Below are 57,671 nucleotides of genomic sequence, written 5' to 3'. Positions count from 1 at the left end.
CACCGCGGCGCTGCTGCCGGTGCACCTGCACGGCCTGCCCGCGGACATGGCCGCGCTGAACCGGCTGGCGGGCCGGCTGGACGTGCCCGTGGTCGAGGACGCCGCCCAGGCGCACGGCGCGCTGCACGACGGGCGGCGGGCCGGCGCGCTCGGCACGGTCGGCTGCTTCAGCCTGCACCCGCACAAGAACCTGCCGACGTGCGGCGAGGGCGGGCTGGTCACCACGGACGACGACGAGCTGCACGAGCAACTGGTGCGGCTGCGCAACTTCGGCGAGCTGACCCCGACCGGGGCCCGCACGTACATCTCCCACCGCACGGCGCTCAACGCGCGCATCGCGCCGGTGGCGGCCGCGTTCACCCGCTCGCAGCTGGCCCGCTTCCACAGCGACGCCCGCCGGCGCGAGACCGGCATCCGCGCCTTCCTCGACCGGCTGGAGCACCTGCCCGGGCTGCACGTGCCGCGGGCGCCCGCCGGACGCACCCACACCTGGCACATCCTGCGCCTGATGCCGGAGCCCGAAGAGCTCGGCCTGGACCCGCAGCACCGCGCCGGGCTGCGCGCCGCCCTGCACCGGGCGCTGCGCGCCGAGGGTGTGCCGGTCTCCCAGTGGCAGGTCGCGCCGCTGCCCGCGCACCCCGCGTTCCGGCCCGCCGGGATGTCCGAGGACGCCGCGCTGGACTGGGTGGCCGAGCGCTTCCCCGCCACCGCCGACGCCGTGGACGGCTCGCTGTGCCTGCAACGCCGGCACCTCGACCCGGACGCCGGGCCGCTGCTGCAGCGCTACGCCGACGCCTTCGAGAAGGTCTGGCAGCACTTCGACCTGATCCGCCGGATGGCCCGCTCCCGGCCGGCCCCGGGCTGGCGGGAGGTGCTGCGCCGAGGCTGACCCGACCCGACCCGACCATCACCACGAAGGGAGCCAGACATGGCCGTGCCGACCACGACAGGCCCGCCGCACTCCCCCGCGGCCACGACCGTACCCGCCGGCCGGCGGACCGACCCGAGGCCCGACGCGGCGGCCATGGCGCAGCGCATCCGTCAGGACATCATCAGGATGGCCGGCGGGCCCGAGGGCGCGCACGCGGGCGGCAGCCTGTCCTGCGCCGACCTGATGGCCGTGCTGCACGCCGAGCTGCTGCGCCCCGGCGACGCCTTCGTGCTCAGCAAGGGCCACGCCGCGCCGGCGCTGTACAGCGCGCTGGCCCAGCTGGGCCGCTTCCCGGCCGACGAGCTGGACGGGTACGCCCGGCCCGGCAGCCGGCTGTTCGGCCACCCGCGGCACGACCTGCCCGGTGTCGAGTTCGCCACCGGCTCGCTCGGTCACGGGATCGGGCTGTCGGTCGGGCTGGCCCTCGCGGAGCAGCTCCGCGGCGGCGACCGGCGTGTGTACACCGTCCTCGGCGACGGCGAGCTGCAGGAAGGCAGCGTCTGGGAGGCCGCGCTGCTGGCCGGCCACCGCCGGCTGCCCGGCCTCGTCGCGGCCGTGGACCGCAACGGCCTGCAGATCACCGGCGGCACCGAGGAGTGCGTCGCGCTGGAGCCGCTCGACGCCAAGTTCGAGGCGTTCGGCTGGCAGGCGCGCACCGTCGACGGGCACGACCTGCCCGCGCTGCGCGAGGCGCTGCGGCCGTCCGCCGACGGGCCGGTCGCGGTCATCGCCCGCACCGTGAAGGGGCGCGGCGTGCCGTTCCTGGAGCAGCGGGTGGCCGGGCACTACGCCAAGCTCAAGCCGGCGCTGGTGCAGCGGGCCCTCGCGGCGCTGGCCCGGCCGGGAGGTGCGTCATGAGCGGTCCGGAGCGCAGCGGAGGGCTGCGAATCATGGGCTCAGGGTGGAGCTCAGGCTGGCGCCGGAGCGCAGCGGAGGTGACAGCATGAGCGCCCCCGTCGCCGAGGAGCTCGCGCTCGGCCCCGACCCGCGGGCCGCGTACCGCGAGGCGCTGCTGGAGCTGGCCGCCGCCGACCCGCGGGTGATCTGCCTGGACTCCGACACCGGCGGGCTGGAGGACACCTTCGCCAAGCGGTTCCCCGCCCAGTACGTGAACATCGGCATCGCCGAGGCCAACCTGATGACGGTCGCGGCCGGGCTCGCCAGCCGCGGCTTCATCCCGTACGTGCACACGATGGCGACGTTCGCGACCATGCGCGCGGCGGAGTTCCTGAAGCTCGACGTGGTCGGCAACCGGCTGCCGGTGCGGGTGATCGCCACCCACGGCGGGCTGTCGGCCGCGCACTTCGGCACCACGCACTTCGCCCTGGAGGACCTGGCGGTCGCCCGCGCCCTGGCGGACCTGACCGTCGTCGTGCCCGGCGACGGGCGCCACATCGCCGCCGCCACCCGGCAGCTGCACGAGCTGCCCGGCCCCGCATACCTGCGGCTGGGCCGCTCGGCCACGCCGGCGCCGCCCGGCGGCGACGACGCGCCGGGGTTCGAGCTGGGCCGGGCCAGGGCGCTGCGCGAGGGCACCGACGTCACCGTCGTGGCGACCGGTGCGCTGCCGCTGCTGTTCGCGCTCGAGGCGGCCGAGGAGCTCGCCGGGGACGGCATCGCCGCCCAGGTCCTCGAGCTGCACACGCTGCACCCGCTGGACCGCGACGGGCTGCTCGCCGGCTGCCGCGGCCGGGCCGGGGTGGTGACGGTGGAGGACCACCGCCCGCAGGGCGGCATGGGCGACGCCGTCGCCGAGGTGGTCGCCGCCGACCTGGCGGTGCCGATGCGACGGCTCGCGGTGCGGGGCAGCCCCGGCGCCCGCGTCGCCGGTCAGCGCGACGCGCTGGCAGCACATGGGGTGAGCACCGCCGCGGTGGTCGACGCCGCGCGGGACCTGCTCGCCCGGACCCACGACCAGCACGAGCGATCGGCGCGCCACGGGGCCGCCGCCACGAGGACGAGGTGATGACGATGGCCACGACGGCCCTGATCCACGCCGAGGACCGGATCCGCTACGTGAGCAGTGTGTACCAACGGGTGCTCAAGCTCGACCGGGACGTGTCCGCCGATGACGACTTCTTCGCCCTCGGCGGCACCTCGCTGACCGCCATGGAGGTCATCGACCTGATCGAGGCAGAACAAGGACGGCGTTTGCCGGTACGCAACTTCTATCAGGCGACCGTGGTCCGCGAACTGGCCGGGGAGCTGACCCCGGCCGCCGACTCCACCGGAGGTGCCTGAGCATGACGCCGAGAACGCAAGTCTCCAGCGCGGAGATCACCGCCGCGGACCATCAGGTCGCGACGGTCGCCGGCCCCGCGGCCGGGACCGACCGGCGGCGCAGCGACAAGCTGCACTCCCTCACCGGCCTGCGCTTCCTCGCGGCCTTCCTCGTCGTGCTCTGTCACGTCGGGATCAACCTGCTGCCCAACGTCGCCCGCGACCAGGTGTTCGTGCTGCACGTGTTCTACGGGTTCGGCTCCGTCGGGGTGTCGTTCTTCTTCATCCTCAGCGGTTTCGTGCTGACCTGGGTCGCCCGGGACACCGACACCGTGCCGCAGTTCTGGCGCCGCCGGTTCTTCAAGATCTACCCGAACCACCTGGTGACGCTGCTCGCGGCGGTGCTGCTCGCGGTGAGCGCGGCGCACGCGCTGTCGACCCGTGACACGCTCGCCACGCTGTTCCTGGTGCACGCCTGGATCCCCGACCAGAACCTGCTGTTCAACCTGTGGTCGAACACGCCGACCTGGTCGCTGTCCTGCGAGCTGCTGTTCTACCTGGCGTTCCCCTTCGTGCTCAACCTGCTGCGCAAGGTCCGCCCGGAGCGGCTGTGGCGCGGCTTCTGGATCACGTTCGCCGCCATCTGCGCCGTGCCCTTCGTCGCGCTGCTGCTGCCCAGCGGCGGGCTGCACCGCGGCACCGGCCTGCCGTGGCTGCACATGTGGTTCATGACGTTCTTCCCGCCGGTGCGGATGCTCGAGTTCGTGCTCGGCATGTTCACCGCGCTGATCGTCATCCACGGCCGCTGGGTGAAGCGGTGGCCGCTGCCCGTGGCGCTCGCCGTCGCGGCGGTCGGCGCCATCGCCGCCGGTGGCGCGACGCCGCCGGTGCTCGGCTTCGTCGCGGTCTCCGCGCTGCCGCTGGTGTTCCTGGTGGGCGCCGCGGCCAACGCCGACATCAACCGGGGCGGCAGCTCGCTGGGCAGTCGCGTCATGGTGTTCCTCGGTGAGATCTCCTTCGCGCTGTACCTGGTGCACTGGCTCGTCGTGGTCTACGGCTGGATCGGCCGGCACTCCCCGACCTGGGGCGCGAACCCGGCGGACGCACCGACCACGTGGGGGACGGTGCTCACCTACGCGGGCCTGACGATCGTCACCAGCCTGGTGCTCGCCTGGCTGCTGTACACGTTCGTGGAGCGGCCCATCATGCGGCGGTGGAGCCGGCCGGCCGCGAAACGCGACACGCTCGAGGCCAGGACCGCGGACACCGGCTGAGCGCACCCGCCGACGGAGCTCCCACCACGGACGGTGGGAGCTTCGTCGCGTCTGCTGCCGGGTATACAGACTCGTTGTACGGTGAGTATCTGTTGACTGCAGAAGGGGACGACGTGAAAGTCACCTGGAAACAGGTCGCCACGTGGCGGATGCAGCGCCAGTACGTGCACCCGCGGACGAAGCGGACCGCGAGCGAGATCGTCGGCAGACTGTGTGGTGTGCAGGCGCAGGTGTGGAGCGCCGCCGAGCTGGCCGTCGCGCTGCGGCAGACGACACCCGACACCGACGCCGTCGACCGCGACGTCGCCGACCTCACGCTGATGAAGACGTGGGCGATGCGCGGCACCCTGCACCTGCTGCGCCCCGATGACGCCGGCGCCTTCCTGTCGTTGATGGCGGACGCGGGCAGCTGGCTCAAACCCTCGTGGACGAAGGCGTCCGGCGTCAGCCCCAAGCAGGTCGACGAGCTGACCGAGGAGGTGTCCGGCATCCTCGACGGCGGCGCCGAGCTGACCCGCGACGAGCTGGTCACCCGCCTCATCGCCGACAAGCGGTTCAAGGGCATGGAGGAGCGGCTGCGCTCCGGCTGGGGCTCGGTGCTCAAGCCCCTGGCGTGGCGCGGCGCCCTGTGCCACGGGCCGAACAAAGGCAACAAGATCACCTTCACGTCGCCGGCGAAGAAGTTCGGCGCCGACTGGAAGGGCGTCCCCGAGCCCGACGACGCCGCGCCGGTGGCGATCGAGGCGTACCTCGGCGCGTACGGCCCGGCGACCGCGGACACCTTCGACCGCTGGCTGACGCTCAACAGCACCAGCAAACCGAAGCTGCGCAAGTGGTTCGCGGCCCTGGAGGACCGGCTGACCGAGGTCGACGTCGAGGGTCGCAAGGCGTTCATCCTGACCGAGCACGCGGACGCGCTCGCCGACGCCAAACCGTGCAAGGGCGTCAAGCTGCTCGGCCACTTCGACCAGTACATTCTCGGCCCCGGCACGAAGGACGACGCGCTGCTGGACGCCAAGCACCGCACCGCGGTGAGCCGCGCGGCCGGCTGGATCTCCCCGATCGTGGTCGTCGACGGCCGGGTCGAGGCGGTGTGGGAGATCGACGGCAAGGAGCTCGTCGTGACCCCGTTCGACGGCGTCGCCCTGCCCGAGAAGGACCTGCAGAAGGAGGCCACGCACGTCGGCAAGGCCAACGGGATCAGCGGGCTGACGGTCCGCGTCGCCTGACCGGCGGACCGGGCCGCGGGCCGGCCCCGGGGCTCAGCCGAACTTGGCCCGGTAGAGGTCGCGCAGCAGGCAGATCTCCGCGCCGTGGTGCATCACCTCGCGGTTGACGTGCAGCAGCAGCGTCGCCATCGGCCGCTTGCTCCACGGCCCTTCGACGTCGCCCATCGCCCGGGCGAGGGCGGCGCCGTCGAGGGCGGCGACCGCGTCGCGCCAGCCGCGGTAGTACCGCTCCAGGGTCGCCACGGCATCGTCCGCGGTCACCGGCAGCCGCGCGGTGTCCATGGTGAGCGAGCCGTCGCCGAAGTGGGCGCTGGTGCGGATGCCGAGCACGTGGAACGACACGTGCGTCATGCGCCACGCGATGGTGGTCACCGGCGGCGGGTCGGGGTCCCGGTCCCCCTCCGCCCCGTCGAGGCTCGCCCGGCCGTCCGCGGCGGTCCGCAGCGACCAGCAGTCCTTCACCGGCTCCCAGAAGTACTCGTCGTCGGTGAGGCCGGCCAGCCGGGGCGCCAGATGGTGGTCCCAGTAGAGGTCGAGCTGGTCGACCACCTCGGCGCGCCAGATCATCCGCGGCTCCCGTCGTCGATGAGGATGACGCAGCCACCGTATGCCGGCGGCGGCGGACACCACATCGGGTCGGCGCCCGGTCCCCCGAACGTGATCACCCGGGCGGCCCCGCGGGGTCAGCGCAGGTTCTGCAGCCGGACCTGCCCCCGGGCGACCAGGTTCCCCGCGGCGTCCTGGGTCTCCACCGCCCAGACCTGCTGGGTGGCGCCCCGGTGGATCGGCACCGCCGTCGAGGTGAGCCGGCCGTTCGCGGCGGTCACCGGGGCGTAGAAGTCGGTGGTGTTGCTGACCCCGACCACGGTGCCCCGGTCGCCGAGCCACCGGTCGGCGGCCACGCTCGCGACGGACTCGACGACCGCGCAGTGCACCCCGCCGTGCAGGATGCCGTGCGGCTGCAGCAGGTCGCCGCGGGCCGCCCAGGTGGCCACCACCCGGTCGGGGCCGACCTGCCCGAACTGCAGACCGAGATGCTCGACATAAGGTCCGAGGCGCTGCTCCACCGTTTCCGTCGTCATTCGTCAAGTATCCCAGTGTCTGCGAGAGTCTGCAGCGTCGCGACCGGGTCCGGGGAAGGCGCCGGCTCAGGTGTCGAGGAACTCCAGCACGCCGTTGCGGCGCAGCCGGTCGACCCAGGCCTGGGCGGTGTAGCGGGGCACGTCGAAGTGCCGGGCCAGCTGGCCCACGCTGCCGGTGCGGCGCAGCTCGGCGGCGACCAGCTCGGGGTCGGGCATGCGCCGGTAGGGCCGCTCGGGCTTGGCCCGGCGGGGCGTGGCGTCCTCGGCGTCCGACGGGGCACCGGTGAGCACGGTCGCGGCCACGGCGCTGCTGAGCGAGCGGGCCAGCATGTCGAAGTCGATCGACCGGGCGGCGTTGGTCGGTAGCGCGCCACCCTCCGGCGCCATCACCGACAGCTCGACGACCTGCGCCTCGAGGTTCTTGTTGATCCGGACCCTGGCGGTGATGGTGGCGGGCATCTTGTCGCCGTCCGGGCTCTCAGCCACGATCTTGACCGTGTAGTGCGTTTCAGCGTACTCCTGATCGGAACTCATCGAGACCGCCTTATTCCGTTGCGCTCCTCGGGTGAACCGAGGGAAAAGATGCGTGTGGGGTGGCGCAGCAATTCTGCCAATACTATACTCCCGTCGAATCTTGGAAACGTCACCCGAACAGTGACACTTCAAAGGCGACGCAAGCCCCGCCACAACCCACTCGACCTGGGGATTTGCTGGCTCAACTACCCACTCACGCGTCCGCTGACGCAGCAAAGTCCGCAGTGCGACGATGACACAGCGTGACTGCGGTGCGTCGAGTCCGCGCGACCGGGGGCGTTCCGCCGGGTGGCGGCCGCACCGGTCGCGCGGTCCGTCGACGCTCAGACCCGGCCCGGCGCGGCCAACGACGCGCCGTCGAGCCGTGCGGCTAGCGCACCGATCGGCGTGCCGGGCGCCTCGCCCGCCGCCGCCAGCAGCTCCAGCACCTGGTCGATGCGCCGGTGCCCGCAGTCGCGGTCCCACAGGTCCGTGTTCAGCTCCAGCATCGCCGACAGGCCCGAGGGGCGCAGCAGCCCGTGGAAGGCCATGTCGTAGCGGGCCGTGCCGTGGGAGATGAAGCGGTACTCGCAGCCGAGGCCGGCGAACTCGGCCGGCATCCACGACTCCAGCTGCAGCTCGCAGGTGACCTGGTAGATCGGGTGCATCCCGGGGACCCGCCGCGGCTGGACGGTCTGCACGATGTCGGCGAACGGCGCCTGCTGGTGCTCGTACGCGCGCAGCACCGCCGCGCCGACCCGCTGCACCAGCTCGTCGAAGCGGGGGTCGCCGGACAGGTCCAGCCGGATCGGCACCACGTTGAGGAAGCAGCCGATCAGCTGCTCGGCGCCGCGCTGCGTGCGGTTCGCGGTGGGGATGCCGATGACGATGTCGTCCTGGCCGCTGAGGTGATGCAGCAGCACCGAGACTGCGGCGCAGAACACCGTGAACGGCGTCGTGCGCCCGGCGGCGGCCAGCTCGCGCAGCGTGCCGGCCGCCCCGGCGGAGACGGGGCGCTCCAGGAACTCGCCGCGGAACCTCGCCCGGTCGCCGCGCGGATGGTCGGTCCGCAGCCGCAGCGCCGGCGCGCCGGCCAGCTCGCGGGCCCAGAACCGGCGCAGCCGGTCGCCCTCCGGGCCGTCCAGCATGCGCTGCTCGGCCCGCGCCAGGGTGGCGAAGTCGACCTCGTGGCGGGGCAGCGCCGGTTCGCGCCCGGCCGCCCTGGCCTCGTACGCGACGGCCAGCTCCCGCATCAGCAGCGTCATCGACACCTCGTCGGTGACCAGGTGGTGCAGCAGCAGCTGCGCCTGGTGCCGCCCCGGGTCGAGGCGCACGACGCGGGCCCGCAGCAGAGGTCCGCGGGTGATGTCGAAGCCGGTGTAGGCGATGTCCTGCTCCAGGATCCGCAGCTCGGCCTCCCGCGCGGCCTCGTCGAGCCCGCTGAGGTCGCACACGGGCACGTCGATGCCGGTGTACGGCTGGATCCGCTGCACCGGCTGCCCGTCCACCTCCACGAACGTGCCGCGCAGCCCGGGCTGGTGCGCGACGACGTCGTTGACCGCGGCGGCGAACGCGTCCGTGCGCAGCGGCCCGGTGAGGTCCAGCACCAGCGGGATGGTGTGGGTGAGCGAGCCCGGGTCGGCCTGCTCGGCCAGCCACAGCTGGCGCTGGCCGGACAGCAACGGCACGTCCACCGCGACGTCGGATCCGGCCACGTGCGGACCGTCGGCGTCGCCGTGGCCGTCGGCGGTGCCCGCCGCCCCGGCGTCGTCGGGCAGCTCGGCGACCAGCTCCAGCATGGCGTCCAGCTCCGGGTTGGCGGCGCGCAGGTTCGCGGTCAGCTCGGCCGGGGTCGGGTTCTCGAACAGGGTCCGCACCCTCACCCGCACCCCGAGCGCCTCCTGGATGTCCGCGACGAGCCGGGTGGCCAGCAGCGAGTGCCCGCCGCAGGCGAAGAAGTCGTCGTCCGGGGCGAGCCCGGGATGCTCCAGGGCCTGCGCCCAGATCTCGATGATCAGCGCGAGGAGCCGGTCGGGCCCGCCGGTGCCGGGCGCGGGCGCGGCGGTGTCGGCCGCCGCGGCGGGCAGCCCTTCCACGATCTCCAGGCGGCCCCGCGGGTCGCGCCGGGCGGTGAGCCCGGTCGGCGCCCCGGCCAGCAGCAGCGGGGCCGGCTGGTGCGCCGACAGTCCGGGCGCCGGCCGTAGCTGCCCGGCGGGCGCGCCCTCCAGGCCCGCCAGCACCGGCCAGTAGCCTTCGCCGCGGGAGCGGTCCAGCCGCAGCGTCACCGGCGTGCCGTCCGGCAGCGTGACGGGCACCGTCTCCTGCTCGGTGTCCTCACCGGCGGGCGCCGGGTCCGGCTCGCGCAGCCGCAGCTCGGTCAGGCGCAGCGCGGGCCGGGCCAGCCACTGCCGCAGCACCCCGGCGTAGTCCTCGACGAGCGCGTCGACGCCCTCGGGCGTGTAGAGGTCACCGTCGTACTCCAGCCACAGCCGGACCTGCTCGCCGGAGAACTCGACCTCGACGACGGTGTCGAAGCGGCCACGGCCGCGCTCGACGTCCAGCACCCGGACCGGGTGCCCGCCGAGGCGCAGCTCGCCGACGGCGTCGACGCGGGGCAGGAACAGGTGCTGGATGAGCGGGGTCCGGTCGGTCGGGCGCGGCGCCGACACGGCCTGCACGATCCGGGTGAAGGGCAGCCGGACGTGCTCGATGGCCGAGGCGACCCGCGCCGAGCAGCGGGCCGCCAGCTCGGGCAGGTCCGGCGCGCCGGTGAGGTCCAGGCGCAGCGGCACGGTGTTGGAGACCTGCCCGATCAGCGACTCCAGCTGCGGCACGCCGCGATTCGCGGCCAGCACGCCGAGGATCAGGTCGTCGCGCCCCGTGGAGCGGGCGATCGTGGCCGCCCAGCCGGCCAGGCACAGCGCGTACGGCGAGCACGGCAGCTCGCGTGCGGTGCGGCGCAGGACGGCGCCGTCGACGCCGGGCAGGACGAACTCGACGCGGCCGCCGACCCCACGCCGGATCCGCCGGCGCGGCCGGTCGGGGCGCACGTCCAGGCTGGTCGGCGCGGCGTGCAGGGTCTCGCGCCACCATGCGGTGTCGGTCTCCTGCGAGGCGGGCAGCAGCGCGTCGCGCTCCCACTGCACGAAGTCGCCGTACTGCAGCTCCGGCTCGGGCACCGGCGACGCCTGCCCGGCCAGGGCGGCGGCGTAGTCCGCGGCGAGCTGCGCCAGCAGCAGCTTCACGGTGGTGGCGTCGGCGATGATGTGGTGCACCGCCACGGCGAGGACGTCCTCGCGGTCCGGGCCGCCGCCGTGCAGCAGCAGGAACGCGATGCCGCAGCCGGCCGCGGGGTCGATGCCCGTGCCGGCGAACCGGGTCAGCTCCCGGTCGCGGTCCTCATCGGCGTCGGCGGCCGCGGCGCGGTGCGGCAGGTCGATCTCGGTCACCGGCAACGGGTCCGGGACCGGCAGCACGACCTGGCCGGGCTCGCCGTCGCGCAGCCGCACGGCGCTGCGCAGGATCTCGTGGCGGGACAGCAGCGCCCGGACCGCGGTTCGCAGGGCCGCCGGGTCCAGCCGGCCGGGCACGGCCAGGGCCACGCACTCGGTCAGCGGCGCCTGCTCCGCCGCCGAGCCGTCCGAGGACCAGAAGTGCTCCTGGATGGCCGCGAGAGGCATGAAGTCTTCGTAGTCTCTCATGGAGATACGATAACTCACTGTGAGCCAGATGCGCAGGAGTGACCGGTTCGGGTGGCTTTCCCGGTCAGGAGATGCGCTGTCTGCAGACCAGTTGTACGGTGAGGCCGTCGGCAAATGTGGTGTGTGCGCAAAGACTCGATGTTGACAACCGCATACACCACACCGGGATACCAGCGTCCCGCACGAATTCCTGCAGAGGAGCCATGGGGCATGACCTCAACAAACTCGCAAAACAGGACAGTAACCACCGGGCCCGGGCGTCCCGACGCGGTCTCGCCCAAGACGCCACCGGGTCCGTCCGGCACCGCGACCCCCACCGCCGGTGGTGACGGCGGCGGGCGCCGCCCGTCGGTGCTGCGCAACCGCGACTTCGCCCTCGTCTGGGGCGGTGAGTCGATCAGCCTGCTGGGCAGCGAGATCAGCGTCATCGCGCTGCCGTCCCTCGCCGTCATCGTGTTCGGGGAGGGCGCGCTCGGCGTCGGTCTGCTGATCGCGCTGCAGTGGATCCCGTTCGTGCTGCTCGCCCCGGTGATGGGGGTGCTCACCGACCGGTTGAACCGGCGCACGATGATGCAGGTCGCCAACCTCGCCCGGTTCGTGATCCTCGGCTCGCTGCCGCTGCTGTGGGCCCTCGACGGGCTGACGATCGGGCACCTGTACGTGGCGGCGGTGCTCAAGGGCGTCTTCGACGTCGTGTTCCAGCTGGCCTACCAGGCGTACCTGCCGCAGCTGCTGCCGCGGGAGGACCTCGTCGACGGCAACGCCAAGACCCAGCTGAGCCGCTCCGTCGCGCTGATCTTCGGCCGCAGCGCCGGTGGTGCCCTGGTCGGCGCGCTCGGCGCCGCGCGGGCGATCACCGTCGACGCCGTCACCTACCTGCTCGCCGGGCTGTCGCTGATGCTCGTGAAGTTCCGCGAGCCGGCCCCGCAGCCCCGCCCGGGCGGCGTGAAGGCCACCCTCGCCGACCTGCGCGGCGGGGTGTCAATGACCTTCGGCAACCGGCTGCTGCGCTATCTGACGCTGATGGCCACGTTCGGCAACACGGCCGTGTCCATGGTGCTCGCGATGATCATCGTGTTCGGCTACCAGGACCTGGACCTCAGCGCCGCGCAGATCGGGCTGGTGCTCGGCATCGGCGGCACGCCGGTCATCCTCGGCGCGATCCTGTCCCGCCGGATCAACGAGCGCCTCGGCATGGGCCGCACGCTGCTGCTGACCCACTCGATGCTGGTGGCGGCGTTCCTGCTGCTGCCCTTCGCGCAGTTCGGCAACACCGCGACCGCCGTGACGATCCTGATCATCTCGCAGGGCATCTCGTCGTTCACCACGCCGGTCGGCAACGTCGGGGTGATGACGCTGATCCAGAAGGCCACGCCGCCGCAGGCGATGGGCCGCGTCGGCGGCGTCGCCCTGCCGTTCGTCTGGGGCGCGAACGCCGCCGGTCCGCTGCTGGGCAGCGCGATCGCCGTGGCGTTCACCAACGTCACCGCCTTCTACCTGGCCGCCGGCCTCGCCGTGGTCGCGGTGCTCTGGGTCCTCGCGGGCCGGGTGCACAAGCTCGTCGACGACGTCCCGGAGCAGGAGCGAGTGGTCGTCCCGGCCGCGTAGTCACCAGGGAGGTAGACATGATCACCCAGCAGGACACCCCGGTCGTGCGGGAGCGCGGCACCGGTGCGGCGACCCTGGTCTCCAGGATCGAGGAGTTCGCCCGCACCGCACCGCGGTCGCCGGCCGTCCGGCACGGCGCGCGCGAGCTGACGTACGGGGAGCTCAACCAGCAGGCCAACCAGCTCGCCCACGAGCTGTCGGTCCTGGGTGTACGGCGCGGTGACATGGTCGCCATGTACCTGGGCCGCTCGATCGAGTGGGTGGTCGGCATGCTCGGCTGCCTCAAGGCCGGCGGCGTCTGCATGCCGCTGGACCCGTCGGTGCCGGTCGAGCGCTTCAACCGGGCCATCGCGGCGGGCCGCCCCACCGCCGTGGTGGCCGCCGCCCACTGCCCGAACCCGGCGGAGGTGCCGCCCGTCCCGGTCGGGGTGCCCGTGGCGCCCTGCCCGGGCGGCGGCAACCCGACGCCACCGGTCCCCGGCGGGCTGCCGGTGGTGGCGATCGACGCCGGCGTGCCGGCGCGGGAGCACCTGCCGGACCCCGCGCCGGCGGCGCGGCGCGACGAGCTCGCCTACGCGATGTTCACCTCGGGCTCCACCGGCGCGGCGAAGATCGTGCTCGCCCAGCACTCGTGGCTGGCGCTCAGCGCCGCGCGCAGCGCCACCATCAACGGCACCACCGCCGCCGACCGCGGCTCCTGGCTCGGCGCGGCCGGCGCCGGGATCGCCATCCACGAGGTCGGCGGGCTGCTCTGGCAGGGCGCGCAGATCGTGATCGGCGAGCACGACGTGATCGCCTCCCCGCCGGCGCTGCGCGACTGGCTGCTGCGGGAGCGCATCACGCTGAGCTTCGTGATCACTCCCGTCGGCGAGGTGCTGCAGCACCTGCCCTGGCCGGAGAACTGCGACCTGCGGCTGCTCACGCTGGGCGGGGACCGGCTCAACCGGTGGGGTCCGGCGGGCCTGCCGTTCGAGGTCGCGGTGTCGTACGGCAGCCTCGAGGCCTTCCAGATCGCCAACTCGGTCCATCCGTGGCCGCTGCGGTGCACCCCGTCGACGGCCACCGCGGCCGACCGGGATTCCGCGCCGCCGGTGGGCCGCCCGATCGACGGCGTCACCGTCCACCTGCTGGAGGAGGACGGGCTGACCCCGGTCGGCGACGGCATCGGCGAGGTGTGGATCGACTCGGACTGCCTGAGCCTGGGCTATCTCGGCGACCCGGCGCAGACCGCGGACCGGTTCCGGCCCAACCCGTTCGGCACGCCCGGCAGCCGTATCTACCGTTCCGGCGACGCCGGGCGGTTCCGCCCCGACGGCATCCTGGAGCACCACGGCCGCATCGACGACATCGTGAAGATCCGCGGCCACCGCGTCGAGCTCGGCGACGTCGACTGGGTGCTCGGCCGGCACCCCGACGTCCGCCAGGTCGCGGTGGTGCCGACCATGGACGGCGACCAGCGCCGGCTCGTCGCGTGTTTCGTCGGCGAGCGCGACGTGGCGCCGCTGGAGCTGCGCAACTACGCCATCGAGCGGCTGCCGGACTGGATGGTCCCGGTCGCGTACGTGCAGCTGGACGAGCTGCCCCTGAACACCTCGAACAAGATCGACCGGCGCCGGCTGCCCCCGGCGGACTGGGCCCGGGGCCGGCCGGCGCGGGCCTGGCGGGCGCCTGCCCCCGGCGCGGAGACGCGGCTGGCCGCGCTCTTCGCCGACCTGCTGCACGTCGACCGGGTCGGCGCCGACGACCACTTCCTGGAGCTCGGCGGCGACTCGCTGCTGCTGGCCCGGTTGCAGGGCCACATCGAGCAGGACCTCGGCGCCCGGATCGAGATGAACGACCTGGTGAGCGACCCGACCGTGGCCGGCCTGGCCCGGCTGGTCCCGTCCGGCGCCGCGGCCGGCGGCGGGGCCGCCGCCACGCCCTCGCTCCCCCCGATCACGCCGCGGCGGCGCTGAGGCGTCGCGGTACCGCAGAACCCCAAGAACGTCACGGGCCCATGGGAACCCCCATGGGCCCACCGACCCGGCTTGGAGGCTGGCATGGAAGCTGGCGTGACCATGGAGGCCGCGAACGCCACCGACAGGTTGGTGACCGCCTTCGACCATCACGACCCGGAATACACCCCGGAGACCGCGCAGCTGGTGAACAGCGAGATCCGTGAGCGCGGCGTCACGTACTCCCCCGCGTACGGCGGGATCTGGATCCTGTCGCGGTACGCCGACGTGCGCGCCGCGCTCACCGACTGGCAGACCTTCAGCTCGGCCCGCGGGGTGCACTTCCCGCGCGCCGAGGGGATGCCGATGTTCTCCCCCATCGACTTCGACCCGCCGCAGCAGCGCGAGATCCGCGACCGGATGGCGGACCCGGTGACCCGTGAGGCGGTCGGCGGGCTGGAGCCGCGGCTGCGCCGCATCGCCGCCCGGCTGCTGGCGCCGGTGGTCCAGCGGGGCCACGGCGACCTGATGGCGGAGCTGGCCGAGCCGTTCGCGATCGAGGTGCTCGGGGTGGCCTTCGGGCTGTCCGACGCGTGCCGCAGCCGGGTCCGGGCGGCGACGAAGACGATGTGGACGTACATCTCGACCGACCGCGACGCGAGCAAGTTCTGGCCCGCGTTCCACGACATCCTCGCCGAGGAGATCGACCGGGTCCGGCGCGAGCCCGACGGCGGTTACATCGCCAAGCTCGCGGCCATGCGACGCGACGGCCGGCCCCTGCCCGACGAGGAGCTGTACTCGATCATCGTCAGCTTCTGCGTCGCCGGGCACGACAACACGATGAACTCGATCACCCGCCTGGTGCACACGCTGGGCCAGGATCCGGGGCTGCAGCTGCGGTTGCGCCGCGAGCCCGGGCTGCGCGCCGCCGTCGCTGAGGAGGCGCTGCGCCGCTGGTGCCCGACCGACCGGTTCACCAGGGTCACCACCCGGGAGGTCACGGTCGCCGGCACCACGATCCCGGCCGGCGCCCGGGTGGTGCTGCTGTTCGACGCGGCCAACCGGGACCCGGAGAAGTTCCCCGACCCCGACGCGTTCGACCCCGACCGCGGCAACTCCCACCAGCACCTCGGCTTCGGCCACGGCATCCACCACTGCATGGGGGTGCACCTGGCGCGGGCCGAGTTCGCCGCGGTGCTCGACGAGCTGGCCGAGCTTCCGGTGTACGACCTGGCGGGGCCGAGCGAGCTGCACTTCGAGAACGGCCGCCACATCATGTTCGACCAGGTGCAGGTGCGCTTCCGCACCGGTGAGGAGCGCTGAGATGACCGCAGAGACCACGATCGCCCCGGGCCCGGCGCCGGCCGCGGAGACCGGCCCGCCGCCGACCCTGCTGATCGACCTGGCGACCGGCCTGTGGCGGGCGCAGACGCTGACCGCGGCGATCGAGACCGGCCTGTTCGAGACCCTGGACGACGGCGGCGCCACCGCCGCGGAGCTGGCCGACCGGCTCGGCATCGGCGCGCGCCCGGCGGAGGTGCTGCTGACCGCGTGCACCGCGCTGGGGCTGCTGGAGCAGCGCGGCGACCGCTACCACAACGGCGCGGTCGCCGACCGGTACCTGGTGCCCGGCCGCCCCGACTACTTCGCCGACTACGTGCAGATGGTGGCCAAGTACACCGCGCCCGGCTGGCTGCGGGCGACCGAGGCGGTGCGCACCGACGCGCCCACCAAGCCGGTGCCGGACCCCGACCGCAACATGTTCGAGGCTGGCAACCGGCCGGAGTCCTTCTGGGACGGGCTGTTCACGTTCTCCACCCTCACCGCCCGCCGGCTGGCGGCCGCCGTGGACCTGTCCGGCGTGCGGCGCATCCTGGACGTCGGCGGCGGGGCCGGGGCCACGCTGATCGAGCTGCACCGGCGCTACCCGCACCTCACCGGCACCGTGCTGGACCTGCCGCACGTGTGCGGCCTGGCCCGGCAGCGCATCGACGCGGCCGGCATGGCGCAGCGGATCGGCACCGTGCCGGCCGACTTCTTCAAGGACCCGATCCCGTCGGGGCACGACGCGGTGCTGCTGTCGATGATCCTGCACGACTGGGACGAGGCGCAGAACCGCCGCATCATCGCCGGCTGCCTGGACGCGCTGCCGTCCGGCGGGCTGCTGCTGATCAGCGAGCTGCTGGTGGACGACGACAAGTCCGGCCCGGTGGACGCGGCGCTGATGAGCATGAACATGCTGGTTGGCACCTGGGGCCGCAACTACACGGCGGCCGAGTACGGCGGCTGGCTGCGCGACGCCGGCTGCGCCCGGGTGCACACGGTCCGCTTCGACGCGCCCGGCGCGAACGGTGTGGTGATCGGGGAGAAGGCATGATGGAGCCGCACCAGCGCCGCTGGTTTCTCAACGAGCCGTCCGCCGGCGCCGAGATGCTGCTGCTGGCGATGCCCTACTCCGGCTGCGGCGCCTCCATGTACCGCGCCTGGCCGTCCCGCGTGGGGCCGGCCGAGGTCGTGCCGCTGCAGCTGCCGTGGCGGGAGAACCGGATGCGGGAGCCGCACTTCGGCACGTACCAGGACCTGGCCAAGACGATGCTGGACGACGTCGGCGAGCTGATCACCGCCCGCCCGTACGCGGTGTTCGGCCACTGCGGCGGCGCGCTGCCGGCGTTCGAGCTGGTGATCCAGGCCGCCGAACGCGGGCTGCCCGGGCCGCGGCAGATCTTCATGTCGAGCCAGGTCGCGCCGCAGGACGGCCCGTGGGGCCGGTTCCTCGGCCTGGACGAGGCCGGGCTGCGGGCGGAGATCGCCGGGCTGCTGACCGCCATGGGCGCCGCCGCGCAGGCCGACGAGCTGGTCGACCTGTTCATCGACGTGATGGAGGCCGACGTGGAGGCCAACCGGGTGTACTGGCGCCCGGCGGGCACCGTCCCCGGGCGGATCACCGCGATCGGCTGGGACGCCGACGTCGAGGTGCCGCACGAGCTGATGACCGGCTGGCCAATGTGGGCGCCGACGGAGAAGGAGGTCCTGCGCGGCACCCACTACACGTTCCTGGAGGCGCCGCCGGACCTGCTGGAGCTGCTGGAACGAAAACTCGGCTGAACGGTTCCGGCCCGCACGTCCGCCCACTGGAACCCCGGCACGGACCACGGTGCCGGGGTTCTTCGGGCTGAATGTCGACTGTGGAGTATCTATGCACTCCACGGTGCAGATGCTGTGAAGTCTGTATAGTCTGTAGTGAATCGAACGCTGACTGGGAGGACCGTGGCATGCCTCAACAGAGCGAGTTGCTTCGTCGACTGCGCCAGCTCCCCGGGGAGCGCCGGGACGAATTGCTGGCCCGGCTGGAGGGCGTCTCGTCGGGGATCCGATCGGCCCCGCTGTCGTTCCGGCAGGAGCAGCTGTGGCTGTTCGACCGGTTCGCCCCCAGCAGCCGGGCGTACGGTCTCGGGTTCGCCTACCCGATCGAGGGCCCGCTCGACACCGGCGCGCTGCGCGCCGCCCTGACCGACCTGCTGCAGCGGCACACCGTGCTGCGCTCCACGTTCCCCGACGACGACACCGAGGGCACCCAGCACGTCCAGCCGGCCCCGGCGGAGGTGCCGCTGCCCGTCGAGGACGTCGAGGAGGGCAAGCTGCGCGCCCGCGCCGACGAGGTCGTGCAGGACGAGCTGCGCCGCGGGCTGGACCTCAACTCCGGCCCGATGGCCCGCTTCCGGCTGCTGCGCGCCAACCCCGAGCAGCACCTGCTCGTGCTCACCAGCCACTACATCGTGCTCGACCCGCGCTCCGCCCGGGTGCTGCAGCGCGACCTGGCCGTCGCGTACCGCGCCCGGGTCGCCGGCGCCGCACCGCAGTGGCCGCAGGAGCCGGTCGACTTCGGCGCGTACGCGAGCTGGCAGCGCGAATGGTCCACCCAGGACGAGGCCCGCGACGCCGCCGAGCACTGGCGCGGCGCCCTCGCCGGCTGGGAGGGCACCGAGCTGCCGGCCGACGGCGCCCGCCCGCGCCTGCTCGACCTGAGCAGCGACGTGGTCCGCGCGCCGCTGCCGCCGCGGCTGCGCACCGCGACCGAGGCCCTCGTAGCCGCCGGCCACGACCGGCACGACGTCTTCCTCGCCGCGTTCCTCGTCGTCGTCGCCCGGCACACCGCCCGCACGGATCTCACCGTCGGGCTGCCGGTCGACGTCGCCGGCCCGTTCGACACCGACCGGCTCGTCGGCGACTGCGGCAACCTGGTGCCGCTGCGGGTCGAGCTGGACGAGGCCGACCCGTTCGCCGCCGTCGTGGCCGAGGTGCGCGCCGCCCGGCTCGCCGGACAGCGGCACGCCACGCTGCCCTTCAAGCTCGTGCTGGACGCGCTCGGCGTCGAGCCCGACGCGGGCCGGCTGCCGCTGGTGCAGATCGGCTTCGCCGACACCGGCGCGCCGGCCGCCCCCGTCGAGGCCGACGGGGTGCGCATCGGCTGCGAGCAGGTCGACGCCGGCGCCGGCACCTTCGAGCTGGCCCTGGAGGTCAGCGGCGGCGAGCGGCCCACCGTCGCGGTGCGCTACGCGACGTCCCTCTACGGCCGCGCCACCGCCACCCGCCTCCTGGAGCGTTTCCTGCAGACCCTCGGCGCCCTGGCCGCCGAGCCGGACCGTCCCGTCGGCGACGCGCCGCTGGGCACCCCGCAGGAGCGCGCCGACGTGCTGGAGCGCTGGAACGCGCCGATCGGCGCGCCGGCCGACACGACCCTGCACGAGCTGTTCGCCGAGGTGGTCGCCGCCGACCCCGGCCACACCGCGCTCGTGTGGCAGGGCGGCAGCCTGACCTACCGGGCCCTGGACAGCTGGTCCTGCCGCATCGCCGACCAGCTCGTCGCCGCCGGCGTCGGCCTCGGCGACCTGGTGCCGGTCGTGATGGAGCGCGGCCCCGCGCTCATCGCCGCCGTCCTCGGCGTCATGCGGGCCGGCGCGGCCTACGTGCCGCTGGACATCGGCCAGCCCGACGAGCGGCTCACGATGATCCTGGAGGACACCGCGGCCGACACCGTCGTGGTCTCCCCCGGCACCGCCGCCCGGGTGCCGGAGCCGCTGCGGCTGGTCGTCGGCACCGACCCGGCGGACGTGGCGCCGGACGAGGAGGAGGCGTGCCACCGGTGCGCCCCGGCCGTCGTGCCGCCCGCCTCCGCCGCGTACGTCATCTACACCTCGGGCTCGACCGGCCGGCCGAAGGGCGTCATCGTCGAGCACCGCAACGCGGCCAACTTCGTGCACACGGTCCGCGACATGTTCGACCTCACCCCGAAGGACCGGGTGCTGCACTTCGCCTCGCCCGGCTTCGACGTGTCCGTGTTCGAGATCTTCGGTTCGCTGCTCAACGGCACCGAGCTGTACGTGGTCGACGAGGACCAGCGCCGCTCGATCGACGCGCTGGACGCGGTGCTGCGCGAGGAGCACATCACCGTCGTCGACCTGCCGCCGGCCATCATGGAGCTGCTCGACCCGTCGAACTACCCGCGGCTGCGGGTCGCGTTCGTCGGCGGTGAGGCGTTCACCGGCGAGCTGACCACCCGGTGGGCCCGCGGCCGCGCGTTCTGGAACGGCTACGGCCCGACCGAGACCACGGTCACCGTCGTGGCGAAGCTGTGCGAGGGCGAGTGGACCGCGTCGCCGCCGATCGGCCGGGCGATGGCCAACCACCGCGCGTACGTGGTCGACGGCGCCGGCGCCCAGGTGCTGCCGGCCGGCGCGATCGGCGAGCTGGCCGTCGCCGGGCTCGGCGTGGCCCGCGGCTACCTGGGCCGGCCGGACCTGACCGCCGACCGGTTCCGCCCCGACCCGGACGGGCCGCCCGGCTCCCGCCGGTACCTCACCGGCGACCTCGCCGTCTGGGACGACGCCGGGGACCTGGTCTTCGTCGGCCGGGCCGACCGCCAGGTGAAGGTCCGCGGCGTGCGGATCGAGCTCGGCGAGGTGGAGGCGGCGCTGCAGGCCGTCGACGGCGTCGCCCAGGCCGTCGCCGAGGTCGCCAACGACCCGCGCACCGGCGCGCTGCTGATGGCCTACGTGGTGCCCGAGCGCCCCGGCGAGCTGCAGCTGGACACCGTCCGGTCGGCGGTCGCGGGCCGGCTGCCGGCCGCCATGGTGCCCTCGGTGCTGGTGCCGTTGGACGCGGTACCGCTCACCCCCAGCGGCAAGATCGACCGGCGGCGCCTGCCGGCGGTGGAGTTCGCCGCCGTGGACGAGCTCACCGAGGCCGACGAGGAGAACAGCACCCCCACCGAGCGCACCATGCGCGAGGAGGTCTTCGCCCCGCTGCTGGGCGCCCGCATCGGCAACGACGTGAACTTCTTCGCCGCCGGCGGCACCAGCCTGCAGGCCATCCAGCTGTCGTCGCGGGTCAACGCGGTCTTCGGCGTCTCCGTGCCGATCGCCGAGTTCTTCGCCACGCCGACGGTGTCCGGCCTGTCCGCGCTCGTCGACGCGGCGAGCTCGACCCAGGGCGCGCAGCGCGACGCCCTCGCCGAGGCCCTCCAGCTGGTCGAGGGGCGCAGCGAGGAGGAGATCGCCGAACTGGCCGCCGAGCTGGACGCCCGATGAGCACCGCCACCGTCACCTTCACCGCGGACTCGCCGTGGGTGCGCCGGGTGCCCCGTGAGGGCGCCCGGCTCCGGCTGGTCTGCCTGCCGTTCGCCGGCGGCGGCGCGTCGGTCTACCAGGGGATGGCCGCGCTGCTGCCGCCCTGGGTCGAGGTCCTGGCGGTGCAGCCGCCCGGGCACGAGGACCGCTCCCGCGAGCCGCTGCCGGCCAGCGTCCCGGGGCTGGTCACCGCGTGCGCGATCGCGCTGCGGCCGTACACGACGATGCCCTACGCGCTGTACGGCCACTGCGCCGGCGCGCTGCTGGCCTACGAGCTGGCCCACGAGATGGGCACCCGGTTCGGCACCTGGCCGCGGCGGCTCATCGTTGGCGAGCAGCCGGCGCCGCAGGCCCCCCCTCCGGCGCACCCGCTGCACCGGCTGCCGGACGAGCGGCTCGTCGCCTCCATCCGCGACCGCGGCGGCCTGCCCGACGCGGTGGCCCGCAACCCGCAGCTGCTGGAGTTCCTGCTGCCGGTGCTGCGCAGCCAGTTCGAGCTCTGGGAGAACTACCGGCACCGGCCCCGCCCGCCGCTGCCGGTGCCGATCACCACCGTCCGCGGCACCAGCGGCTCGGTCGGCGAGGCCGACCTGGCCGGCTGGCAGGAGCAGACCAGGGCCGGGCGCACCGGCATCACCGTGGAGGGCGGCCACTACTTCATCGTCGGACTGACCGCGGCGGCCGCCCGGGAGATCGGTGGGCAGCTGCCCGCCGACGCCGGCGCCGGGCCACCCGCCGCCCTGGACGGAGGGACCGCACCGTGAGCACCGCTACCACCGCCACCCGCCTGCCGTCGGACAGCATCGCCCGCATCGCCGCCGGCGCCGCCGGCGTCCAGGACGCCGCCGCCGTCTACGACCGCAAGCTGCGCGCCGCCGGCACCCGCCGGTCGGCCGGGCCGGGCACCGCCGGCCTCCCCGCCGGCGTGGAGATCCCCGCCGACCGCCCGGCGCTGGTGCGCGGGCCCGACCCGGTGCTGCCGCCGGACGCGGTCGCCACCCTGCCGGAGGCCCTGGAACGGGCCGCCCGCGTCGCCCCCGGCCGCGGCACCACGTACGTGCTGCCCGACGGCGGCACCGACCGGCAGACCTACGCCGAGCTGTACGACGAGGCCCGCCGCATGCTGGGCGGCCTGCGCCGGCACGGGCTGGCCCCCGGCGACGCGGTGCTGCTGCAGTGCGCCGACAGCCGCACGTTCGTCACCGCCTGGTGGGCCTGCGTCCTGGGCGGCTTCATGCCCACGGCGGTCGCGCCGGCGCCGGAGTACGGCACCGACAACGCCGCCGTGCGCAAGCTCGCCTCGGCGTGGCAGCTGCTCGGTCGCCCGCCGGTGATCGCCGACCCGCAGCTGCGCGACGGGGTGCGCTCCCTCGCCGGCCGGCTGCCCGGCGGCGAGGCGCTGCGCGTGCTGGACGCGGCGGCCCTGCCGGACTCCGTGCCCGCCGAGTGGACCGTGCCCGATCCCGAGGCGCTCATCGTCAACCTGCTCACCTCCGGCAGCACCGGCACTCCGAAGTGCGTGCAGCACCGGCACCGCACGATCGTGGCCCGCACGTACGCGACGATCGCCGCCAACGGCTTCACCGACCGCGACGTGTCGCTCAACTGGATGCCCCTCGACCACGTCGGCGGCATGATCATGTTCAACCTGCGCGACGTGTTCCTCACCTGCGAGCACGTCAACGTGCGCACCGAGTCGGTGATCCGCCGGCCGCTGCTGTGGCTGGACTGCGTGGACCGGTTCAAGGCCACCTGCACGTGGGCGCCGAACTTCGCGTTCTCGCTGGTCTGCCAGCGCGCCGACGAGATCGCCGCCGGGTCCTGGGACCTGCGCAGCCTCACCAACATCTGCAACGCCGGCGAGGCCGTGGTCGCCCGCACCGCCCGGCGCTTCCTGGAGCTGCTCGCCCCGCACGGCCTGCCCGCCGACGCCATGGTGCCGTGCTGGGGCATGTCGGAGACGTCCTCCGGCGTCACGTACACCCACATGCACCGCGACGACCCGGGCGCCGGCACGATCGCGCTGGTGCCCGCGTCGCTGGACGGCCACCTGCGCGAGCTGCCCGCCGGCACGCCGGGCGCGGTCGTCGTCACCGAGGTCGGCGCGCCCATCCCCGGGGTCGCGCTGCGCATCGTCGACCCGTCCGGCGCGGTGCTGCCCGAGGGGCGGGTCGGCCGGCTGCACGTGTCCGGCACCACCGTCCAGAACGGGTACGCGCACAACGACAAGGCCAACGCGGAGAGCTTCACCGCCGACGGCTGGTTCGACACCGGCGACCTCGGCTTCCTGCGCGACGGCCGGCTGTTCCTCACCGGGCGGCAGAAGAACATGGTCATCGTCAACGGGGCGAACTTCCCCGCGCACGAGATCGAGGCGGTGGTCGAGCAGGTCACGGGCGTGCGCCCGGCGTGCTCGGCGGTCGCCGGCGTGCCCGACGAGGACACCGGCACCGACGCCCTCGTGGTCTTCTTCGTGCCCGACACCGACGACGTGCCGGCCGTGGTCGAGGCCATCCGCACCGCCCTGGCGCGCGACCTGGCGCTGCGCCCCACGTACCTGGTGCCGGTGACGGCGCAGGAGTTCCCCCGGCAGAACGGCGGGAAGGTGCAGCGCGAGCGGCTGCTGGAAGGGTGGCGCGCCGGCGTGTTCGACGACCGCTGCTACGGCGGCGCCGACGACGGGGCGGCGGACACCGCGGCCCGCGACACCCCCGCGCTCGCCGTCGGCTGGGATCCCGCCGGTACGCCGCTGCGCCCCCGCCCCGCCGGCGCGCTGGTCGCCTACGTCTGCGGCCCCGCCGGCGAGTGGCTGGACCGGGTCGCAGACACGCAGGTCACCGACGTGTCGCAGCTCGCGGCGGCGCTGTCGTCGAAGGACTCGCCGCAGGTGCTCTTCGTCGCCGCCGGGGATCCGGCCGCGGCCCCCGCCGACGGCGACACCGGCGTGCTGGCGCGCTTCGTGGCGGTCGCCGCCGAGCTGGCCCGCGTCCGCCCCGACGCGGAGCTGACCGTGCTCACCCGCGGCGCCGCCCAGGCCGCCCCCGGCGACCGGATCGTGCCGGGCCGGGCCGGGCTGACCGCGCTCGTGCGGACCGCCGCCTCGGAGCGCCTCGTCGCCCGCACGGCCCTGCTCGACGCCCCGGCGGACGCCGGCGACGACGAGCTGGCGATGCTGGCCGGGCTGCGGCACGACGGCGACGTCGTCGCGGTCCGCGAGGGCGCCCCGCTGCAGCAGCGGCTGCGCACGCTGGCGCTGCCGGAGGCGTTCGACGTGCCGGCGGAGGTCCTGCCGCGCGGCGGCACGGTCCTGCTCACCGGCGGCCTCGGCGGGCTCGGCCGGACCGTCGCCGAGCACCTGGTGGTCGCGCACGGCGCCCGGCTGCTGATCGTCGGGCGGACCCCGGCGTCGCAGCTGGCCGACGGCTCCCGGGAGGCCCTGGAACTGCTCGCCACGATCGGCGAGGTCCGGTACCGCACCGCCGACGTCGCCGACGCCGACGCCCTCGCCCGCGAGGTGACGCAGGCCGAGCGGGCCTGGGGGCGCGGGCTGGACCTGGTGCTGCACCTGGCCGGTGCGCCGGTCGCGCCGCAGTGGCAGCGGCTGTCGGAGCACGAGCTGCGCGCCGAGTCCACCGGCTGGCTGTCGCGGATGCTGCGGCCGAAGGCCGGCGGCTGCGCCGCCCTGGACCGGCTGCTCACCAGCCGCCCGGACACCGCGGTCGTGCTGTTCTCGTCGGTGAACGGGGTCTTCGGCGGCACCGGGTTCGGCGCGTACGCCGCCGCCAACGCGGTCCTCGACGGCTGGGCGCAGCGCTGGGCCGCCGCCGGCCGGCGGGCGCAGAGCATCGGCTGGAGCATGTGGGACGGGCCCGGCATGAACCAGGGCAGCCCCCTGGTGGCCGCCGCCCGGCACCGCGGCCTCACCCTGATCGACCCGGCCCGCGGCACGGTGGCGCTGCTGGGCGCCCTGCACGCCGGTGCGGTGCACCTGCTGATCGGCGCCGACCCGGACAACGAGCAGATCAAGCCCTTCCTCGCGGCGGACCAGCTGCGCGGCGGCACGATCGCGGTCGCGGTGGTGCCCCGCCCCGGCGAGGACCCGCAGCGGGTCCGCGCCGCCGTCGCCGCCCGGCTCGCCGGCGAGGGCATCTTCGCCCGGATCGCCGTCACGTCCCGGATCGAGCGGGACCGCAGCGGCGCCGCCGACCCGGCGGCCGTCCTCGCCGCGATCGGATCCGGCGGTGGGGGGTACACCGCACCCGAAGGACGCCTCGAGGAGCTCGTGGCGGGCGCCGCGGCGGACGTGCTGGCGGTGCCCCGCATCGGGCGGGAGGACTCGTTCTTCAGCATGGGCTGCGACTCGGTCCGGGCGCTGCAGCTCGCGGAGGCGCTCAGCGAACGCCTCGGCGCGCCGGTGACGGTCGGCTCGCTGTACGAGTCGCCCACCGTGCGCGCACTCGCCGCCACCATCGCGGCCTGATCCTGACCGCCCGGGGGCCACGTCACGCGGCGCGCCCCCGGGCGGTCTTGACATCGCAAGTGTTATCGCTAACATTTTCGAAAGGTCGCATCGACGGGCGTCCGCCATCCCGTCCGCCGGTGCATGCTCTGCTATCAGTTCGCCGCATGATGCCGCCGCGCCGCCAATCGCGGCGGCCCTTCGCGATGCACCATGTTAGCGCTCACACGCACCCCGCAGAGAGGTCTGCCATCGTGCACCTTCGTCGTCGTACCTTCGTCCAGCTCACCGGGTTGTCCGCGGCGGCCGCCGCGATCGGGGTCGCCGCCACACCGGGGCAGGCCCTGGCGGCCAACAGCGCCTACGTCTTCGTGTACTTCACCGAGACGCCGAACCGCAACGGCGCCAACTACGGGCTGCACGTCGCGGTGAGCACCGACGGGCTCAACTGGACGCCGCTGAACCAGAACAACCCGGTCGTCACCCCCACCGCCGGCACGCTCGGCCTGCGGGACCCGTTCATCCTGCGCAAGCAGGACGGCACGTTCGTCATCCTGGCCACCGACCTCAACGGCACCGACTTCGGCCAGAACAACCAGTACCTGCACGTGTGGGACTCGACGGACCTGACCAGCTTCACCGGCTACCGGCGGATCAAGATGCACAACCTGGCGACCCACACCTGGGCGCCGACCGCCTTCTGGGACGCCGCGCGCGGCCAGTACGGCATCGTCTACTCCGCCAACAACGGCAGCGACGTGTTCATGGTCAACTACACGTCGGACTTCCGCACGGTGAGCGCCGACCAGGTGTACTTCAGCCCCGGATTCGGCGTGCTCGACGGCGACGTCGTCGTGGACGGCTCGACGTTCTACCTGTACTACAAGAACCTCGCCAACGGCCTGACCTACGGTGCCCGCTCGTCCACCGGTGCGCCGAACAGCTTCACCACGTACACCGCCGGGCTGAAGCAGGGCGGCTCCATGGAGGCGCCCATGCTGGTCAAGGCGAACAGCGGCACCGGCTGGTGGCTGTGGGGCGACTCGTTCAGCCCGGTCAACAACGACTACTACGCCTGGTCGACGGGCAACGTCGGCGGCGGCGCGTGGACGGTGCTCAACCAGCGCGACTACACCCCGCCGCTGAACGCCAAGCACGGCTCGATCGCCGGCATCACCGCCGCCGAGTACAACGCCGCCGTCGCCAGGTGGGGGTTGCCGGGCTGGGTGCGGCTCAAGTCGTCGAACTACCCCGACCGGTACGTGCGGCACGCCGACAACATCGCGCGGATCGACCCGTACCCGTTCGACCCGTACCAGGACCAGCTGTGGAAGCTGGTGCCGGGGCTCGCCGACAGCGCGGGCGTGTCGTTCCAGTCGGTCAACTACCCGACCCGCTACCTGCGCCACTACAACTACGCGCTGCGCCTGGACGCGAACGACAACACCGCCACGTTCCGCGCCGACGCCACCTTCTACCGCACCGCCGGCCTCGCCGACTCGACGTGGTCGTCGTTCCGTTCGTACAACTTCCCCGACCGGTACCTGCGCCACTACGACTACCTGCTGCGCATCGACCCGCTCAGCGCCGCCTCGAGCACCACCGACCGGCAGGACGCGACCTTCAAGGTCACCTCGTGAGACGGGTGCCGCTGGTCGACGCGACACTCCGGATCGTCGCCTGAGCACGCCCTCCGCCCCCACTCCCCTACGCCCTGACTGGACTCCGATGCGCAAACTGCTCACCCGGGCGGTCGTCGCCCTGTTCGCCGCGGGCCTGCTGCTCGCCGTGCCGAGACCCGCGGCCGCGCTGGACCCGTTCACCGGTTACCTGATGGCCCACTTCACCGGCGAGTCGTCGACCGCCCAGCAGATCTACCTCGCGCACAGCAAGGACGGCCTGCGCTGGACCGACCTGAACAACGGCAATCTCGTGCTCAGCTCCAACGTCGGCACCCGCGGGGTGCGCGACCCCGCACTGGTCCGCTCACCCGCCGGCGACAAGTACTGGATCATCGCCACCGACCTGTGCATCGGCTGCGGCCAGGACTGGTCGGCGGCCATCAACAACGGCAGCCGCAACCTCGTCGTCTGGGAGTCCCCGGACCTGGTGAACTGGTCCGCGCCGTGGCTGCTCAACGTCGCCGGCGCCATCCCCGACGGCCGCAACGCCTGGGCCCCGGAGGCGATCTGGAACCCGGCGACCGGCGACTACGTCCTCTACTGGGCCACGAACGTCCCGCTCAACGGCGCGACGAAGCACCGCATCTACTCCGCCCGCACGTCGAACTTCCGCTCGATCACCACGCCGCAGCCGTACATCACCCGCCCGGGCGCCCAGGAGATCATCGACACCCAGATCGTCGAGGTCCCGGCCGGCGTCGGCAACTACCGCTACGTCCGCACGTCCGGCGACGGCCAGATCACCATCGAGGGCAGCAACTCGATCCTCGGCACGTGGACGACGCTGGGTGACCTGTCCGGCATCGGCCTCACCGGCGCGCAGGTCGAGGGCCCCATGTGGGTGAAGTTCAACACCGGCAACTCGTGGGCGCTGTACCTCGACCAGTACGCCGCGGGCCGCGGGTACCTGCCCGTGCTCACCGGCAACCCGTCCAGCCCGTCCGCCTACCAGCTCCCGGCGTCCGGCTCGTACGCCATGGGCGGCACCAAGAAGCGCCACGGCGCCATCCTCAACCTCACCGCCGCCGAGGAGAGCCGCGTGCTGTCCCGCTGGCCCAGCACCACGACGGTGAACCGGCTCCAGTCGTACAACTTCCAGGACCGCTACGTGCGGCACGCCAACTTCGACGTGCGCATCGACGCCAACGTGTCCCCGGCGCAGGACGCCCAGTTCCGCCTCGTCCCCGGCCTCGCGGGCACCGGCACCGTCTCCATCCAGTCCGTCAACTATCCCGGCTACTACCTGCGCCACTACGACTACGACTTCGTCCTCGCCGCCAACGACGGCACGGCCACGTTCGCCGCCGACGCCACGTTCCGGCAGGTGGCCGGCCTCGCCGACGCGTCGTGGACGTCCTTCCAGTCCTACAACTTCCCCGACCGGTACCTGCGCCACTACAACTACCTGCTGCGGCTCGACCCGGTCACCACCGCCACGGCCCGCGCCGACGCCACCTTCCGCATCACCTCCTGAGCCCGGCGGCCGGCGCCCCTCACCGCCAACGGGGCGCCGGCCGCCGCTCGCCGGCTGTCGACCTCCGCCACGGCTAGGGTGGGGTCATGACGGGACCGATCCGCGCGCCGTGGCGCGGCGCCGGCCGCATGGCGCTGGACCTGCTGCACCCCGGCGGCACCGGGGCGTTGCCGTACGAGCCGGTGGCACTCGGCCGGTGGCTCGGTGCCGTGGCCGGGGTCGACGACGTCATCGCCACGACCGCCGACATCGCCCCGGTGCACGCGCTGCGCGACGCCGTGCGCCGGACCGCCCTGCGGGCCGTGGCGGGCGCGCCGGCGGGTGTGGTGGACCGGCTCGCCATCAACGCCGCGGCGGCGGTCGCGCCGCCGGTGCCCGCACTGGGGTCCGACGGCCGGGCGGCGGTGCCCGGCCCGGTGTCCGTGCCTGAGGTGCTGTCGCTGCTGGCCCGCGACGCGATCGATCTGTTCGGCGGCCCCATGTCCGGCCGGGTCAGGGCCTGCGGCGGCTGCGGTGCGCTGTACCTCGACCGGTCGGCCGGCGGCGACCAGCGGTGGTGCTCACCGCAGCGGTGCCCTGCCGCCGCGTAACAGCCGCGCCGCTCCTTCCACCCGACCCGCGATCCTTTGAAGATTTGCGAAGGCGACGCCTCGCCCGCGGCGGCCGGGACGGTGGCGGTCAGGTGACGGTGGGCTGCGTGGTGTGGCGGTTGCGGTGGATGCGGGCCTTGTTGCGGTTGCCGCAGCGCTCCATCGAGCACCAGCGGCGGTTCCCCGGCCGGGAGGTGTCCAGGAAGATGAGCCGGCACCGGTCGTCGGCGCACTCCCGCACCCGCCCGCGCAGCGCCGGCGTGCCGATCACGTGCAGCGCGTCCCTCGCGAACGCGCCGAGCACCTGCCCGCCGGTCACCGGCGTGACCCACCGCCGGGCCAGGTCCGCCGGGTCGACGCGCAGCCGGGGCGGCTCCCCCGCGGCCGCGTTGACGACCTCGACGTCGGCCGCGTCGGGCCGCTCCCCGTGCGCGAGGGCCGGCGCGACGGCCCAGAGCGTGTCCCGCAGGAGCCGGATCCGCGCCAGCTCCGCGGGCCGCACCAGCACGTCACCGGCGGTCAGCGGTGCCGCGGCGGCGAGCCGGGTGCGGGTCAGCCAGTCCGCCAGGTCGGCCGGGCGGTGCAGGATCTCCCACCGCCGGTATTCGCCCGGTCCACCGGTGGCGAGCAGCTCGAGGCTCAGACTGCCCGGGTCGAACGAGAACCGCTGCCCACCGGCGCTGGTCAGCACGTGGATGCCGGGGATCATGTAACCAGTTTAGCCGGTAGCGCTGCGGGTATCCCGACCAGCAACGGAAGGGGGCCAACATGACAATCGCCAGCGAGCTGAAGCAACTTGAGAAGGAAATGTGGCGCGCCAACCGCGAAGGCGACGGCGACTTCTACGAACGGGTCGTACGCGAGGACGCCCTGACCGTCAGTAAACACGGCGTCGCCGGCAAGGCCGACATCGTCCCGAACGTGACCAAGAACGAGAACCCGTTCCTCAAGACCGACCTGAGCCACCTGAAGGTGGTGCAGATCGGCGAGGACAGCGCCCTGGTCACGTACAAGGCGACGGTGACCGCCCTGATCGACGACGAGCAGCAGAAGTTCCAGGTCCTCGCCACCAGCGTCTACGCCCGCGAGAACGACGAGTGGCGCAGCGTCTTCCACCAGCAGACCGAGGTCTGACCCGGCACAGGACTCCGGCACCCGAGCGTGCCGGAGTCTTCACGCGCGGCGGGTGACGAGACCGGTCTGGTAGGCGACGACGACCAGCTGCGCGCGGTCGCGGGCGCCGAGCTTCGACATGGCGTGGCTGACGTGGGTGCGGGCGGTGGCCGGGCTCATGAAGAGAGCCACGCCGATCTCGTCGTTGCTCAGCCCCTGCCCGACGAGGGTGAGCACCTCGCGCTCCCGCTGGGTCAGCACGGCGAGCCGGTCCTCGGCGACCTGGGCGGCGACGCGGCCCGCGGTGAACTGCGCGATGAGCCGCCGGGTGATCCGCGGGGCGAGCAGCGCGTCCCCGGCGGCGATCACCCGGACGGCGTGCAGCAGCTCGGCCGGGCCGGCGTCCTTGAGCAGGAAGCCGCTCGCGCCCGCCTCCAGCGCCTCGAAGACGTAGGCGTCGGTGTCGTACGTGGTCAGGATGAGCACCCGCACGGCCTCCAGGCCACGGGTGCGGGCGATCTGGCCGGTGGCCTTGATCCCGTCCAGCTCCGGCATGCGGATGTCCATGAGCACGACGTCGGGGCGGGTGGCCCGGGCCCGGGCGACCGCCTCGGCGCCGTTGGCGGCCTCCCCCACGACGGTGATGTCGTCCTCGGCGTCCAGCAGCATCCGGAAGCCGGACCGGACCAGCGCCTGGTCGTCGGCGAGGAGCACCTTGACGGGGGCGGTCACCGGCGGGCCAGCGGCAGCCGGGCGGTGACCTCGAACCCGCCGCCGGGGCGCGGGCCGGCGACCAGCTCGCCGCCGAGCAGCTCGCAGCGTTCGCGCATGCCGGTGATCCCGCGGCCCGGCTCGGGCACCCGGTCCTGCGCCGGGGCGGGCCGCTGGTCCGGGCCGCCGTCGTCGGCGACGCGGACCCGCAGCGCGTCGGCGTCGTGGTCGAGGGCGACCGTGACGGTGGCCGGCCCGACGTGGCGGATCACGTTGGTGAGCGACTCCTGCACGATGCGGTACGCGGTGGTGTCCACGGCGCCGGGCAGCCGCGGGGCGGCCGGGTCCAGCTCGACGGTGACGTCGAGGCCGGCGTCACGGGCGATGACGGCCAGCTCGTGGACCTGACCGAGGCCGGGGTGCGGCGCCCGGCCGTTGTCGCGGTCGCGGTCGCGCAGGACGCCGAGGACGGCCCGCATCTCGTGCAGCGCCTGGGCGCTGGTCTGCTCGATGGTCACCAGCGCGTCGCGGGCCCGGTCCGGCCGGCGGTCCAGCATGTACGCCGTGACGCCCGCCTGGACGTTGATGATGGCGATCGCGTGCGCGACGGTGTCGTGGACCTCACGGGCGATGCGCAGCCGCTCCGCGTCGACCCGCGCGCGGGCCTCGTCCTCGCGGGTACGTTCGGCCAGCAGCGCCCGCTCCAGCGCGTCGGCGGCGGCGACCCGGCGGGACCGCACCGACTCGCCGAGGGCGGCGGCCATGACCGACGCGGCGATGCGGAAGAACACCCACCCGATCGCGGCGGCCGGCTCGATGCCGGCGGCCAGGACGAGCCAGGCGGTGGCGAGCACGGCGATGCCGGCCCCCGCCACGAGCAGCGACCGGCGCCCGTCGCCGTACGCGGTCAGCGTGTACAGGGCGACGAACAGCCCGATCCAGCCGGGCCCGTCGGTGAACCCGGCGGCGTAGTAGGCGAGGCTCGCCAGGGCGGCGGCGGCGAACACCGGCAGCGGCCACCGGCGCCGCGCGACGAGGACGAGGCCGCTGCCGAGGAGCAGCGCGGTGCCGAGGTGACCCAGGTCGTCCGGCGGGCGCGAGCCCACGTCGACGGGCTTGGCGAGGGTGCCCTGGACCTGCATCGCGGCAACGGCGACGGCGAGCAGCACGTCCTGCACCAGGGCCGGCGGGCGTCTCATGCGGCGAGCTTAACCGCCGCCCGCGGGGGCCCGGCTACGCCGAGCGGCGCGATCGTGCCGGCCCGCCTACGCAGATCTGCGTAGCCGGGTCAGTCCAGCGCGGCGCGGGCGGCGGCGAGGAACGCGTCGCGCAGCTCGTCGAGCTCGGGGTAGAGGTCCTCCAGCGACGGCACGCCCTGCCAGACGGCGCTGTTGAGGCGGCGCGTGTACGCCCGGGCGGCGGTGTGCACGTCGGCCGGGTACAGCACCTGCAGCATGCTCTCGGCGACCCACAGCCGCTGCATCGTCTCCTGCGCGAGGGTGGGCCAGGGCTCGCCGGCGGTCCAGTCGTCGGGGCGCTCGAAGGCGACCCGGTCGGCCGCGGCCGACACGGTGACGAAGTGCTCCAGGTGGGTGAGGCGTTCGGCGCGCCGGCCCTCGAGCCTGGCCTGCTCCTGCCGCTGCCGGTCGGCGCGCTCGCTCATCCGCTGCGCGGTGTGCTGCACCAGGTAGGACAGGCCGCCGCCGAGCGCGACGCCGCCGAGGGAGGTGATCGCGGCGACGAGCTGACCGTCCATTGCGCGCAGTGTAGTGCTCGCCGTCGATCGGTCGGGGGCGCGGTCCGGGTGGACGCCCGGGCGCCGCTGCGCGAAGCTGCCAGGCGACGGCTCCCGGCAGGGGTGTTCAACTGCCGATCTGCCGCAGTTGAACACCCCGGAGGAGGCGGCGCATGGGCGCAGCGGTCAGGTGGCTGGTCGCGGGGTACGGCGACGTCGTCGTGCGGCACAGCGTGCCCGCGCTGCGGCGGCTGGGCGCCGGCGTGACCGTGTGGGGGCGCGACCCCGCCCGCGCCGCCGCGGTCGCCGCCGGTCTCGGCGTCGAGGCCGCCGCGGACTTCCACCGGGCGCTGGACGGCGTCGACCTGGTGTACGTCGCCACGCCGGTCGTCACGCACGTGGCGCTGGCCGGTGCGGCCCTCGCCGCCGGCCGGCACGTCCTGATCGAGAAGCCAGTCGCCGGTGCGCTGGGCGGCGCGGCCGGGCTGGCGGCGCGGGCGGAGGCGGCGCGGCGCATCGCCGGCGTCGCCTACTACCGCCGGCTCGACCCGCTGCTCGGCGCGCTGCGGCAGCGGGTGCGCGGCGGCGGCCCGTGGCGGGTGGCGGTGGACTTCCGCGACGAATTCGCCCCCGCCGCCGACGACCCGAAGCGGTGGCGCACCGACCTCGCGGTGTCCGGCGGTGGCGTGCTCGCCGACGTCGGCAGTCACCGCCTGGACCTGCTGTGCTGGTACTTCGGGGCGCCGGCGACCGTCCGGGCGACCCTGGCGGGGCGCTATCCCGGCGGCGCCGAGCGGTCCGCCCAGCTCGTCCTGACCTGGCCGGACGCGACCACGGCGCGGGTACGTGCCGAGTGGGCGCCCGGTGCGCCCCTGGACCGCCTCCGGCTGGAGTCGGCGGATCGCGTCCACACGGTGTCGCCACTGGACGGCGGGCGGCTGGCGACGCACGGGGAGCCGCCGCGGGCGTTCCTGGTGCCGGACAACCGGCGGCTCGCCATGTTCGCCGACTTCATGGACGCGGCCGCGCACGGGCGGGCGCCGGTGTGCCCGCTCGCCGACGGTCTCCTGGTCGACCGGGTGCTCGTGGCGGCCGCGGCGTCCGACGCGCACGGCGGCGCCGAGATCCCGGTGCCGGCGGCGGAGACTACGGCGCCGCGTCCGCGGTGAGCCGCGGCGACCAGCAGTGCCACGCGGAGGTCACCATCTCGGTGAGCCCGCGGGAGGCGCGCCAGCCCAGCTCCCGCTGGATCCTGCCCGCGTCGGCGACGACGGAGGCCGGGTCGCCGGGGCGGCGCGGGTGCAGGGTGCGCTCGATCGGGCAGCCGGCCACCGCCTCGACGCCGCGCACCACGTCCAGCACCGAGTGCCCGCGGCCCGTGCCGACGTTGTACACCGCGCCGGCCACTGGGGTGCGGCACAGGTGCGCGACGGCGGCGGCGTGGGCGTCGGCGACGTCCTCGACGTGGACGTAGTCGCGCACGCCGGTGCCGTCCGGGGTGTCGAAGTCGGTGCCGGTGACCGCGAGGGGCCGGCCGGCCCGCGCCGCCGCGACGGCGATCGGCACGAGGTTCGTCGCCTCCCGGTCACCGAGCCGCGGGTCGCCGCTGCCGGCCACGTTGAAGAACCGCAGCGCGACCCACGCCACCCCGGCCTCGGCGATGCGGCGCTCGCAGGCGAGCTTGGACGCCCCGTACGGGTTGATCGGCCGGGTCGGCGCGCCCTCGTCCACGGCGGCGGCGGTGACCTGCCCGTAGACGGCGGCCGACGAGGCGAAGACCAGCCGCCGAACGCCCGTGGCCGCCATGGCGGCGAGCACGCTCTGCGTGCCGCCCACGTTCTCCCGGTGGTACCACGCCGGCCGGCGGACGGACTCCAGCGGCGACTTGCGCGCCGCCAGGTGCACCACGCCGGCGGCGGCGTGCCGGCGCAGCGCGGCGGCGACCGCGCGCCGGTCCGTCACCGCGCCGACGACCAGCGGCACCCCGTCGGGGACCCGGGCCGCGACGCCGCTGGACAGGTCGTCGAACGCGACGACGGCGTGCCCGGCCGCCGTGAGCGCCCGCAGCACGTGCGCCCCGATGTATCCGGCGCCGCCCGTGACCAGCCACGTCATGCCCACCCCCGGGTCAGGCACCGTCGTCCGCGGCCCACGGCCTGAGCCACCGCTCGTCGGCCCGGTCGGCCCGCACCGCGAACCGTACGTCGACCGACATGCGCATCGCGTCGGTGGCGTTGTCCAGCGCGGCGTGCACGGTGTGCGGGCCGTGCAGGGCGATGTCGCCCGCCTCGTAGTCGGCCCACAGCCAGCGGCGGCCGATCCTCTCGCCGACCCAGTTCAGGTCGTGGCTGAGCGGGCGCTGGTCGTGCGGCCGGTCGGTGACGGACCGCAGCGGCGCCAGCTCCTCCGGGGTCAGCCGGTGCGAGCCCTCCAGGTAGACCAGGCCACCGGTCTCCAGCGGGGCGTGCCCGATCGGCAGCCACATGGTGACCACCCGGCCCGAGCCGCGGTCCATGTACGTGTGGTCCACGTGCGCGCGGGACGACTTGCCGGAGCGGCGGTCGAAGTGCCGCAGGATCACCCGGGCGAGGCGGTGCACCGGCTCGCCGAGCACCGTCTCCGCGATCAGGCGCAGGGCCGGCTGGTCGACGAAGCGCAGGAACGCCGTGCTGCGCACGAACTCGTACGCCGGATGTCCCGGCACGCCGTACGGCGGCAGCGGCACGACCTCCTCGCCGAGGACGCCGGCGGCGGGGTCGGTGCCGGGCCGCAGGTATCCGGGCGGGAAGCGGCCGAAGTACGCGGCGCGTAACGCCCAGATCTCGTCCGGGTCGAGGACGCCGCGCAGGTGCAGGGCGCCGTCCTCGGCGAGCCGGGCCCGCAGCGCGGCGGCGTCGCCGAGCAGCGCGGAGCTGTCGGGCAGCGGGACGAACCGCTCCTCGGTGAACGGGATCGCGACGGAGTTGGAGTACACGAGGGGTGGACGGGTGGGAACGGTGGTCATCTGAGCTCCTTGTCAGGCCCGCGCGGGCAGGGCGGTGCACCGGGTCGCCCCGGTGCACCGTGACGTGCTGCGGGTCAGGCCAGCTCGGCGCGGACGGCGGTGATCACGCGCTCCTGCTGCCGCCCGGTCAGGCCGGGGAACAGCGGCAGGCAGACATGGCGGGTGGTGAACGCGACGGTGTTGGGCAGCCCGGCGTCGCCGGCGCCGCCGAAGTAGGGCTGCGCGGACACCGGCAGGTCGTAGACGCCGCCGGCCAGCGCGACACCCTGCCGGCGCAGCCGTTGCCGCAGTGCCTCGCGGTCCACGTCGCCGGCCAGCAGCACCACGTACTTGTAGTAGTTGCTCAGCGACGGGTGCGGCGGCCGGAAGACCCGCGCGTGGCGCAGCTCGCCGAGCTCCTCGTCGTAGCGGGCGGCCTGCCGGCGGCGCTCCTCCAGCATGGCCGGCAGCCGGCGCAGGTGGGCGATGCCGACCGCGGCGTGCACCTCGCTCATGCGCCAGTTGCTGCCGAGCACGTCGTGCACGTTGGCGGTGAAGGACGCCTTGCCCTGGTCGCGGTAGCGCAGGACCGCGTCGCGGTCGTCGGCGCGCGCGCAGCTCACCAGCCCGCCCTCGCCGCTCGTGGCGACCTTCGTCGGGTACAGCGAGAACGCGCCGAACCGCCCGAACGACCCGGCGGGCTGCCCGTCGAGAGCGGAGCCGAGCGCGTGCGCGGCGTCCTCGACGACGTCGACGCCGCGGTCCTGGCACAGCGCCAGCACCTCGCGCAGTGCCGGGGACACGACGCCGGCGATGTGCACGGGCACGACCGCGGCGACGTCGTCGTGCCCGGCCAGCAGGGTCCGCAGGTGGCCGGGGTCCATGCCGAGGCCGTCGGGCTCCGTGTCGACGAAGTCGACCTTCGCCCCGGCACGGATCGCCGACGCCGCCGTGGCGAAGAACGTGTTGCTCTGCACCAGCACGGTGCGGCCCTCGACGCCGACGATGCGCAGCGCGATCTCCAGCGCCGACGACCCGGAGGAGACCGCGACGGCCGGATGCCCCGTCCAGGGTGTGGCCAGCTCCTCCAGCTCCCGGCCGTACGGGCCGAGCGTGAGCACGCCGGTGGCCAGCGCGGTGTCGACCCGGTCCAGGATCTCCCGCCGGGACGGCACGTCGAACACCACCCGGCCGGCCGGCACGGGCTCGGCGTCCCTCGACGCGCCGGCGAGGTGCCGGGCGAAGAACGCCGCGGCCCGGTCGGCGTCGGTGCCGTGCCCGAGGTCCAGCGCGGCGATCTCGGCGGCGTCGCCGTGCCCGGCCCGCGCGTACGCCGCGGCGATCTCCTGCCCGGCGGCGGCCGCGTCGTCGAGGTCCAGCAGCGTGTCGCGCAGCCCGTACTGCACCTGCAGGGGCGCCGGTGCGAGCGCGCCGTACAGGTCGGGCAGGTCCGCGTGGCGCAGGATGCCCGGCAGGTAACCGCCTTCCGGTCCGGTGCGCAGCACGCCGTACAGGGTCGGGTAGGTGCCGAGGTGTCCCGCCGTGCACAGCGGCAGCGGCTCGCCGGCCAGCAGCGCCGTGTGCAGCGCGACGGCCGCGCCGAGGCTGTGGCCGAACAGCCCGGTCCGGTCCGCGTCGACCTGGGGCAGGGTCCGGGCCCAGTGCAGCACCGACAGGGTGTCCTCGACGAGGGCCCCGAGCAGCGACTCCCCGGCCAGCGCCAGGAACCTGCCGACCCCGAGCGCCTCGGCGGACGGCTCGGCGCCCAGGCCGTGGTCCATCGTCACGGTGGCGAAGCCGGCCCGGCAGAGCCGCTGCGCCACGTTGCGGTCGGGGTGATCGGGCGGGCTCACCCCGGTGACCCGGTCCAGCGTGGCGTTGAGGCCGGGGCTGACCAGCACCGTGGGGTGCGGCCCGGCCCCGCGCCCGGCCGGCACCAGCAGGGTGACGCGGAACCCGGCGCGCCGCGGGTGGGCCACGGTGAACTGTGTGACCGTGCCGTCCTCGCGGTCGGTGGTGCCGGACGTCAGGACCGTCAGCGGTCCCGGCCGGACCGCCGCGAGCCGCTGGGCGGCGGCCCGGATCGCGACGGGATCCGGGCACCGGGCGTTGCTGAGCTCCTTGCGGCGCTCCTCGATGAGGAGGCCGAGGCGTGTCTTCTGCATCGACGGCGGCTCAGACGAAGTCGGCGTGCAGCGTCTTGGGCACTTCGACCTGGTAGTCCGCCAGCGCGGTGTCCAGCTTGATCTGGCCGCGGTGCAGCATCTCCAGCAGCTCGTTCTGCGGGCGGTAGAAGCAGCTCTTGCACAGCGCGGTCCGCTTGGGGTTGGTCGCCTCCCACTCCGCGCGCGGGCCGCCCTCCAGGACGTTGGCGTAACCGTCGTCGATGACGTTGCCGATCCGGTAGCGGCTGTTGAGGTGTACCTGCGGGCACGGGTAGAGGTGCCCGTCCGCGCCGACCGCCGTCACGAACCGGCTGTAGTGGCAGCGTTCGAAGTCGCCCTCGACCGCCTCGACCTGGTCCATCGGGCCGCGCTCGAGTTTCGGCACCGACACCTCGAAGTCGTCGGTGCTCAGCGCCCGTACCTCGTTGAGCGCCTCGCTCACCTCGGTCATGACGCTCTCGATCGTCTCGTGGCCCAGCGCGCTGTAGAACTCCGGCTCGAAGCGGACGTAGTGCGCGCCCGACTCCGCGGCCAGGGCGGCCGCCTGGCGGATCTCGCGGTAGTTCTGCTCGGTGATGACGAAGTTGAAGCCGATGCGGAAGTCCGGGTCGACGGCCGCCGAGCGCAGCTGGCCCACCGAGGAGACGAAGCGCGAGAACGTGTGCTCGTGGTCCCGGGTGATCTCGTTGAAGGTGGCCTCGGTGCCGGCGTTGAGGCCGATCCGCACCCAGGTGTGCGTGTTGACGACCGTGTCGGCGATGGCGGGGCGGTGCAGCCGCGAGCCGTTGGTGATCAGGCCGATGCGCAGACCGGCCTCGTGCCCCGCGTTGCAGATCTCCGCGTAGCCGGGGTGAATGGTGCATTCACCACTGCCGCAGAATGTGACGGCGCGACCGCCGTTGTCCGCGAATTCGCGCAGCAGCCCGATCGCTTTCGGGGTGCGCAATGAATCCTTGTAGGAGAACAGGTCGTAGAAGTTCTCCTCATTCGGCGAATGGAAGTTGCAGAAGTTGCAGCGCATGTTGCAGGCACCCATGATGCCCAGCCGCATGTGCACCGGCGGGAATTCCTCGCCGGCGATGAACTTGCGCAGCAGGTCGCCGTGCGCGAGGACCTTGTCCGGCGCGTGCGCCTCGTCGAGAGCCACCGCTGCCAGCGCATCACTGTTCTTCGGGCGTGCGATCTGGTACAGCGGTCGGTGGTCACTGGTGTCCATACGTCGATCCCGCCTACTCAGGAAGGTTGCCGTCCGGCTGCCGATTCGACAATGGCAGCGGGTCGGCGGGGAACCATTGATCAAAAGCTGTTGATACCGTAGGGACGCCACGGGAGACGGTCAAGGAAGTTGAACGCGGGCAATCGATATTGACAGCTCCGGCAGGCCATGATTGCATCGGCTGCCCGACGGCAATCACGCCTCATTTTTCGCGCAGGCGCCGGCGGTTTCCATGATCGACGACGAAAGGTCATCCATGTTGCAATACCGGCTGACCGGCCGGCGACAGCTGGTGCTGCAACGGGATGCGGCGAAGCCGGTTCCCGGCGCCGGCGAGGTGCTCGTCCGGGTCGGCGCGAACTCGATCTGCAACCGCAGCGATCTGGCCTACTACCATTACTACGGCCTGCGTGATCACTGCGCCACCGGATGCTTCGGTCACGAGATCGCCGGCCTGGTCGAGGCGGTGGGGCCGGGGGTCGACGTGACCGCCCCCGGGCGGCGGGTGTTCATCCGCACGCCGCTGACGTCCGGATTCGCCGAGTACGCGCTGGCCAGGCAGATCGCCGTCGGCGCGCTGCCGGACGACGTGCCGTTCGAGCAGGGCTCGATCCTGCAGCTGCTGCCGCTGGCCGTGCACGCCACCCGCGGTGTCCGCCTGGGCGACCGCGTCGCGATCGTCGGGCAGGGCCCGGTCGGGCTCATGGCGCTGCAGGTGGCCCGCCTGCGCGGGGCCACCGACGTCGTGGTCTTCGACCTGGACGACTGGCGCCTGCGGCGCTCGGCCGCCCTCGGCGCCGGCCGGTGCGTGCGCAACGAGCCCGGCGGCGACCCGGCCGGCGGCATGGACGGCGAGTTCGACGTCGCCATCGAGGCGGTCGGCTCGCCCGCGACCGCCAACGCCTGCGTGCGGCTGGTGCGGCAGAACGGGCTCGTGGTCTTCCTCGGTACCCACCACGTGGACACCCACGTCGTCTTCGACATGGTGCAGTGGGAGAAGAAGGGTCTGCGGGTGCACACCGCGGCGGAGCCGACGGACACCGCCCGGGCCGACAGCATGCGCATCGCGCAACGCCTCGTCGACGCGGGCCGGATCGACCTGTCCCAGCTGCTGACCCACGTGATGCCGCTGGAGGAGCTGCCGGCGGCGATCGAGCTGCTCTCGCAGAGCCGGATCCTGGCCCCCGAGGGCGAGGAGACCCTGCCCGGGCCGCCGCCACAGGTACTGAAGATCGCCGTGCGGCCATGACGCCGGCCTTCCACCGGACGTCGCGGCGCTAGGGGATCCACGGTGCGAGTTGTTGTCCTGGGCGCCGGCCTGATCGGCCTGACCGCCGCGCTGCTGCTGGCCCGCGACGGCCACGAGGTGACGGTGCTGGAGCGCGACGCCGGCGACCCGCCCGGCGAGCCCGGCCCGATCTGGCGGGACTGGCAACGGCGCGGAGTGTCGCACTTCCGCCTGCCGCACATGATGGCGGCGCGCTGGCGGCACCTCATGGAGCGGGAGCTGCCCGACGTGCTCACGCACCTGCTGGAGCTGGGCGGGGAACCGGTCAACATGCTGGACATCGCCCGGTGGCCGGAAGCCGTGCGCGGCGGGGTGCGCCCCGGCGACGAGCGCTTCGGCACGATCGCGGCGCGCCGCCCGCTGGTCGAGGCGGCCCTCGCCGTCGAGGCGGCCCGGACCCCCGGCATCGAGGTGCGGCGCGGCGTCACCGTCACCGGGTTCACCGCGACGGCCACGGCGACCGGAGTGCCGCACGTGACCGGGGTCGCGGTCCGCTCCGCGCCGGCGCTCGACGCCGACCTGGTGGTGGACGCCGGCGGCCGCGGCTCGTCGGTCATGCGGATGCTCGCCGAGCTCGGCGCCCCGGCCCCGTTCGAGGACCGCCGCCCGGACGGCTTCGTCTACTACTGCCGGCACTTCCGCACCGGCGACGGGCGGCTGCCGGCGTTCCGCGGCATGCAGCACTACGACGGCGTGTCCGTCACCAGCGGGCCGTGCGACGACGGGACGTGGGGCGTCTCGTTCGTCACCACGACCCGCGACCGGCAGCTCGCCCCGCTGCGCGACCCGGACGCGTGGCACCGCGCCGCCGCGCTCTACCCCGACGTCGTCCCGCTGGCCGCCGGCGAGCCCATCACCGGCGTCGACGTCATGGCGATGCCGGACCGGTACCGCCGCTTCGTCGTCGACGGCCGGCCGGTGGCCACCGGCCTCGTGGTCGTCGGTGACGCCTGGGCCTGCACCAACCCGTCGCTCGGGCGCGGCAGCACCATCGGCATGCTGCACGCGTGCGCCCTGCGTGACGTGCTGCGCGAGGTGCCGCCGGACCGGCCGGAGCGGCTGGTGCTGCGCTTCGACGAGGTCACCGAGGCGACCGTGACGCCGTGGTTCCGCGCCTCGCTCGCCGTCGACGATCGCCGGCTGGACGAGCTGCACGCCGCGCTGGCCGGCGAGCCGCCGCCCGCGGACCCGCAGGCCGACTTCGGCAAGGCCGTCGCCGCCGCCGCGCTGCTGGACCCGGTGGTGCTGCGTGCCCGGCTCGAGATCTCGACGCTGCTGCGGCAGGCCGACGACGTCTACGCCGACCCGGCCCTACGGGAACGGGTGCGCACCGCGGCGCCCGCCGCGGCGCCGCACCCCACCACCGGCGCGGGCCGGGACGACCTCGTCGCGGTCCTGCACGACCGGCCCGCCGGGTGAAGCACGCAATGTCGAACAGCAGGTCCAGCAAAGGAGAGAACGTGTCCGAGGTATCCGCCGCCACCGCCGAAACGGTCGCGGGTCGTCTTGCCGACTACGTGGTGCTGATCCACGACCCGAACGTCCCCGAGCTCGCCCCGGACTACTTCGACGAGAGCGAGCCGCACTACACCGCGGTCAACGCCGCCACGACCGAGCTCATCGCGGGCGACCCCGCCGCGACGGCCGCCCGGGCCGCGCTCGCGGCGGACTGGTCCGGGCACGGCGCCCGGGCCGAGCTGATCGCGCAGCTGGTGCGGCTGCTGGGCGACGCGCCCGACAAGGTCGCGACGCTGGGCGCCCTCATCGACGAGGCCGACCGGCGCCTGCGCATCGACGTCGTGTACGGCGCCGTCGCCACTCCCGCCGACGCGCCGCCGGTCGAGGTGGACCGCCTGGCGGAGCTGCTGCGCGCCGCGCCCCGTGCCGTGCCCTCGGACCGCCCGCAGATCCAGGTGATCATCCCGTTCCGCGACGCCAGCGGCCGCGACCGGCTGCGCAACCTGCTGTCGTGCCTGCTCGCGCTGCACGACCAGGAGCCGGCCCCGGACATGTGGGTGACGGTGATCGAGACCGACGAGCGACCGCGCTGGCGGGACCTGCTCACGCCGCTGGTCGACTCCTACCTGTTCGCCCCGAAGGGCGGCCTGTTCAACAAGTCGTGGGCGGTGAACGTCGCGGTGACCAACGACGGGCGCGACGCCCCGCTGGTGTGCGTGCTCGACGCGGACGTGATCGCCGACCGGTCCTTCATCGCCCGCAACGCCGGGCGTTTCGCCGACGGCAGCCAGGACGCGCACCTGCCCTACCGCCGGGCCTGGTGCCTGGACGAGCCGACCAGCCGCCGCGCGATCGCCGCCCGCTGCGTGCAGGGGCTGCCCGACGTGCCCGAGGAGGTGGTGCGGGCGCTGGTCCTGGTCGGGCCGCCCGGGCACTGCATGTGGGTGACGCGGGAGGCGTACCTGAAGGTGAACGGCTTCGACGAGCGCTTCGAGGGCTGGGGCGGCGAGGACGACGACGTGGTGGCGCGGCTCGCCCGCGACGCCCGGCTGGTCCGCCACGACGACCGGCTCCTGCACCTGGACCACCTGCGGCCGGCGATGGTGCGCGAGGACGGCATCAACTTCAACAAGCACCTGTCGGCGCTGCTGGACTGGCAGCCGGAGGGGCGGATCGGCGACCCGGACCGGTTCGCGCACACGGTCCCGGCCGGGTCCTGACGGCTCAGCCGCCGCCCGGAGCCACGACGTTGCGCCACACCAGCCGCCCGTCCGCCGTGCCGGCCACCAGTCGGCCGGCGTGGGCGCAGAGGGCGACCGCGTCGCCGGCGGCGCCGAGCGTCGTCCACGGGGCGGGCGCCACGGTGCCCGCCCGGGTGCGCAGCCGCCCCTCGCCGTCCACCGCGAACAGCCGCCCGCTCATGGCGGCCAGCGCCACCGCGCCGCCGGCGTCGCCGCTCGGCGTCCAGGTGACCGGGCCCGGGTCCGGGTCCGGCTCGGCCCCGGGCTCAGCGCCGGCGCCGGCCTGGTCGCCCGTGGCGGCGGGGACGTGGCCCGGGCGGCCGGCGAGGTCGGCCAGGGCGGCGTGCCACAGCAGCCCGTCCGCGGTCGCCACGAAGATGCCCTGGAACACCACCGCGATCGCGACCGCGCCCGGCACCGCCGGGCACAGCCGGCGCCAGCCGGCCGGACCGGTCACGGGCGGCCGGGACAGGATCCAGCCGTCCTCGGCGAGCCCGTACAGCTCCACCGGCCGGTCGTGGTGCGCCTCACGGGATCCGGCCAGGCCGACGACTCGCGGCCCGCGCAGCACTGGGCGCCAGGGGAGGTTCTGAGCGTGGAACTCGCGATGCAGCAGCGTCCCGTCGCCGGTCGCGGCGAACAGGCGCTCCCCGCCGGTCGTCAGCGCGCGCACGTCGGGTGCCGCGCCGACCGGCTGCCACTCCTCGCCGGTGCCGGGGCGGGCGAGCCGGTCGAGCACGTTGCGGGTGATGCGGTCGACGACCGGGTCGTCGAGCCTGTTGCCCCAGTTCACGGTGGCCGCGTTGAACACCGTGCCGCGGCCGCGCTGGAAGATCGCCATGGTGGCGTGGCCGCCCTGCCCGTAGTCGCGCCAGCCGGTCAGGTCGGCCGTGGCGAGGATGACCAGCGACCGCGGGCCGCCGTCCCGGCCGGTCGCCAGGGGCACGCCGGCGACCTCCTCGAACTGCGCCGCGTCGGTCTCGTAGCCGACGGCGCCGCGGGCGAACTCGTCGCCGTCGCGCAGGCCGGTCCCGGCGAAGACCCAGTGCCCGGCGAAGCGCGCGGTGTAGCCGACCTCCGCCATGACCTCCTGCCGCTGCCAGCAGCCGCCGCCGGCGCGGAAGCTCACCCCGGTCATGCTGTTCTCCGGCCGCGACACCGGCTCCGCCGACCACTCCACGGTGGTCCGTGCGGGATCCGTGGCGGCGACCGGGTCGGCCAGCGCGTCGCGGTAGCACACGAGGGTCCGCCCGCCGTCCTCGAGCCTGGCCTGCCACCAGCAGGTGTTGCCGCCGAGGAAGGCGACGTTGCCGCCCGCCGCGGTGAAGGACTCGACGGCGTCGCGCATCTGCCAGGTCCAGTACTCCACGTGCCCGGCGACGACCAGCAGCGGGTACCCGGCGAGGCCCGCCGTCGCGGCGTGCAGGTCCACGTCGGAGCAGAAGTCGGCGGCGTAACCGGCGGTGCGGACCCACCGGTAGAAACGGTCCTCCCAGAATCCGGCCGGGCCGCCGCCGGGCCGGTCGAACGAGACCCGAAATGCGCGGTCGGGCTGCTCGGAAAGGTACAGTCCGGCGCCCGGCTCGCCAATTCGGTTGTACGCCTGCCAGGTCATGAACGGCACCACGACCAGCATTCGACCGCCGCGGTCCGGCGCCTGCGCGCGCACCACGAAATAGACGGGCTCGGCCGCCTCCGCGAATTCGGCGCGATAGAGCGAGCTCGGCAGGCCGGCCGGCACCCGCCAGCGCCAGTCGCCGCCCGAAGCGCTGGTCGTGCCGACGGTCAGGCCCGTCGTCGCATCCACGACGGACACCGCGAGCACGGCGCCGGGGCGCGCACCGGCGATGACGAAGCCAATTTCGGCACCGGGCGAAACGGAAGTGGTGTCGGCGTGCACCTGCACATTCATCGGCTCCCCCGCAATTGTCCGGCGCAATTCGCGACGTGACCGTACACGAGCCGGATCAGCCGGCCAAGTCACAGCAACTATTGACATCGAGTAATGCGCGGCCTAGCTTGCGAGGCCCGGTTACCGGCAGTTGGGGAGGATCGGCATGGGCGCGGTGATACCGCTGTTTCGGCGCGGTGAGTGGTACACGTCGCTGGACACCGAACCGGTCGCCGACCTCGACGGCACGGAGCTGTCGCTGGCGCCGGAGATCATGCTGCGCGACGACGCCCGGTGGTGGGGTCGGGTCCGGGACACGGCGCCGGCGCCCGCGCCGCACGCGCGGCGGGAGATCCTGCGCACCGCCCTGGACCTCTTCCAGCACGCCGACCTCGACGTCGGCGGGCTCGGCCGGCAGTCCCCGGCCGACTTCGCCGCCGCGATGGACGTGGTCGCCGGGCTGCCGCCGGAGCTCACCACGCGCTGGTGCGAGCTGCTGCGCGGCGCCCTGGACACGACCGAGCCGCACGGCACGCCCGGCACGCTGACCCTGGTGTACCTGCCGGGCAACACGTTCACCTGCCTGGACTCGGTGTGCCAGCGGATCGCCGGCGGCGGGGCCGTGTGGATCCGGCCGAGCCGCCGCGATCCGGTCTCCGCGGCCCGGTTCGTCGCGGCGCTGCTCGCCGCCGGCTGGCCCGCGGCGCGGCTCGGCTTCTACCCGACCCGCACCGACCTGTTCCGCACGCTCGTCGCGGTGACCGACGAGCAGGTGGTGTACGGGGGATCCGCGATGGCCCGGCTCGCGGGCCGGCAGCCGGCCCTCACCATGCACGGCCCCGGCCGCGGCCTGGCGGTGGTGCCGGCCGGCACCGACCCGGACGAGGTCGCGGTGTGGCTGGCCGGCCTCGTCGCCGCCGACTCGGGCCGGTTCTGCCGCAACGTGCGCACGATCGCCTGCCTCGGCGATCCGGCCGGGATCGCGCGGGCGTGCGCCGCCGTCCTCGACGGGATCACCGTGCCGCCCGTCGACCGGCGCTGGCCGGTGGCCGCCGTGCCCGAGGCGACGGCGCTGGCCGCGGCCGAGGCCGTGGCCGCGGGGCTCGGCCCGCACGACGTCCGGGTGACCGGACGGGAGCCGGTCGTGCGGGCCGCCGGACGGCACTGGCTGGCCCCCACCCTGCTGCACGTGCGCTGGCGGCCGGACCATCCGCTGCTGGGGCGCGAGCTGCCGTTCGCCTTCGCGGCGGTGGTCGGCGTCGACGCCGAGCGGCTCGCGGCGCTGCGTGCGGAGTCGCTGTTCATCTACGAGTACCTGGGAAAGGACGTCGTTGCACCATGAACATCCAGGGCACGGTCATCGCCGGTGACGCGGCCGGTTTCGAGGGCTCACCGGGCCCTGAGCAGCAGTGGAGCCTGATGCGGGAGCGCCTGCCGCTGCTGCGCGTCGAGCCCGACGAGTGGGTCCGGCGCATGATGCGCTGGCACTTCAGCCCCGAGACCGGCTCCCCGTTCTGGCTGCGCCGCCGCGAACGGCTGGACTTCGACCCGCTCCGCGACGTCACCGGCGTCGCGGACCTGCACCTGTTCGGGCTGTTCGACAAGGCCGACCTGCGCGACGCGGCGGTGCGCGACCTGCTGCCGCGCGGGTTCCGCGACCGGGAGTTCCGGATCGTGGAGACCGGCGGGACCACCGGCAAGCCGATCCGCGTCATCGACGTCACCCGCGCGATCAACGACGTCGCCATCTACCGGGCCATGCTCGAGGCCCGCGGGGTGGCCGGCGGCGACGCGGTGGCGATGGCGCCCAGCGGCCCGCACGCGTACGGTCACTTCGTGTCCCGCCTGCTCAACAGCTGGTCCGGGGCGACGTTCTTCATCGACTTCGACCCGCGGTGGGTCAAGCACCTGATCCGCACCGGCGGGGACGCCGGCGACTACGTCGCCCACCTGTGCGCGCAGACCGAGTCGCTGCTGGAGGACGAGCGTCCCAGCCTGCTCTTCACGACGTCGAAGCTGCTGCTGCAACTGGTCGCCACGCTGCCGCGTCCCCTTGCCGGCTACGGCGTGCGCGCCGTGTGCACCGGCGGCACCTCGTGCTCCCCGGAGGAGGCCCGCTACCTGCGCGAGGAGCACCTCGGCGAGGTGCAGTGGATCGACAACTACGGCAGCACGCTGATGGGGCACGCGCTGCCGGGCGAGCCGCTGCGCCCGGGCGGGTCCACCACGTACCACCTGCCGCCGCCGCTGTCGTTCATCCGCGTCGTCGACCCGGCCGCGCCGCACCGCGAGGTGGCCGTCGGCGAGCGTGGCCGCATCCTGGTCAACACGCTGCTGGAGGACCTGTTCATCCCGAACCTGCTGGAGCGGGACAGCGCGGAGGCCACCGCCCCGCACCCGTGGTTCCCCTGGCCGGGCGTGCGGCACGTGCGCCCGTACGAGGCACCTGACGCCGAGGCGGTGACCGAGGGTGTCTACTGAGCCACCGGCCGGCGCGGCCGTCATCGCCGCGCACCCGCCGGACACCGCCCGGCTGACCCGCGCCCGCTGGGCCACCGTCGCGGTGTTCCTGCTGCTCGGCACGCTGCTGGGCACCTGGTTCTCCGGGGTCCCCCGCTTCCAGGAAGGGCTGCGCCTCGACGAGGACGCGCTCGGGATGGTGCTGCTGGCGCCCACCGTCGGCTCGCTCATCGGCATGCAGCTCGCGGGGCGCCTCGTCGGCCGCTTCGGCTGCGGTCCGGTGGTGCGGTGCACGGCGGTGACGCTGCCGTTCACCCTGCCGCTCGTCGCGCTGTCGGCGCGGCCGGCGGCCGCGGTGGCCGCGCTCGTGCTGTTCGGCGTCGTCGACGGGGTCCAGGGCGTGGCGATGAACGTGCACGGCATCGCCGTCGAGCGGGGGCTCGGCCGCCCGGTCCTCAGCGGCATGCACGCCGCCTGGGGCGTGGGGGCGCTGCTCGGCGGCGCCGGCGGCACGGCCGCGACCGCGCTCGGGCTGACGCTGCTGGAGCAGTTCAGCATCGTCGCGGTGGTCATGGCCGCGCTCGGCGCGGTGGTCGGGCGGTGGCTGCTGCCGCGCGACGCCGCCGGCGGCCCGCAGCGCGCGACCGGCGCGGCCCGCGGCTGGCGGGCCGGCTGGACCAGGTCCGTGGCGGCGCTGGGCATCATGGGCGCCGGCGTCATGCTGTGCGAGGTGGGCATCTCCAACTGGGGCGCCATCTTCCTCGACGACGAGCGCGCCGCGACCGTCGTCGTGGCCTCGCTGGGGTACGTGGCGTTCTCCTCGGCGGAGACCGGCGTGCGGCTCGTCGGTGACCGGCTCAACCGCAGGCTCGGCCCGGTGGCGACGGTGCGCGGCAGCGCGATCGTCGCCCTGCTGGGCCTGGCGATGATCGTGCTGCCGCCGGACGCCGGGTGGAACCTCGCGGGCTTCGTCGTCTTCGGCGCCGGGCTGGCGGTGATCAACCCGATCGTGTTCAGCGCCGTCGGGCACGGCACGTCCGAGGCGGCGGAGCTGGCGATCTCGCGCTACACCACGCTCATCTACACCGGTGTGCTCGGCGGCCCGGCGCTCATCGGCTGGCTGGCCAACGGCATCGGGCTCACCGCGGCGCTCGCGTGCCTGGCCGTGCCGCTGGTCGTGGTGCTGGCCGGCAGCGGGCTCACCGCGGCGGCGAAGCCGCGCTGAGGTCGAGCGCGCGGTGGGCCGCGATCAGCGCGGCGTAGTGCCGGCCGCTGCGCTTCACCGTCCGCCGCTGCGTGTCGTAGTCCACGTGCACCAGGCCGAAGCGCTTGCTGTACCCCTCGCCCCACTCGAAGTTGTCCAGCAGCGACCAGGCGAAGTACCCGTCGACCGGCACGCCGGCGGCGCGGGCCCGGGCGCACGCGGCGACGTGCCGCTGCACGAAGGCGGCCCGGCGGTGGTCCTCGACGGCACCGTCCGGGCCGACCTCGTCGGGGAACGCCGAACCGTTCTCCGCCACCAGGATCGACGCCGGGCGGTAGTCCTGCCAGACGCGGGTGAGCAGCCGCTCCAGGCCGTCCGGGCAGACCTCCCAGCCCATCGCCGTCTGCTCGGCGCCGGGCACCGGCAGCTGCCGCGCGTGGGGCACCTCGCCGGCCGGGTCGGCGACCACCAGCTGGCGGTAGTAGTACGCGACGCCGAGGAAGTCCACCGGCGCGGCGATGATGTCGGCGTCCCCGGGCAGGGCCGGCGGTTCGACACCGTACAGCCGCAGCATGTCCTCCGGGTAGCCGCGGCCGAACATCGGGTCGAGCCACCAGCGGTTGAGGTGCCCGTCGGCCCGCCGCGCGGCGGCGACGTCCTCGTCGCGGTCACTGCCCGGCTCGATCGGGCTGAGGAAGTGGTGCAGCCCGATCGACGGCGGCAGCGCCGCGCCGGACCGCAGGGCCTGGACCGCGAGGCCGTGGCCGAGCAGCGTATGGTGCCCGGCCCGCACGGCCCGGACGAGGTCACGCTCGCCGGGTGCCATGTCGCCGGTCAGGTGCCCCAGCCAGGAGACGCACATCGGCTCGCTCACGGTGATCCAGCGCGGCACCCGGTCGCCGAGCCGGGCGGCGACGACCGCGACGTACTCGGCGAACGCCTCCGCGGTCGCCCGCTCGGGCCAGCCGCCCCGGTCCTGCAGCACCTGCGGCAGGTCCCAGTGGTAGAGCGTCACCACGGGCGTCGTGCCCTGGGCGAGCAGCTCGTCCACCAGCCGGTCGTAGAAGTCGATGCCGGCGGGGTTGACCCGTCCGACGCCGTCGGGCATGACCCGGGGCCAGGCCACCGAGAACCGGTAGGCGTCGACCCCCAGCTCCTGCAGCAGCCGCAGGTCCTGCGGCCAGCGCCGGTAGTGGTCGCTGGCGACGGCCGCCGTGTCGCCGCCGCGGATGCGGCCCGGTGTCCCCGCGAACGTGTCCCAGATGGACGCGCTCCGGCCGTCCGCCGCGATGGATCCCTCGATCTGGTAGGCGGCGGTCGAGACACCCCACAAGAAGCCCGCCGGAAGCTCCCGCAGCAGCTCCGCGGGAAGGTCGTCGCCCAGGTTCGACATCGCACACCTATCGGATCGTTGGAATGGACTGGCCCGGCGGCGCGGCGCGCGCCGCTCAGCCGGCCTCGACGGAGCAATGCCGCTCCAGCTGCTCGGCGAAGCGCAGCCATTCGAGGGCGTGCGCCCGGGCCACCCGGGCGGCCGCGTCGCCGCACTCGCCCGGGATCGACGGCAGCATGGTGCGCCAGCGGTCCGGCAGCGCCGTGATGACGCCGATCCAGCGCAGCACCGCGCGCCCGGAGTCGGTGAGCCGCAGCGACGGGTCCCGCGCCAGACCGTCCAGCGCCTTGCGCAGGTCCTGCCCGGCCATGGCGGCCGGCCCGGCGCCGCCCCGACGCGATTCGGAGCGCAGCCGCGGCGGCACCGGGTCCTCTCCCCGCTCGAGGCGCCGGCGGACGTCCCGGGCCGTGGCTGGCGCGACCCCGGCGGCGAGCGCGAGGTCCCGCAGCGACGCGGTCGGCCGCTCGGCGAGGACGAGCGCCGCGCGCAGCCGCCCGTCGACGGCGTCGACGGGGCGCAGCCGGCCGTCGTGGCCGATCCGGTGGGTCGTGGGCCGGGCGCCGGACCGGCGGCGCACGGCCGTGACGGTCCGGGCGGCGAGCCCGGACAGCTCCGCGATCGTGCGGTCCGACCAGTCCGGATGGCTGTCGATGATGCGCGCCGCCGCCTCGCGCCGCTCGGCCGGCGACAGGGGCAGGCCGTGTGCCACGTTGGCCCGCACGGCCAGCACGAACGCCGCGTCCGGCGGCACCTCGACCAGGTGGGCGTCGATGTGTGCCAGGCCGCGCAGCCGGGCGGCCCGGACCCGGTGGGTGCCGTCGATGATCCGCATCGTGGCGGCCTCGACCAGGATCGGCGGCAGCCGGCGCGGCGACTCGGCCAGCGCCTGGACATGCGCCTCGTCGACACCCCGCAGGCGTGGCGTGTCGGCGGCCAGCAGGCTGTCCAGCGCGACGCTCACCGCCGGCCGGTCCCCCGCCGGCTGGTGCCCCTGGTCGCGTGATCGGTGTCGGTCGGATGAGGGCGCAGTGATGCGCATGACGACCTCCGTGTTCCCCCGTGGACGGCGCGACATTGACCTTCGTCGCGCCGACTGGCGCCGATGCTAGCGGCGCGGATCATTGTCGGCAATTACTTGACTGCCATCCGGAAATTCGGACAGCCGTCGCCGCAACGGGGCATCGAGCGGGGCGCGCTTCCCGTACAGTCTCAGCAATGTCGCCCTCCCGCGATGCCGGTCCGCCGCCGGTCGAATATGTGCTGACCAGCAAATTGACACGTGGCGACTCGCCTCGCGCGGGTGATGTGGACCTTGAGCACGTGCGGCTGCTGGCACAGCTCGACGACGAGCTGCCGCCGATTCTCGTGCATCGATCAACAATGAAGGTGATCGATGGCTGGCACCGCCTCCGCGCGGCCGAGTCGCGCGGCGCCGACCGGATCGGGGTGCGGTTCTTCGACGGCACCGACGACGAGGCGTTCCTCGCCGGCGTCCAGGCCAACGTGGCGCACGGCCTGCCGCTGTCCCTGGCGGACCGCGAGGCCGCCGCGGCCCGCATCGCCGTGCTGCGCCCGTCGTGGTCCGACCGGGCGATCGCGGCGGCGAGCGGCCTGTCGGCCAGGACCGTGAAGCGGCTGCGCGCCCGCGCCGCCGCCGGCACCGCGCAGGAGCAGAAGCGGCGCGGGCGGGACGGCCGGCTCAGGCCGGTGGACGCCGGTCCGGGCCGCCGCCGGGCGGTCGAGGCCATCACCGCGCAGCCGGACGCCTCCCTGCGGGAGATCGCGCGGGTCGCGGGCGTGTCCCCCGCGACCGCCAAGGCGGTGCGCGACCAGCTCGCGCTCGCCGGCGCCGCACCGCCCACCGGCGCCGCACCGCCCACCGGCACTGCCGCGCCGGCCCGCACGACGGCCACCGGCACCGGCGTCCCGGCCCGCGCGACAGCACCGGCCCGCGCGACAGCACCGGCGGGCACGACGGCACCGGCCCGCGCGACGGCACCGGCCCGCGCGACAGCACCGGCCCGCGCGACAGCACCGGCCCGCGCGACGGCGCCAAAGGGCATGACGGTGCAGAAGGGCACGACGTCGGCGGCGGGCACGACGTCAGCTGTGCGTATGACCGTGCCGGACGGCACACGGGCGACGGCGGGTGGGCCCGGTAGCGGGGCGCCCGCAGCCGGTCAGGCCGGTGCACGCCTGGCTGCCGCGAGGCCACCGAGGATCGGACCCGCCGCGGTGCGGATCCCGCCGCCCGCCGCCCGGGCCGCCGTGGCGCCGGTCCGGCCCGACGAGCGCCGCGACGCCATCGAGGAGCTGCGCGGGCACCCCGCCCTGCGCTCCGGCGACGGCCAGGACCTGGTCCGGACGCTGGACCGGTGGACCAGCAGCCTGCGCAACGCCGACGCCGCCGCGGCGGCGATCCCGCCGCACTGCGCGTACATCGTCGCCGCGATCGCCCGCGCCTGCGCGGAGGAGTACCTCGAGCTCGCCAACGAGCTCGCCGCCGCTACTGACCGCCCGCGTCCACCCACGCCGCACCGCCGCCCTACGGATGGGCCGCGCCCCGGGCGGTGAACCACACCCGGCGAACGATGCCCGCGGGTCGCGGGGCGTCGGAGCCCGACGTGTGCCAGCACCCCGTCGACGCGGGACGGGCCGCCGAGGACGCGGCCGCCGCCCCGGGCCGGTCCTCACCAGCCGCGCGGCCGGCACGCGGCCCGCCACGCCGCCGAGGGCGGGCACGGCGAAGCGGTCACCGCTCGCCCCGCGCGTCGCCGGCCGCGGCGCCGTCGCCGGCCGCGGCGAGCAGCGCCTCCCGGCCGATGGCGTCGACAACGGTCGCCGGCACCGTGCAGGCGTACGCGCCGGCGACGGCACCGTACGCGGCGCACCGCAGCGGTGGTTCCCCGGCGAGCCAGCCGAAGAGGAACCCGGCGGCGAAGGCGTCACCGGCGCCGTTGGAGTCGACCACCGGCGCGGGCGGCGTGGCCACCGCGACGTGTGTCAGCTCGCCGCCGGTGAGCAGGTAGGCACCGTCGGCGCCGGCGGTGGCCACGACGATCCGGGCCCGGCCCAGCTCCACGATCCGCCGCATGGTGCGCTCCGGGTCGGCCAGCGCGGCGACGGACACGAACACCACGTCGGCGTCGAACGCGAACGTCTCGTGGTACGGATTGGCCCCGTCCCAGTTGTGCAGGTCGGTGGAGATCGTCAGGCCCTCCCGCCGCAGCGCGGGCAGCGCGAGCCCGCAGGGGTACGTGATGGACACGTGGGCGTGCCGGCTGGCCTTCGCCAGCGACCGCACCGTGTCCGGGGGAAGCGGGCCGTCCCCGCCGCCGCGGGTCTGGTCGTACAGTGACATGCGGCGGCCGTCGGGCCCGACCAGGTTCACCGCGCGGCGGGTGCCGCTCGGCATCGGCGCGGTCGTCAGCGGGATGCCCCGGTCGCGGTGCAGGGCGCGGACCAGGTCGCCGTGGTGGTCGTCGCCGACCAGGTCGATGTGGTGCACCCGCAGGCCCAGCGCGTGCAGGCCGAGGCTGATGAAGTCGCCGGTCTGCCCGGCCCGGGTCTCCACCGCGGGCACCAGGTAGCTGTCCGCGAACGGCAGCGGCAGCTGCGGCACGGAGACGATGGTGTCCACGCCGGCCCCGCCCAGGACCAGCACGTCGATTTCAGGGCTCACCGGGGCTCCTCGGTTGTCGCACGGATCGGGTGGTAACCGCACGCTACGGCGCGGCCCGGACGCGGCTCGAGCCGGTCGGCGGCGAGCCGGCCCGTCCGCCGCCCCTGCCCACCGGCCGGCAGCGCGGCCGGTGTGCGGCATCCGGCCCGGCTGCCGCGGAACCGGCCCTGCAAGCGGCCCCGGAGACGGCGCCGGAACGGCGCCGCACGGACCACGGGGAGGAGCCCGCGCTGGCTAGAATCCCTTATGCGCTCCCCCGCGACCGCCGGTCCAGCACCCGGCCGGCACCCCGTGTCGTCCGGTGCCCGCGACACGCCGGCGGGCGGCAGGGTCCGGCTCACCGACATCGCCCGCCAGGCGCAGGTGAGCGAGGCGACGGTGTCCCGCGTCCTCAACGACCGCTCGGGCGTCAGCCCGGACACCCGCCGGGCGGTGCTGACGGCGCTGGACGTGCTCGGCTTCGAGCGGCCGGACCGGCTGCGCAAGCGCGGCACCGAGCTGGTCGGGCTGGTGACGCCCGAGCTGGAGAACCCGGTCTTCCCGCTGTTCGCCCAGGCGATCGAGTCCGCGCTGGCGCAGCACGGCGCCACGGCCGTGCTGTGCTCACGCACCGCCGGCGGCGTGTCCGAGGACCAGTATGTCGAGATGCTGCTGGAGCGGGCCGTCGCCGGGATCATCTTCGTGTCCGGCAGGCACGCGGACTCGACCAGCAGCCCGCAGCGGTACCGCGACCTGGTCGACCGGTCCCTGCCGATCGTGCTGATCAACGGATACCTGCCGGGCGTGGACGCGCCGTTCGTCTCCTGCGACGACCGGGCCGCGAGCCGGCTGGCCGTGTCGCACCTGGTGTCGCTCGGGCACCGGCGGATCGGGCTGCTCAGCGGCCCGGAGCGGTTCGTGCCCGTGCAGCGCAAGCTGGCCGGCTACCGGGAGCAGATGCGGGCCCACGGGCTGGCGGAGCTGGTCGAGCTGTCGATGTGGTTCACCGTGGAGGGCGGGCACGCCGCCGCGACCCGGCTGCTCGACCGCGGTGCCACCGGGCTGGTCTGCGCGTCGGACCTGATGGCGCTGGGCGCGGTCCGCGCGGCCCAGGCGGCCGGGCTGTCCGTGCCGCGGGACGTGTCGGTGGTGGGGTTCGACGACTCGCCGCTGATCCCCTTCACCAACCCGCCGCTGACCACCGTGCGCCAGCCGGTGATCGACATGTCGAACGCGGCGGTCCGGGCGATGATCGACGAGATCCGCGGCCAGGGACTGCCGCCGGCGGAGTACCTGTTCGGCCCGGAGCTGGTTGTGCGCGGCTCCACCGGCGTGCCGCGCGCCGCCGACCGCGGCTGAGCCGCCAGCGGGCGCGGCTATCCGGCCCTTCGTCCTGGTCCACGGCGCTCACCTGGACGCCGCGGCGGTCCGTGCCGCGCTGGACCGGGTCGACGCCGGGTTCGTGGCCCGGTTGCCGGCCGGGACGGACACCCAGCTGGGCCTGTCCTGGCAGGGCGGCGTGGAGCCGTCCGGCGGCGAGTGGCAGCAGCTCGCGCCGGCCCGGGCGTTGCTGCGCGACGGCGCGCCGCTCAGCGTCCTGGACGAGCCGACGGCCGCGCTGGACCCGCAGACCGGGCACCTGCTGAGGCTTGCCGCCGCGGGAGCGTCATCAAGCGGGGCCGAGGCCCCGGGCGGCCGTCCATCTCGTGTGGACACCCGCCCGGGCCGGTCGGCTACTGGGCGCGCAGGTGGTCGATGTCGTGGACGCCGTTGCCGTCGAACCAGAGGTAGACGGCGCGGACGTCGGCCAGGGCGGCCGCGTCGCAGGACATGGCGGTGCCCAGGTCGACCTCGACGGTGGTGGTGGTCGCCGCGCCGGCGTAGCCCCAGGTGGACTGGCACCAGGTCCAGGCGTCGCCGGTCTGCACCGCGATGCTGTACGAGGTGCCGGTCGCGCCGGTGCGCAGCTCGTACCGCAGCACGGACCTGCCGGACAGGTCGACGGGCTCGGGCAGGCCGGCGACGCCGAACCAGCCGCCGTCGGCGGTGGTGATCCGCAGGCCCGCGGCGCCGTCGGGGTGGAACTCGGTCGTCTGCGCTACGGTGCCCGCGTCGGCCTGCCAGCTCGCCGGTGCCCAGCCTTCGGTGCCGGTCTCGAACGACGCGAGGACCAGCGCGTCCCCGGGGCGGTTCTTCACGGTGACCCGCAGCTCCGCCGGGTTCGACGTGCGTCCCGCCTGGTCGCGGATGGTGTACGAGGCCACGGCCCGGCCCACGAACCCGGCCGCCGGGGTGAACGTGACCACCCCGCCGTCGAGGCGGAACGCGCCGCCCGGCACCGTCACCGTCGTCTGCTGGCCGGCGGCGGCCGGGTCGAGGTCGATCGTGGACGGCTTGACCTTGCTGCGGTAGGCGATGTCGTTGGCCGCCGGGGTCAGCGTCACCGGCTCGTCGCGCAGGGTCTGGGCGGTGTCGTGGTCGGCGACCGGTGGCCGGGACCGCTGCCCGCGGCGCAGCTCGTCACCGGCGTTGGCGATCGTGGTGCACACGGGGCTCGGGCAGTAGACGGTGAAGCCGTCGTAGTCGGGGTAGTCGGTGCCGTCGTCCTGGACGCCGGACAGGATCCAGTACAGGAAGCCGTCGATGCCGGCGCGCACCGCGGCGTCGGTCCACTGCTGGTACACGACGTTGCGGGTGGCCTTGTCCAGCAGCCCGAACTCGCCGAGCAGCACGGGTTTGCGGAGCCGGTCGGCGAGGCGGACGTGGCTGCTGATCCAGCCGGTCCCCCACGCCGGGTCCTTGTTCCAGTGGTCCGGGTACAGGTGGAACGACATGAAGTCGATCGCGGGCAGCGCGGCCAGGGCGGCCGAGTCGACGCCGTCGGCGCAGTTGAGCGTGAAGTCGGTGCCGGCGCGGTCGGTGCACAGGAAGCCCTCGTCGCCGGGGCTGACGAGGTGCCGGCCGTCCACGGCGTCGATGTGCGCGCTGATGTCCGCGGCCCATGCGGTGATCGTGGTGTCCGTGCAGGTGGCCGAGCGCGGGTAGACGCCGGATCCGCCGCAGCGGGGCTCGTTCGCCAGCTCCCACGCCATGATGGTGGGGTCGTCCTTGTACTTGACGCCGGTGAGGCTGTTCGTGCGGTTCAGCACGTGGCTGATCCAGTCCTTGTACCAGCCGCGGATGACGGGGTCGGTGTAGAAGTCGTCGTGGTGGGTGCCGCCGCGCCAGCGCACGTACTGGTCCATGCCGCCGAACGCGCTCCAGTTGTTCGTGAGCGGGATGACGAGCTTGACGCCCTTGTCCCGGGCGGACTTGACGACCTGGTCGAGGTGCTGCAGCCCGTCGGCGCCGTCGTTGTACGCGGGGCGGGTGCCGTCCCAGTACTGGAAGTAGACGCCGTTCTCCTTGTGGTGCACGGACCCGGTGTCGTCCTGGTTGCCGATGTCCAGGAAACCCCAGGTCCGCATGACGTTGAACCCGGCGCCGGCCGCGTCGGCGAACACGTCGTCGACCATCGCCGGGGAGCGGTACATCAGGTAGTAGTTGTTGGACCCGGCGAAGCGGAACTGCCTGCCGTCGAGGGTGAGGTCGGCGCCGTGGCGCGTGACGAAGCCGTCGTGGCGGGGGTTCGCGGACGCGGCGCCGGCGCTCGCCATGACGGCGAGCCCGGCGCACACGGCGAGGATGCGTCTGATCATCGTTCGCCTTCCTGCGGGGGTCAGGGCGTGACGAGGTCGTTGGCGGTGCGCAGTGCGGGGGCGGTGCGCCAGGCGGGGTCGTCTGGGGTGGGCAGGTTGGTGCCGGTGACGTGGAGGGTCACTGACTCGCC

At 74.4% G+C, this 57,671-nt stretch carries 44 protein-coding genes (1 of these 44 running past the window's edge); 27 read left to right on the top strand and 17 right to left on the bottom strand.

The window, feature by feature from the left end:
- The 6 genes from OP18_RS14040 to OP18_RS14015 form a co-directional block, all read left to right on the top strand.
- Window positions 1-889: the 3' portion of a DegT/DnrJ/EryC1/StrS family aminotransferase gene (locus OP18_RS14040; protein WP_081970738.1), read on the top strand. 527 nt of this gene lie to the left of the window's left edge; 889 of the gene's 1,416 nt are visible here — the last part of the coding sequence; its start codon lies beyond the left edge, outside the window; the stop codon is at window positions 887-889.
- 39 nt (window positions 890-928) lie between these two features.
- The gene (locus OP18_RS14035; protein ID WP_081970737.1) at window positions 929-1,789 is read left to right on the top strand and encodes a transketolase; all 861 of its coding nucleotides are present in this window, start codon (window positions 929-931) and stop codon (window positions 1,787-1,789) included.
- 85 nt (window positions 1,790-1,874) lie between these two features.
- Complete coding sequence (locus tag OP18_RS14030; RefSeq protein WP_063745507.1) at window positions 1,875-2,897, top strand: transketolase family protein; 1,023 nt, start codon at window positions 1,875-1,877, stop codon at window positions 2,895-2,897.
- A 5-nt stretch (window positions 2,898-2,902) separates the two neighbouring features.
- Complete coding sequence (locus OP18_RS14025) at window positions 2,903-3,172, top strand: phosphopantetheine-binding protein (protein WP_162189791.1); 270 nt, start codon at window positions 2,903-2,905, stop codon at window positions 3,170-3,172.
- A gap of 2 nt (window positions 3,173-3,174) precedes the next feature.
- On the top strand, window positions 3,175-4,425 hold the full coding sequence (locus tag OP18_RS14020; RefSeq protein WP_052386693.1) for an acyltransferase family protein: 1,251 nt from the start codon (window positions 3,175-3,177) through the stop codon (window positions 4,423-4,425).
- A 113-nt stretch (window positions 4,426-4,538) separates the two neighbouring features.
- Window positions 4,539-5,654 (top strand): winged helix DNA-binding domain-containing protein, encoded by a 1,116-nt coding sequence (locus OP18_RS14015; RefSeq protein ID WP_033359307.1) that lies wholly within the window; start codon window positions 4,539-4,541, stop codon window positions 5,652-5,654.
- A gap of 33 nt (window positions 5,655-5,687) precedes the next feature.
- Here the strand turns inward: OP18_RS14015 and OP18_RS14010 are convergent, their stop codons facing one another.
- The 4 genes from OP18_RS14010 to OP18_RS13995 form a co-directional block, all read right to left on the bottom strand.
- Entirely contained in the window at window positions 5,688-6,221 is a 534-nt protein-coding gene (locus OP18_RS14010; RefSeq protein WP_033359306.1) for a DinB family protein, read from the bottom strand.
- 116 nt (window positions 6,222-6,337) lie between these two features.
- Entirely contained in the window at window positions 6,338-6,736 is a 399-nt protein-coding gene (locus OP18_RS14005; protein WP_033359305.1) for a PaaI family thioesterase, read from the bottom strand.
- Window positions 6,737-6,802: 66 nt separating this feature from the next.
- The gene (locus OP18_RS14000; RefSeq protein WP_052386692.1) at window positions 6,803-7,270 is read right to left on the bottom strand and encodes a hypothetical protein; all 468 of its coding nucleotides are present in this window, start codon (window positions 7,268-7,270) and stop codon (window positions 6,803-6,805) included.
- A 323-nt stretch (window positions 7,271-7,593) separates the two neighbouring features.
- Window positions 7,594-10,950: a condensation domain-containing protein gene (locus OP18_RS13995; RefSeq protein ID WP_081970736.1), complete on the bottom strand. Its 3,357-nt coding sequence runs from the start codon at window positions 10,948-10,950 to the stop codon at window positions 7,594-7,596.
- Between the two features lie 210 nt (window positions 10,951-11,160).
- Here OP18_RS13995 and OP18_RS13990 point away from each other — a divergent pair, with 210 nt between their 5' ends.
- From OP18_RS13990 to OP18_RS13940, 11 genes are all read left to right on the top strand, one after another.
- Entirely contained in the window at window positions 11,161-12,558 is a 1,398-nt protein-coding gene (locus tag OP18_RS13990; RefSeq protein ID WP_211273541.1) for an MFS transporter, read from the top strand.
- A gap of 17 nt (window positions 12,559-12,575) precedes the next feature.
- Complete coding sequence (locus OP18_RS13985) at window positions 12,576-14,513, top strand: non-ribosomal peptide synthetase (protein WP_033359304.1); 1,938 nt, start codon at window positions 12,576-12,578, stop codon at window positions 14,511-14,513.
- An 84-nt stretch (window positions 14,514-14,597) separates the two neighbouring features.
- Entirely contained in the window at window positions 14,598-15,815 is a 1,218-nt protein-coding gene (locus OP18_RS13980) for a cytochrome P450 (RefSeq protein WP_211273540.1), read from the top strand.
- Window position 15,816: 1 nt separating this feature from the next.
- Window positions 15,817-16,869, top strand: coding sequence for a methyltransferase (locus OP18_RS13975; RefSeq protein WP_081970735.1), 1,053 nt, complete (start codon window positions 15,817-15,819; stop codon window positions 16,867-16,869).
- Window positions 16,866-17,597: a thioesterase II family protein gene (locus OP18_RS13970; protein WP_211273539.1), complete on the top strand. Its 732-nt coding sequence runs from the start codon at window positions 16,866-16,868 to the stop codon at window positions 17,595-17,597. Before OP18_RS13975 ends, OP18_RS13970 begins: the two co-directional genes overlap by 4 nt.
- Before the next feature lie 167 nt (window positions 17,598-17,764).
- Complete coding sequence (locus OP18_RS13965; protein ID WP_162189790.1) at window positions 17,765-21,079, top strand: non-ribosomal peptide synthetase; 3,315 nt, start codon at window positions 17,765-17,767, stop codon at window positions 21,077-21,079.
- Complete coding sequence (locus OP18_RS13960) at window positions 21,076-21,882, top strand: thioesterase II family protein (RefSeq protein ID WP_052386690.1); 807 nt, start codon at window positions 21,076-21,078, stop codon at window positions 21,880-21,882. The genes OP18_RS13965 and OP18_RS13960 overlap by 4 nt, the downstream gene beginning before the upstream one ends.
- Window positions 21,879-25,598: an SDR family NAD(P)-dependent oxidoreductase gene (locus OP18_RS13955; RefSeq protein WP_211273538.1), complete on the top strand. Its 3,720-nt coding sequence runs from the start codon at window positions 21,879-21,881 to the stop codon at window positions 25,596-25,598. Before OP18_RS13960 ends, OP18_RS13955 begins: the two co-directional genes overlap by 4 nt.
- A gap of 233 nt (window positions 25,599-25,831) precedes the next feature.
- Complete coding sequence (locus OP18_RS13950; protein WP_033359301.1) at window positions 25,832-27,217, top strand: glycoside hydrolase family 43 protein; 1,386 nt, start codon at window positions 25,832-25,834, stop codon at window positions 27,215-27,217.
- Between the two features lie 88 nt (window positions 27,218-27,305).
- Entirely contained in the window at window positions 27,306-28,733 is a 1,428-nt protein-coding gene (locus OP18_RS13945; RefSeq protein ID WP_033359300.1) for a glycoside hydrolase family 43 protein, read from the top strand.
- A gap of 86 nt (window positions 28,734-28,819) precedes the next feature.
- A complete protein-coding gene (locus tag OP18_RS13940) occupies window positions 28,820-29,323 on the top strand; it encodes a CGNR zinc finger domain-containing protein (protein ID WP_052386689.1) in 504 nt (167 codons plus the stop codon).
- 88 nt (window positions 29,324-29,411) lie between these two features.
- Here the strand turns inward: OP18_RS13940 and OP18_RS13935 are convergent, their stop codons facing one another.
- A complete protein-coding gene (locus tag OP18_RS13935; RefSeq protein WP_033359299.1) occupies window positions 29,412-30,032 on the bottom strand; it encodes a CGNR zinc finger domain-containing protein in 621 nt (206 codons plus the stop codon).
- Between the two features lie 59 nt (window positions 30,033-30,091).
- Here OP18_RS13935 and OP18_RS13930 point away from each other — a divergent pair, with 59 nt between their 5' ends.
- Window positions 30,092-30,457 (top strand): nuclear transport factor 2 family protein, encoded by a 366-nt coding sequence (locus OP18_RS13930; RefSeq protein WP_081970733.1) that lies wholly within the window; start codon window positions 30,092-30,094, stop codon window positions 30,455-30,457.
- 39 nt (window positions 30,458-30,496) lie between these two features.
- Here OP18_RS13930 and OP18_RS13925 read toward each other — a convergent pair whose 3' ends face one another.
- The 3 genes from OP18_RS13925 to OP18_RS13915 form a co-directional block, all read right to left on the bottom strand.
- Window positions 30,497-31,168 carry a response regulator transcription factor gene (locus OP18_RS13925; protein WP_033359297.1) on the bottom strand — a complete coding sequence of 224 codons (672 nt, stop codon included), beginning with the start codon at window positions 31,166-31,168 and terminating at the stop codon, window positions 30,497-30,499.
- Window positions 31,165-32,346, bottom strand: a complete 1,182-nt coding sequence (locus OP18_RS13920; protein WP_033359296.1) for a sensor histidine kinase — start codon at window positions 32,344-32,346, stop codon at window positions 31,165-31,167. Before OP18_RS13920 ends, OP18_RS13925 begins: the two co-directional genes overlap by 4 nt.
- Before the next feature lie 89 nt (window positions 32,347-32,435).
- Complete coding sequence (locus OP18_RS13915; protein WP_033359295.1) at window positions 32,436-32,903, bottom strand: hypothetical protein; 468 nt, start codon at window positions 32,901-32,903, stop codon at window positions 32,436-32,438.
- A gap of 152 nt (window positions 32,904-33,055) precedes the next feature.
- Here OP18_RS13915 and OP18_RS52445 point away from each other — a divergent pair, with 152 nt between their 5' ends.
- A complete protein-coding gene (locus OP18_RS52445; RefSeq protein ID WP_052386688.1) occupies window positions 33,056-34,051 on the top strand; it encodes a Gfo/Idh/MocA family protein in 996 nt (331 codons plus the stop codon).
- Here OP18_RS52445 and galE read toward each other — a convergent pair.
- The 4 genes from galE to OP18_RS13890 form a co-directional block, all read right to left on the bottom strand.
- On the bottom strand, window positions 34,029-34,997 hold the full coding sequence (galE, locus tag OP18_RS13905) for a UDP-glucose 4-epimerase GalE (RefSeq protein WP_033359294.1): 969 nt from the start codon (window positions 34,995-34,997) through the stop codon (window positions 34,029-34,031). The genes OP18_RS52445 and galE overlap by 23 nt on opposite strands.
- Before the next feature lie 13 nt (window positions 34,998-35,010).
- Window positions 35,011-35,886, bottom strand: a complete 876-nt coding sequence (locus tag OP18_RS13900) for a phytanoyl-CoA dioxygenase family protein (protein ID WP_033359293.1) — start codon at window positions 35,884-35,886, stop codon at window positions 35,011-35,013.
- 74 nt (window positions 35,887-35,960) lie between these two features.
- Window positions 35,961-38,030: a DegT/DnrJ/EryC1/StrS family aminotransferase gene (locus tag OP18_RS55085; RefSeq protein ID WP_052386687.1), complete on the bottom strand. Its 2,070-nt coding sequence runs from the start codon at window positions 38,028-38,030 to the stop codon at window positions 35,961-35,963.
- Between the two features lie 10 nt (window positions 38,031-38,040).
- On the bottom strand, window positions 38,041-39,177 hold the full coding sequence (locus OP18_RS13890; RefSeq protein ID WP_211273537.1) for a radical SAM protein: 1,137 nt from the start codon (window positions 39,175-39,177) through the stop codon (window positions 38,041-38,043).
- Window positions 39,178-39,502: 325 nt separating this feature from the next.
- Here OP18_RS13890 and OP18_RS13885 point away from each other — a divergent pair, with 325 nt between their 5' ends.
- From OP18_RS13885 to OP18_RS13875, 3 genes are read left to right on the top strand one after another with little or no spacing between them, the layout of a single operon-like run.
- Window positions 39,503-40,495, top strand: coding sequence for a zinc-dependent alcohol dehydrogenase (locus tag OP18_RS13885; RefSeq protein WP_033359292.1), 993 nt, complete (start codon window positions 39,503-39,505; stop codon window positions 40,493-40,495).
- Between the two features lie 42 nt (window positions 40,496-40,537).
- Window positions 40,538-41,953 carry an NAD(P)/FAD-dependent oxidoreductase gene (locus OP18_RS13880; RefSeq protein WP_033359291.1) on the top strand — a complete coding sequence of 472 codons (1,416 nt, stop codon included), beginning with the start codon at window positions 40,538-40,540 and terminating at the stop codon, window positions 41,951-41,953.
- A gap of 41 nt (window positions 41,954-41,994) precedes the next feature.
- Complete coding sequence (locus OP18_RS13875; RefSeq protein WP_052386686.1) at window positions 41,995-43,212, top strand: galactosyltransferase-related protein; 1,218 nt, start codon at window positions 41,995-41,997, stop codon at window positions 43,210-43,212.
- 4 nt (window positions 43,213-43,216) lie between these two features.
- On the opposite strand, the gene OP18_RS13870 is transcribed toward OP18_RS13875, so the two are convergent.
- A complete protein-coding gene (locus tag OP18_RS13870; RefSeq protein WP_211273536.1) occupies window positions 43,217-45,040 on the bottom strand; it encodes a N,N-dimethylformamidase beta subunit family domain-containing protein in 1,824 nt (607 codons plus the stop codon).
- A 250-nt stretch (window positions 45,041-45,290) separates the two neighbouring features.
- On the opposite strand from OP18_RS13870, the gene OP18_RS13865 reads away from it, so the two are divergent.
- From OP18_RS13865 to OP18_RS13855, 3 genes are read left to right on the top strand one after another with little or no spacing between them, the layout of a single operon-like run.
- Window positions 45,291-46,466, top strand: coding sequence for an aldehyde dehydrogenase family protein (locus OP18_RS13865; RefSeq protein WP_033359289.1), 1,176 nt, complete (start codon window positions 45,291-45,293; stop codon window positions 46,464-46,466).
- Window positions 46,463-47,605 carry a phenylacetate--CoA ligase family protein gene (locus OP18_RS13860; RefSeq protein ID WP_211273535.1) on the top strand — a complete coding sequence of 381 codons (1,143 nt, stop codon included), beginning with the start codon at window positions 46,463-46,465 and terminating at the stop codon, window positions 47,603-47,605. Before OP18_RS13865 ends, OP18_RS13860 begins: the two co-directional genes overlap by 4 nt.
- Complete coding sequence (locus OP18_RS13855) at window positions 47,595-48,809, top strand: MFS transporter (protein WP_052386685.1); 1,215 nt, start codon at window positions 47,595-47,597, stop codon at window positions 48,807-48,809. The genes OP18_RS13860 and OP18_RS13855 overlap by 11 nt, the downstream gene beginning before the upstream one ends.
- Here the strand turns inward: OP18_RS13855 and OP18_RS13850 are convergent.
- Both OP18_RS13850 and OP18_RS13845 read right to left on the bottom strand, forming a co-directional pair.
- A complete protein-coding gene (locus tag OP18_RS13850) occupies window positions 48,784-50,181 on the bottom strand; it encodes a GH1 family beta-glucosidase (protein WP_052386684.1) in 1,398 nt (465 codons plus the stop codon). The genes OP18_RS13855 and OP18_RS13850 overlap by 26 nt on opposite strands.
- A gap of 55 nt (window positions 50,182-50,236) precedes the next feature.
- A complete protein-coding gene (locus OP18_RS13845) occupies window positions 50,237-51,142 on the bottom strand; it encodes a ParB/RepB/Spo0J family partition protein (protein WP_033359288.1) in 906 nt (301 codons plus the stop codon).
- A 359-nt stretch (window positions 51,143-51,501) separates the two neighbouring features.
- Here OP18_RS13845 and OP18_RS59595 point away from each other — a divergent pair, with 359 nt between their 5' ends.
- Window positions 51,502-52,755, top strand: a complete 1,254-nt coding sequence (locus OP18_RS59595) for a ParB/RepB/Spo0J family partition protein (protein WP_211273534.1) — start codon at window positions 51,502-51,504, stop codon at window positions 52,753-52,755.
- 178 nt (window positions 52,756-52,933) lie between these two features.
- Here OP18_RS59595 and OP18_RS13835 read toward each other — a convergent pair whose 3' ends face one another.
- Window positions 52,934-53,863, bottom strand: a complete 930-nt coding sequence (locus OP18_RS13835) for an adenosine kinase (protein WP_033359287.1) — start codon at window positions 53,861-53,863, stop codon at window positions 52,934-52,936.
- Between the two features lie 246 nt (window positions 53,864-54,109).
- On the opposite strand from OP18_RS13835, the gene OP18_RS13830 reads away from it, so the two are divergent.
- Window positions 54,110-55,201: a LacI family DNA-binding transcriptional regulator gene (locus OP18_RS13830; RefSeq protein WP_081970728.1), complete on the top strand. Its 1,092-nt coding sequence runs from the start codon at window positions 54,110-54,112 to the stop codon at window positions 55,199-55,201.
- A 374-nt stretch (window positions 55,202-55,575) separates the two neighbouring features.
- Here the strand turns inward: OP18_RS13830 and OP18_RS52430 are convergent, their stop codons facing one another.
- Window positions 55,576-57,540, bottom strand: coding sequence for a cellulase family glycosylhydrolase (locus OP18_RS52430; RefSeq protein WP_052386682.1), 1,965 nt, complete (start codon window positions 57,538-57,540; stop codon window positions 55,576-55,578).
- Window positions 57,541-57,671 lie beyond the last annotated feature (131 nt).

It is taken from the genome of Dactylosporangium aurantiacum (assembly GCF_000716715.1).
Lineage (GTDB): Bacteria > Actinomycetota > Actinomycetes > Mycobacteriales > Micromonosporaceae > Dactylosporangium > Dactylosporangium aurantiacum.
Note: the sequence above shows the minus strand (reverse complement) of the source record. Positions and strands in the feature narration are given on the sequence as shown.

What these genes read in the sequence shown, in the direction of transcription:
- OP18_RS14035 (WP_081970737.1), top strand. Translation starts at nt 929, where the DNA reads ATGGCCGTGCCGACCACGACAGGCCCGCCGCACTCCCCCGCGGCCACG.
- OP18_RS14030 (WP_063745507.1), top strand. Translation starts at nt 1,875, where the DNA reads ATGAGCGCCCCCGTCGCCGAGGAGCTCGCGCTCGGCCCCGACCCGCGG.
- OP18_RS14025 (WP_162189791.1), top strand. Translation starts at nt 2,903, where the DNA reads ATGGCCACGACGGCCCTGATCCACGCCGAGGACCGGATCCGCTACGTG.
- OP18_RS14020 (WP_052386693.1), top strand. Translation starts at nt 3,175, where the DNA reads ATGACGCCGAGAACGCAAGTCTCCAGCGCGGAGATCACCGCCGCGGAC.
- OP18_RS14010 (WP_033359306.1), bottom strand. Translation starts at nt 6,221, where the DNA reads ATGATCTGGCGCGCCGAGGTGGTCGACCAGCTCGACCTCTACTGGGAC.
- OP18_RS14005 (WP_033359305.1), bottom strand. Translation starts at nt 6,736, where the DNA reads ATGACGACGGAAACGGTGGAGCAGCGCCTCGGACCTTATGTCGAGCAT.
- OP18_RS14000 (WP_052386692.1), bottom strand. Translation starts at nt 7,270, where the DNA reads ATGAGTTCCGATCAGGAGTACGCTGAAACGCACTACACGGTCAAGATC.
- OP18_RS13995 (WP_081970736.1), bottom strand. Translation starts at nt 10,950, where the DNA reads ATGAGAGACTACGAAGACTTCATGCCTCTCGCGGCCATCCAGGAGCAC.
- OP18_RS13990 (WP_211273541.1), top strand. Translation starts at nt 11,161, where the DNA reads ATGACCTCAACAAACTCGCAAAACAGGACAGTAACCACCGGGCCCGGG.
- OP18_RS13985 (WP_033359304.1), top strand. Translation starts at nt 12,576, where the DNA reads ATGATCACCCAGCAGGACACCCCGGTCGTGCGGGAGCGCGGCACCGGT.
- OP18_RS13980 (WP_211273540.1), top strand. Translation starts at nt 14,598, where the DNA reads ATGGAAGCTGGCGTGACCATGGAGGCCGCGAACGCCACCGACAGGTTG.
- OP18_RS13975 (WP_081970735.1), top strand. Translation starts at nt 15,817, where the DNA reads ATGACCGCAGAGACCACGATCGCCCCGGGCCCGGCGCCGGCCGCGGAG.
- OP18_RS13970 (WP_211273539.1), top strand. Translation starts at nt 16,866, where the DNA reads ATGATGGAGCCGCACCAGCGCCGCTGGTTTCTCAACGAGCCGTCCGCC.
- OP18_RS13965 (WP_162189790.1), top strand. Translation starts at nt 17,765, where the DNA reads ATGCCTCAACAGAGCGAGTTGCTTCGTCGACTGCGCCAGCTCCCCGGG.
- OP18_RS13960 (WP_052386690.1), top strand. Translation starts at nt 21,076, where the DNA reads ATGAGCACCGCCACCGTCACCTTCACCGCGGACTCGCCGTGGGTGCGC.
- OP18_RS13945 (WP_033359300.1), top strand. Translation starts at nt 27,306, where the DNA reads ATGCGCAAACTGCTCACCCGGGCGGTCGTCGCCCTGTTCGCCGCGGGC.
- OP18_RS13940 (WP_052386689.1), top strand. Translation starts at nt 28,820, where the DNA reads ATGACGGGACCGATCCGCGCGCCGTGGCGCGGCGCCGGCCGCATGGCG.
- OP18_RS13935 (WP_033359299.1), bottom strand. Translation starts at nt 30,032, where the DNA reads ATGATCCCCGGCATCCACGTGCTGACCAGCGCCGGTGGGCAGCGGTTC.
- OP18_RS13930 (WP_081970733.1), top strand. Translation starts at nt 30,092, where the DNA reads ATGACAATCGCCAGCGAGCTGAAGCAACTTGAGAAGGAAATGTGGCGC.
- OP18_RS13920 (WP_033359296.1), bottom strand. Translation starts at nt 32,346, where the DNA reads ATGAGACGCCCGCCGGCCCTGGTGCAGGACGTGCTGCTCGCCGTCGCC.
- OP18_RS13915 (WP_033359295.1), bottom strand. Translation starts at nt 32,903, where the DNA reads ATGGACGGTCAGCTCGTCGCCGCGATCACCTCCCTCGGCGGCGTCGCG.
- OP18_RS52445 (WP_052386688.1), top strand. Translation starts at nt 33,056, where the DNA reads ATGGGCGCAGCGGTCAGGTGGCTGGTCGCGGGGTACGGCGACGTCGTC.
- galE (WP_033359294.1), bottom strand. Translation starts at nt 34,997, where the DNA reads ATGACGTGGCTGGTCACGGGCGGCGCCGGATACATCGGGGCGCACGTG.
- OP18_RS13900 (WP_033359293.1), bottom strand. Translation starts at nt 35,886, where the DNA reads ATGACCACCGTTCCCACCCGTCCACCCCTCGTGTACTCCAACTCCGTC.
- OP18_RS55085 (WP_052386687.1), bottom strand. Translation starts at nt 38,030, where the DNA reads ATGCAGAAGACACGCCTCGGCCTCCTCATCGAGGAGCGCCGCAAGGAG.
- OP18_RS13885 (WP_033359292.1), top strand. Translation starts at nt 39,503, where the DNA reads ATGTTGCAATACCGGCTGACCGGCCGGCGACAGCTGGTGCTGCAACGG.
- OP18_RS13865 (WP_033359289.1), top strand. Translation starts at nt 45,291, where the DNA reads ATGGGCGCGGTGATACCGCTGTTTCGGCGCGGTGAGTGGTACACGTCG.
- OP18_RS13860 (WP_211273535.1), top strand. Translation starts at nt 46,463, where the DNA reads ATGAACATCCAGGGCACGGTCATCGCCGGTGACGCGGCCGGTTTCGAG.
- OP18_RS13850 (WP_052386684.1), bottom strand. Translation starts at nt 50,181, where the DNA reads ATGTCGAACCTGGGCGACGACCTTCCCGCGGAGCTGCTGCGGGAGCTT.
- OP18_RS13830 (WP_081970728.1), top strand. Translation starts at nt 54,110, where the DNA reads ATGCGCTCCCCCGCGACCGCCGGTCCAGCACCCGGCCGGCACCCCGTG.
- OP18_RS52430 (WP_052386682.1), bottom strand. Translation starts at nt 57,540, where the DNA reads ATGATCAGACGCATCCTCGCCGTGTGCGCCGGGCTCGCCGTCATGGCG.